At 73.4% G+C, this 56,193-nt stretch carries 52 protein-coding genes (1 of these 52 only partly in view); 25 read left to right on the top strand and 27 right to left on the bottom strand.

Annotation, left to right across the window (positions count from 1 at the left end):
• Both hutI and hutH read left to right on the top strand, forming a co-directional pair.
• Positions 1–673, top strand: the 3' portion of a protein-coding gene (hutI, locus tag ACIBJE_RS28865) for an imidazolonepropionase (protein WP_396753429.1). It extends 497 nt beyond the left edge of the window; only the last 673 of its 1,170 coding nucleotides appear in the window; the start codon falls outside the window, past its left edge; it ends in the stop codon at positions 671–673.
• 61 nt (positions 674–734) lie between these two features.
• Positions 735–2,273: a histidine ammonia-lyase gene (hutH, locus tag ACIBJE_RS28860; RefSeq protein WP_396753428.1), complete on the top strand. Its 1,539-nt coding sequence runs from the start codon at positions 735–737 to the stop codon at positions 2,271–2,273.
• A 12-nt stretch (positions 2,274–2,285) separates the two neighbouring features.
• On the opposite strand, the gene ACIBJE_RS28855 is transcribed toward hutH, so the two are convergent.
• The 4 genes from ACIBJE_RS28855 to ACIBJE_RS28840 form a co-directional block, all read right to left on the bottom strand.
• Positions 2,286–3,209: an AEC family transporter gene (locus tag ACIBJE_RS28855; protein ID WP_396753427.1), complete on the bottom strand. Its 924-nt coding sequence runs from the start codon at positions 3,207–3,209 to the stop codon at positions 2,286–2,288.
• A gap of 114 nt (positions 3,210–3,323) precedes the next feature.
• Positions 3,324–3,941: an RdgB/HAM1 family non-canonical purine NTP pyrophosphatase gene (gene rdgB / locus ACIBJE_RS28850; RefSeq protein ID WP_396753426.1), complete on the bottom strand. Its 618-nt coding sequence runs from the start codon at positions 3,939–3,941 to the stop codon at positions 3,324–3,326.
• 55 nt (positions 3,942–3,996) lie between these two features.
• Positions 3,997–4,725: a ribonuclease PH gene (gene rph / locus ACIBJE_RS28845; protein WP_396753425.1), complete on the bottom strand. Its 729-nt coding sequence runs from the start codon at positions 4,723–4,725 to the stop codon at positions 3,997–3,999.
• 69 nt (positions 4,726–4,794) lie between these two features.
• Positions 4,795–5,541 carry an MBL fold metallo-hydrolase gene (locus tag ACIBJE_RS28840; RefSeq protein WP_396753424.1) on the bottom strand — a complete coding sequence of 249 codons (747 nt, stop codon included), beginning with the start codon at positions 5,539–5,541 and terminating at the stop codon, positions 4,795–4,797.
• Between the two features lie 448 nt (positions 5,542–5,989).
• On the opposite strand from ACIBJE_RS28840, the gene ACIBJE_RS28835 reads away from it, so the two are divergent.
• Positions 5,990–6,304 (top strand): hypothetical protein, encoded by a 315-nt coding sequence (locus ACIBJE_RS28835; protein ID WP_396753423.1) that lies wholly within the window; start codon positions 5,990–5,992, stop codon positions 6,302–6,304.
• 179 nt (positions 6,305–6,483) lie between these two features.
• Here the strand turns inward: ACIBJE_RS28835 and ACIBJE_RS28830 are convergent, their stop codons facing one another.
• The 3 genes from ACIBJE_RS28830 to ACIBJE_RS28820 form a co-directional block, all read right to left on the bottom strand.
• Complete coding sequence (locus tag ACIBJE_RS28830; protein WP_396753422.1) at positions 6,484–7,449, bottom strand: PLP-dependent cysteine synthase family protein; 966 nt, start codon at positions 7,447–7,449, stop codon at positions 6,484–6,486.
• A 10-nt stretch (positions 7,450–7,459) separates the two neighbouring features.
• Positions 7,460–7,807 (bottom strand): MoaD/ThiS family protein, encoded by a 348-nt coding sequence (locus ACIBJE_RS28825; RefSeq protein WP_396753421.1) that lies wholly within the window; start codon positions 7,805–7,807, stop codon positions 7,460–7,462.
• 69 nt (positions 7,808–7,876) lie between these two features.
• On the bottom strand, positions 7,877–8,365 hold the full coding sequence (locus ACIBJE_RS28820) for a Mov34/MPN/PAD-1 family protein (RefSeq protein ID WP_396753420.1): 489 nt from the start codon (positions 8,363–8,365) through the stop codon (positions 7,877–7,879).
• Between the two features lie 203 nt (positions 8,366–8,568).
• Between ACIBJE_RS28820 and ACIBJE_RS28815 the strand changes: the two genes are divergently transcribed.
• Positions 8,569–9,432 (top strand): aldo/keto reductase, encoded by an 864-nt coding sequence (locus tag ACIBJE_RS28815; protein WP_396753419.1) that lies wholly within the window; start codon positions 8,569–8,571, stop codon positions 9,430–9,432.
• 136 nt (positions 9,433–9,568) lie between these two features.
• On the opposite strand, the gene ACIBJE_RS28810 is transcribed toward ACIBJE_RS28815, so the two are convergent.
• The 3 genes from ACIBJE_RS28810 to ACIBJE_RS28800 form a co-directional block, all read right to left on the bottom strand.
• Positions 9,569–10,063 (bottom strand): DUF2017 domain-containing protein, encoded by a 495-nt coding sequence (locus ACIBJE_RS28810; RefSeq protein ID WP_396753437.1) that lies wholly within the window; start codon positions 10,061–10,063, stop codon positions 9,569–9,571.
• A gap of 2 nt (positions 10,064–10,065) precedes the next feature.
• The gene (clpS, locus tag ACIBJE_RS28805) at positions 10,066–10,356 is read right to left on the bottom strand and encodes an ATP-dependent Clp protease adapter ClpS (RefSeq protein WP_088980400.1); all 291 of its coding nucleotides are present in this window, start codon (positions 10,354–10,356) and stop codon (positions 10,066–10,068) included.
• Positions 10,357–10,676: 320 nt separating this feature from the next.
• Entirely contained in the window at positions 10,677–12,392 is a 1,716-nt protein-coding gene (locus tag ACIBJE_RS28800) for a hypothetical protein (RefSeq protein ID WP_396753418.1), read from the bottom strand.
• A gap of 202 nt (positions 12,393–12,594) precedes the next feature.
• On the opposite strand from ACIBJE_RS28800, the gene ACIBJE_RS28795 reads away from it, so the two are divergent.
• The 6 genes from ACIBJE_RS28795 (at position 12,595) to ACIBJE_RS28770 (ending at position 21,610) form a co-directional block, all read left to right on the top strand.
• Positions 12,595–15,273, top strand: a complete 2,679-nt coding sequence (locus ACIBJE_RS28795; protein WP_396753417.1) for a LuxR C-terminal-related transcriptional regulator — start codon at positions 12,595–12,597, stop codon at positions 15,271–15,273.
• 16 nt (positions 15,274–15,289) lie between these two features.
• Positions 15,290–16,576, top strand: a complete 1,287-nt coding sequence (locus ACIBJE_RS28790) for a nicotinate phosphoribosyltransferase (protein ID WP_396753416.1) — start codon at positions 15,290–15,292, stop codon at positions 16,574–16,576.
• 24 nt (positions 16,577–16,600) lie between these two features.
• Positions 16,601–17,182, top strand: coding sequence for an isochorismatase family protein (locus ACIBJE_RS28785; protein WP_396753415.1), 582 nt, complete (start codon positions 16,601–16,603; stop codon positions 17,180–17,182).
• Between the two features lie 65 nt (positions 17,183–17,247).
• A complete protein-coding gene (locus ACIBJE_RS28780) occupies positions 17,248–18,465 on the top strand; it encodes an MFS transporter (RefSeq protein WP_396753414.1) in 1,218 nt (405 codons plus the stop codon).
• Positions 18,466–18,521: 56 nt separating this feature from the next.
• A complete protein-coding gene (locus ACIBJE_RS28775) occupies positions 18,522–20,180 on the top strand; it encodes an FAD-dependent oxidoreductase (RefSeq protein ID WP_396753413.1) in 1,659 nt (552 codons plus the stop codon).
• Complete coding sequence (locus ACIBJE_RS28770) at positions 20,177–21,610, top strand: ATP-binding protein (protein ID WP_396753412.1); 1,434 nt, start codon at positions 20,177–20,179, stop codon at positions 21,608–21,610. The genes ACIBJE_RS28775 and ACIBJE_RS28770 overlap by 4 nt, the downstream gene beginning before the upstream one ends.
• A gap of 259 nt (positions 21,611–21,869) precedes the next feature.
• Here ACIBJE_RS28770 and ctaD read toward each other — a convergent pair whose 3' ends face one another.
• Together ctaD and ACIBJE_RS28760 are read right to left on the bottom strand one after the other, a co-directional pair.
• Positions 21,870–23,630, bottom strand: coding sequence for a cytochrome c oxidase subunit I (gene ctaD, locus ACIBJE_RS28765; protein WP_396753411.1), 1,761 nt, complete (start codon positions 23,628–23,630; stop codon positions 21,870–21,872).
• A gap of 142 nt (positions 23,631–23,772) precedes the next feature.
• Positions 23,773–24,879: an FAD-dependent monooxygenase gene (locus ACIBJE_RS28760; protein ID WP_396753410.1), complete on the bottom strand. Its 1,107-nt coding sequence runs from the start codon at positions 24,877–24,879 to the stop codon at positions 23,773–23,775.
• Positions 24,880–25,140: 261 nt separating this feature from the next.
• Between ACIBJE_RS28760 and ACIBJE_RS28755 the strand changes: the two genes are divergently transcribed.
• Positions 25,141–26,283, top strand: coding sequence for a cellulose binding domain-containing protein (locus ACIBJE_RS28755; protein ID WP_396753409.1), 1,143 nt, complete (start codon positions 25,141–25,143; stop codon positions 26,281–26,283).
• A 157-nt stretch (positions 26,284–26,440) separates the two neighbouring features.
• Here the strand turns inward: ACIBJE_RS28755 and ACIBJE_RS28750 are convergent, their stop codons facing one another.
• Entirely contained in the window at positions 26,441–27,265 is an 825-nt protein-coding gene (locus ACIBJE_RS28750) for an aldo/keto reductase (RefSeq protein ID WP_396753408.1), read from the bottom strand.
• A 72-nt stretch (positions 27,266–27,337) separates the two neighbouring features.
• On the opposite strand from ACIBJE_RS28750, the gene ACIBJE_RS28745 reads away from it, so the two are divergent.
• A complete protein-coding gene (locus ACIBJE_RS28745; protein ID WP_396753407.1) occupies positions 27,338–28,429 on the top strand; it encodes a DNA polymerase ligase N-terminal domain-containing protein in 1,092 nt (363 codons plus the stop codon).
• 193 nt (positions 28,430–28,622) lie between these two features.
• Here the strand turns inward: ACIBJE_RS28745 and ACIBJE_RS28740 are convergent, their stop codons facing one another.
• The 4 genes from ACIBJE_RS28740 to ACIBJE_RS28725 form a co-directional block, all read right to left on the bottom strand.
• The gene (locus tag ACIBJE_RS28740; protein ID WP_396753406.1) at positions 28,623–29,048 is read right to left on the bottom strand and encodes a hypothetical protein; all 426 of its coding nucleotides are present in this window, start codon (positions 29,046–29,048) and stop codon (positions 28,623–28,625) included.
• 175 nt (positions 29,049–29,223) lie between these two features.
• Positions 29,224–29,799: a pectate lyase gene (locus ACIBJE_RS28735; RefSeq protein ID WP_396753436.1), complete on the bottom strand. Its 576-nt coding sequence runs from the start codon at positions 29,797–29,799 to the stop codon at positions 29,224–29,226.
• A gap of 14 nt (positions 29,800–29,813) precedes the next feature.
• A complete protein-coding gene (locus tag ACIBJE_RS28730; RefSeq protein ID WP_396753405.1) occupies positions 29,814–31,592 on the bottom strand; it encodes a glycoside hydrolase family 15 protein in 1,779 nt (592 codons plus the stop codon).
• 69 nt (positions 31,593–31,661) lie between these two features.
• Positions 31,662–32,054, bottom strand: a complete 393-nt coding sequence (locus ACIBJE_RS28725; RefSeq protein WP_396753404.1) for a cupin domain-containing protein — start codon at positions 32,052–32,054, stop codon at positions 31,662–31,664.
• Between the two features lie 493 nt (positions 32,055–32,547).
• Here ACIBJE_RS28725 and ACIBJE_RS28720 point away from each other — a divergent pair, with 493 nt between their 5' ends.
• From ACIBJE_RS28720 to ACIBJE_RS28690, 7 genes are all read left to right on the top strand, one after another.
• Positions 32,548–33,666, top strand: coding sequence for a transporter substrate-binding domain-containing protein (locus tag ACIBJE_RS28720; protein WP_396753403.1), 1,119 nt, complete (start codon positions 32,548–32,550; stop codon positions 33,664–33,666).
• Entirely contained in the window at positions 33,630–34,628 is a 999-nt protein-coding gene (locus tag ACIBJE_RS28715; protein WP_396753402.1) for a hypothetical protein, read from the top strand. Before ACIBJE_RS28720 ends, ACIBJE_RS28715 begins: the two co-directional genes overlap by 37 nt.
• Before the next feature lie 210 nt (positions 34,629–34,838).
• Positions 34,839–37,052: a tetratricopeptide repeat protein gene (locus ACIBJE_RS28710; RefSeq protein WP_396753401.1), complete on the top strand. Its 2,214-nt coding sequence runs from the start codon at positions 34,839–34,841 to the stop codon at positions 37,050–37,052.
• An 18-nt stretch (positions 37,053–37,070) separates the two neighbouring features.
• Positions 37,071–38,045, top strand: a complete 975-nt coding sequence (locus tag ACIBJE_RS28705) for a zinc ribbon domain-containing protein (protein ID WP_396753400.1) — start codon at positions 37,071–37,073, stop codon at positions 38,043–38,045.
• Positions 38,042–39,172, top strand: coding sequence for a hypothetical protein (locus tag ACIBJE_RS28700; protein WP_396753399.1), 1,131 nt, complete (start codon positions 38,042–38,044; stop codon positions 39,170–39,172). Before ACIBJE_RS28705 ends, ACIBJE_RS28700 begins: the two co-directional genes overlap by 4 nt.
• Positions 39,169–40,473, top strand: a complete 1,305-nt coding sequence (locus tag ACIBJE_RS28695; protein ID WP_396753398.1) for an ABC transporter substrate-binding protein — start codon at positions 39,169–39,171, stop codon at positions 40,471–40,473. Before ACIBJE_RS28700 ends, ACIBJE_RS28695 begins: the two co-directional genes overlap by 4 nt.
• Before the next feature lie 181 nt (positions 40,474–40,654).
• Positions 40,655–41,776 (top strand): hypothetical protein, encoded by a 1,122-nt coding sequence (locus ACIBJE_RS28690; RefSeq protein WP_396753397.1) that lies wholly within the window; start codon positions 40,655–40,657, stop codon positions 41,774–41,776.
• Between the two features lie 7 nt (positions 41,777–41,783).
• Here the strand turns inward: ACIBJE_RS28690 and ACIBJE_RS28685 are convergent, their stop codons facing one another.
• A complete protein-coding gene (locus ACIBJE_RS28685; RefSeq protein WP_396753396.1) occupies positions 41,784–42,071 on the bottom strand; it encodes an adhesin in 288 nt (95 codons plus the stop codon).
• 396 nt (positions 42,072–42,467) lie between these two features.
• On the opposite strand from ACIBJE_RS28685, the gene dacB reads away from it, so the two are divergent.
• Entirely contained in the window at positions 42,468–44,060 is a 1,593-nt protein-coding gene (dacB, locus tag ACIBJE_RS28680; RefSeq protein WP_396753395.1) for a D-alanyl-D-alanine carboxypeptidase/D-alanyl-D-alanine-endopeptidase, read from the top strand.
• Between the two features lie 92 nt (positions 44,061–44,152).
• Here dacB and ACIBJE_RS28675 read toward each other — a convergent pair whose 3' ends face one another.
• From ACIBJE_RS28675 to ACIBJE_RS28665, 3 genes are all read right to left on the bottom strand, one after another.
• Positions 44,153–44,470 (bottom strand): hypothetical protein, encoded by a 318-nt coding sequence (locus ACIBJE_RS28675; RefSeq protein ID WP_396753394.1) that lies wholly within the window; start codon positions 44,468–44,470, stop codon positions 44,153–44,155.
• Positions 44,471–44,629: 159 nt separating this feature from the next.
• Positions 44,630–45,079, bottom strand: coding sequence for a pyridoxamine 5'-phosphate oxidase family protein (locus ACIBJE_RS28670; protein WP_396753393.1), 450 nt, complete (start codon positions 45,077–45,079; stop codon positions 44,630–44,632).
• A gap of 130 nt (positions 45,080–45,209) precedes the next feature.
• Entirely contained in the window at positions 45,210–45,803 is a 594-nt protein-coding gene (locus tag ACIBJE_RS28665) for a pentapeptide repeat-containing protein (protein ID WP_396753392.1), read from the bottom strand.
• Between the two features lie 62 nt (positions 45,804–45,865).
• Between ACIBJE_RS28665 and ACIBJE_RS28660 the strand changes: the two genes are divergently transcribed.
• Together ACIBJE_RS28660 and ACIBJE_RS28655 are read left to right on the top strand one after the other, a co-directional pair.
• The gene (locus tag ACIBJE_RS28660; protein WP_396753391.1) at positions 45,866–47,098 is read left to right on the top strand and encodes a serine hydrolase domain-containing protein; all 1,233 of its coding nucleotides are present in this window, start codon (positions 45,866–45,868) and stop codon (positions 47,096–47,098) included.
• Between the two features lie 163 nt (positions 47,099–47,261).
• Positions 47,262–47,903 carry an NAD(P)-dependent oxidoreductase gene (locus ACIBJE_RS28655; RefSeq protein ID WP_396753390.1) on the top strand — a complete coding sequence of 214 codons (642 nt, stop codon included), beginning with the start codon at positions 47,262–47,264 and terminating at the stop codon, positions 47,901–47,903.
• 289 nt (positions 47,904–48,192) lie between these two features.
• On the opposite strand, the gene ACIBJE_RS28650 is transcribed toward ACIBJE_RS28655, so the two are convergent.
• The 4 genes from ACIBJE_RS28650 to ACIBJE_RS28635 all read right to left on the bottom strand — a co-directional run bounded on the left by ACIBJE_RS28650 (position 48,193) and on the right by ACIBJE_RS28635 (position 51,426).
• On the bottom strand, positions 48,193–48,657 hold the full coding sequence (locus ACIBJE_RS28650; RefSeq protein WP_396753389.1) for a PPOX class F420-dependent oxidoreductase: 465 nt from the start codon (positions 48,655–48,657) through the stop codon (positions 48,193–48,195).
• A gap of 84 nt (positions 48,658–48,741) precedes the next feature.
• On the bottom strand, positions 48,742–49,383 hold the full coding sequence (locus ACIBJE_RS28645) for a DUF6642 family protein (RefSeq protein WP_377659276.1): 642 nt from the start codon (positions 49,381–49,383) through the stop codon (positions 48,742–48,744).
• A gap of 70 nt (positions 49,384–49,453) precedes the next feature.
• Positions 49,454–50,194 (bottom strand): response regulator, encoded by a 741-nt coding sequence (locus ACIBJE_RS28640; protein ID WP_396753388.1) that lies wholly within the window; start codon positions 50,192–50,194, stop codon positions 49,454–49,456.
• The gene (locus tag ACIBJE_RS28635) at positions 50,173–51,426 is read right to left on the bottom strand and encodes a sensor histidine kinase (protein WP_396753387.1); all 1,254 of its coding nucleotides are present in this window, start codon (positions 51,424–51,426) and stop codon (positions 50,173–50,175) included. The genes ACIBJE_RS28640 and ACIBJE_RS28635 overlap by 22 nt, the downstream gene beginning before the upstream one ends.
• Positions 51,427–51,557: 131 nt before the next feature.
• Here ACIBJE_RS28635 and ACIBJE_RS28630 point away from each other — a divergent pair, with 131 nt between their 5' ends.
• From ACIBJE_RS28630 to ACIBJE_RS28620, 3 genes are read left to right on the top strand one after another with little or no spacing between them, the layout of a single operon-like run.
• The gene (locus ACIBJE_RS28630) at positions 51,558–52,457 is read left to right on the top strand and encodes an ABC transporter ATP-binding protein (RefSeq protein WP_396753386.1); all 900 of its coding nucleotides are present in this window, start codon (positions 51,558–51,560) and stop codon (positions 52,455–52,457) included.
• 29 nt (positions 52,458–52,486) lie between these two features.
• Positions 52,487–53,248: an ABC transporter permease gene (locus ACIBJE_RS28625; RefSeq protein WP_396753435.1), complete on the top strand. Its 762-nt coding sequence runs from the start codon at positions 52,487–52,489 to the stop codon at positions 53,246–53,248.
• Between the two features lie 2 nt (positions 53,249–53,250).
• Entirely contained in the window at positions 53,251–53,964 is a 714-nt protein-coding gene (locus ACIBJE_RS28620) for a hypothetical protein (RefSeq protein ID WP_396753385.1), read from the top strand.
• Positions 53,965–54,034: 70 nt separating this feature from the next.
• Here ACIBJE_RS28620 and ACIBJE_RS28615 read toward each other — a convergent pair whose 3' ends face one another.
• Both ACIBJE_RS28615 and ACIBJE_RS28610 read right to left on the bottom strand, forming a co-directional pair.
• Positions 54,035–55,501, bottom strand: a complete 1,467-nt coding sequence (locus ACIBJE_RS28615) for a serine hydrolase domain-containing protein (protein WP_396753384.1) — start codon at positions 55,499–55,501, stop codon at positions 54,035–54,037.
• A 16-nt stretch (positions 55,502–55,517) separates the two neighbouring features.
• Entirely contained in the window at positions 55,518–56,030 is a 513-nt protein-coding gene (locus tag ACIBJE_RS28610; RefSeq protein ID WP_396753383.1) for an ArsR/SmtB family transcription factor, read from the bottom strand.
• Positions 56,031–56,193: the final 163 nt, after the last annotated feature.

The following is a 56,193-nucleotide window of genomic DNA, read 5'->3' as shown; positions in this document are numbered from 1 at the left end:
CGTCCCCACCGAGTACGCCGACCGCCCGGACGACTACGTCGGGCTGGTCTGCGGGCCGATGCTGCACGCCGCCGCCCCGTACGCGAAGTGGGTCGACGTGTTCTGCGAGCGGGGCGCGTTCGACGCCGACCACGCCCGCGCGATCCTCACCTGCGGGCAGGCCGCCGGCCTCGGGGTGCGGCTGCACGCCAACCAGCTCGGCCCCGGCCCGGGGGTCCGGCTCGCGGTGGAACTCGGCGCGGCCAGCGCCGACCACTGCACCCACCTGGACGACGCCGACGTGGACGCGTTGGCCGGATCGGCCACGGTGGCCACGCTGCTGCCCGGCGCGGAGTTCTCCACCCGGTCGCCGTACCCGGACGCACGCCGGCTGCTCGACGCCCGGGTCACCGTGGCGCTGGCGACCGACTGCAACCCCGGTTCGTCGTACACGTCGTCGATGCCGTTCTGCGTGGCGCTCGCCGTACGCGAGATGGGCATGACCCCGGCAGAGGCGGTCTGGGCCGCGACCGCCGGTGGCGCGCGGGCGTTGCGCCGCGACGACGTGGGCGTCCTCGCCCCCGGGGCGCGGGCCGACCTGATGATCCTCGACGCCCCGTCCCACCTGCACCTGGCCTACCGGCCGGGAGTTCCCCTGATCCGCCAGGTCCTGCACAACGGAGTTCCGCGATGAGCAAGCAACACCCTCGCCCGCACCAGCCCCGACGTCCCGGCGACCGTGGCGGGGTGACGTCATGAGCGTGGTGACCGTCCAGCCCACCGGCGTCTCCCCCGCCGACGTGCTCGCCGTGGCCCGGGGCACCGCGAAGGTCGTCCTCGATCCGGCCACCGTGGACGCGATGTCCACGAGCCGGGCGATCGTGGACGGCATCGAGGCCTCCGGCCGCCCGGTCTACGGCGTGTCGACCGGGTTCGGCGCGCTGGCCAACACGTTCGTCGCGCCGGAGCGGCGGGCCGAGCTCCAGCACGCGCTGATCCGTTCGCACGCCGCCGGGGTCGGTGCGCCGATGCCCCGCGAGGTGGTGCGGGCGATGATGCTGCTGCGGGTACGCTCGCTGGCCCTGGGCCGCTCCGGGGTCCGGCCGCTGGTCGCCGAGGCCTTGGTCGACCTGCTCAACCACGACGTCACGCCGTGGGTGCCCGAGCACGGTTCGCTCGGCGCCTCGGGTGACCTCGCCCCGCTGGCGCACTGCGCGCTGGTGCTGCTCGGCGAGGGGTGGGTGCTCGGCCCGGACGGTGCGCGGCTCCCCGCCGCCGACGCGCTGCGCCGGGCCGGACTGGCCCCGGTGGCGCTGGCCGCCAAGGAGGGGCTGGCGCTGATCAACGGCACCGATGGAATGCTCGGCATGCTGCTGCTGGCCGTCCACGACGCCGCCCACCTGTTCACCATGGCCGACGTGACCGCCGCGCTGGCGATCGAGGCGATGCTCGGCTCGGAACGGCCGTTCCTGTCCGAGCTGCACACCATCCGCCCGCACCCCGGGCAGGCGACCTCGGCGGCGAACATCCACCGGCTGCTCCAGGACTCGCCGGTGATGGACTCGCACCGCGACGACCTGGCGCACGCGGTGCAGGACGCGTACTCGATGCGCTGCGCGCCGCAGGTGGCCGGGGCGGCCCGGGACACGCTCGCCTTCGTCGAGCAGGTCGCCGCCCGGGAGCTGGTGTCCGTGGTGGACAACCCGGTGGTGCTGCCGGACGGCCGGGTCGAGTCGACCGGCAACTTCCACGGCGCGCCGCTGGGCTTCGCCGCCGACTTCCTCGCCATCGCCGCGTCCGAGGTGGGTGCCATCGCCGAACGCCGGGTGGACCGGCTGCTCGACGTGACCCGTTCCCGGGAACTGCCGGCGTTCCTCTCCCCCGACGCCGGGGTGAACTCGGGGCTGATGATCGCCCAGTACACGGCCGCCGGCATCGTCGCGGAGAACCGCCGGCTGGCCGCCCCCGCCTCGGTGGACTCGCTGCCGACCAGCGGCATGCAGGAGGACCACGTCTCGATGGGCTGGGCGGCCACCAAGAAGCTGCGCACGGTGCTGGACAACCTGACCAGCCTGCTCGCGGTGGAACTGCTCGCCGGGGTACGCGGGCTGCAACTGCGCGCCCCGCTCACCCCGTCCCCGGCCGGTCGGGCGGCGATCGCGGCGCTGGGCGGGATCGCCGGGGAGCCCGGCCCGGACGTCTTCCTCGCTCCGGTGATGGAGGCGGCCCGGGAGATCGTCCGGGGCCCGGAGCTGCGCACCGCGATCGAGCGGGAACTGGGTCGGTTGGGCTGAGCGGCGGCCGGCTCAGCGGGTGCCGAGCAGGGCGACGGTGATCAGGACGGGCACCGCGCCCACGGTCGACAGGAGTACCGCGTCCCGGGCCAGCACGACCCCCCGGCCGTAGCGGACCGCGTAGACGAAGACGTTCTGGGCCGTCGGCAGGGCGGCGGTGATCGTGCAGGCCAGCACCACCGGCTGCGGCAGCCCCAACACGAACCGGGCCACCAGGTACGCCACCACCGGCTGGACCACCGTCTTGAGGAGGACGGCGAGCCGGACGTCCCGCCCGTTCTCCCCCGATCCGGGCGCCGGGGCGCCGTGCAGCGACAGCCCGTACGCGAGCAGAGCGGCGGGCACCGCCATCGCCGCGACGAGTTCCACCGGTCGCAGCACCGGTTCCGGCGGCAGCCAGCCGGTCAGCGCGCAGGCCACGCCGAGCGCGCAGGCCACGGTGACCGGGTTCGCCAGCGGCTGCACCACCACGTGGGCCAGCGACCGCCGGGTACCGGTCGCCGTCTCCAACACGGCGAAGGCGACCGGTGCCATCACGACGAGCTGGAACATCATCACCGGCGCGACCACCGAGGCGTCGTCGAGGACGTACACGGCGATCGGGATGCCGATGTTCGCCGCGTTCACGTACGACGAGGCGAGCGCACCGATGGTGACCTCCGGCACGGGCCGGCGCCACCAGAGCCCGGCGACGGCCGCGAACACGACCGCCACCACGGCGGTGCCCGCGACCGTGACGACCAGGGCCGAGGAGGCGACCGCGAGCACGTCGGAGCGGGCCATGGTCTGGAACAGCAGCGCCGGGGTGGCCACGAAGAACGCCACCCGGGAGAGGACGGTCGACGCGTCCGGGCCGAGGGTGCCGCGCCGGCCGAGCAGCCAGCCGACCGCGACGACGGCCACGATGACCGCGAAGCCCGTCAGGACACCCGGCACGTCGCCACTCTTCCTCCCACCGGCGTCCGAGCCCGGCGCCGGTGCCCGCCGACGGCGGACCGTTCGTCCTCGGCGGTCAGGGCGACGACGAACCAGACCGTCGACGGCGGCGGATCAGGCCGCTGGTGGGAGCACCTTGGCGACCAGCTTGGCCAGGTCCCGCAGGGCCTTGCCACGGTGGCTGACCGCGTCCTTCTCCTCCGGGGTCAGTTCGGCGTTGGTCCGGGTCTGCCCGTCGCCCAGGAAGATCGGGTCGTAGCCGAACCCGCCCTCGCCGCGCGGCGCACGCAGCAGCCGGCCGGCCTGGCGGCCGTCGACCAGGTGCTCCTTGCCGCCCGGCAGCACCAGCGCCACGGTGCAGACGAAGGCGGCCCCGCGGTGCTCGTCCGGCAGGTCGGCGATCTGGTCGAGGACCAGTTGCAGGTTGGCCTGGTCGTCGCCGTGCCGGCCGGCCCAGCGGGCGCTGAACACCCCGGGCATGCCGTTGAGGGCGTCCACCGCGATGCCGGAGTCGTCGGCGATGGTGGGCAGACCGGTGCGGCGGCAGCCCTCCCGTGCCTTGATCAGCGCGTTCTCGCCGAAGGTGAGGCCGGTCTCCGGCAGCTCGGGGTAGTCCTCGACGTCGTCGAGGCCGAGCAGCGCGACCCGGTGCGCGCCGAGCGCGCCGTCGAGGATCCGCTGGAGTTCGACCAGCTTCTTCCGGTTACGGGTCGCGAGCAGGATCTTGTTCACGCTGGACCACCTTTCGTCGCCGTCTGCGGGGCCCGGCGGCCCACTCCTCGCACGCTCACCGGCCGAGGGCCTCGCGCTGGGCCCCGGCCAGCTGCGTGCACCCGGCGACGGCCAGGTCGAGCAGGGCGTCGAGCTGGGACCGGGCGAAGACCCCGGACTCGCCGGTTCCCTGCACCTCGACGAAGTCTCCGGTGCCGGTGCACACCACGTTCATGTCGACCTCGGCGGTCACGTCCTCGTCGTAGGCGAGGTCCAGGCGGGGCTCACCGTCGATGATGCCGACGCTCACCGCGGCCACCGACCGGTGCATCACCTTCTCCGGCTTGCCGGCGAGCGCCTTGCGGCCGGAGAGCCAGGTGACGGCGTCGTGCAGGGCGACGTACGCGCCCGTGATCGCGGCGGTGCGGGTGCCCCCGTCGGCCTGGAGGACGTCGCAGTCGAGCACGATCGAGTTCTCGCCGAGTGCCTTCAGGTCGACGCAGGCGCGCAGGCTCCGGCCGACGAGCCGGGAGATCTCGTGGGTCCGCCCGCCGACGCGTCCCTTGACGCTCTCCCGGTCCGAGCGGGTGTGGGTGGCCCGGGGCAGCATCGCGTACTCGGCGGTCACCCAACCGAGCCCGGAGCCCTTGCGCCAGCGGGGCACCCCCTCGGTCACGCTGGCCGTGCAGAGCACCCGGGTGTTCCCGAACTCCACCAGGACCGAACCCTCCGGGTGGGTGCTCCAGCCCCGGGTCAGGGTCACCGGTCGGAGTTGATCGGGCTGCCGCCCGTCAGGTCGTGCCATGCAGGCACTCTATGCGGTGCCCTGATCGGACTCTCCCGGGGTCTCCCGCCCGCCGGACCGCGACCCGGGTCAGACCTCGTAGCGGGAGCCGGGGCGGACGACCTCCAGCGGGCCGGCGTACGAGGCACCGGCCGCCTCGACCGTCTGCGCCTCGCTGCCCCAGGCGGTGACCAGGTGGGTGAGCAGGAGCCGGCCGACACCGGCCTTGGTCGCCGCCTCGCCCGCCTCCCGGCCGGTCAGGTGCAGGTCCGGCGGGTTGTCCACGCCGTCGAGATAGCTGGCCTCGCAGAGGAAGACGTCGGCGTTCTGGGCGAGCCGCAGCAGGGACTCGCAGGGAGCGGTGTCCGAGGAGTAGCAGAGCACCCGGCCCTCGTGCTCCAGCCGGATCCCGTACGTCTCGACGGGGTGGTTCATCCGGTCCACGGTGACGGTGAACGGACCGATCGGGAAGGTGCCCGGCTCCAGGGCGTAGAACTGGTAGACGTCGTCCACGCCCTCCTCCTGATGCCCGTAGACGGCGTGCAGCCGTTCCGGGGCGCCGGCCGGGGCGTACACCGGCAGCGCCGGGTAGGGGCCGTCCGGCGCGTACCGGCGGACGACCACATAGGAGGCGGCGTCGAGGATGTGGTCGCAGTGCAGGTGGGACAGGACGATCGCGTCCGGCGCGTGCAGCCCGGCGTAGCGCTGGAGCGCGGAGAGCGAGCCGGTGCCGAAGTCGAGCAGCAGCCGGAAACCCTCGGCTTCCACGAGGTACGCCGAACAGGCGGACTCGGGGCCGGGAAAGCTGCCCGCGCAGCCCAGCACGGTCAATCTCATGCGGTCGCCCCGTCGCCACTGCCGGTAGTCGAACCGTCGAGACTCGTCCCGCCGATGATCTCTACCGACGCGTACGCCACGCTGCGCAGCCTACGCCGGACACGGCGGCGGCAAGAATGATCTGATGGAAGTTGTCGCGAACGTGACACCCCTCCATGTCTTCTCCGCCCCCTCCGTCACGCTTCTCGGAGCGGGCCGTTGCATACGGTGAAACCCGTCGACCGTCGGCGGGGGTGACGACGGGGCGGAACAGATCGTGCTGACCGAGACGGAGGACACCGGCCACGCGCCGCGGACCACGACGGACCCGGTCCGGCCCGGGACAGGGGCGGTGGCTCCGGACCGGGGCCCCGGGGCGGGCCCAAAGGTGGTTCCCGGCCCTGGCGGAGGCCGGGCCGTCGGGCCGGTCGACAGCCCGGGGGGCAGCCGGACGGCCCGACTCCGGCCGATGCCGGGCGGGCGGCACCGGGCGCCCCGACGGGCGGTCCCGGCCAGCAGCGGCCGGCTTCTGGTGATCTACGGCTGGGCCACCGGCCTGGGGGCGGTGGCCCTCGCTTCGGGGGTACGCGGTCTGGTGCTGGTGCTGGCCGGAACCGCCCCGCAGTGGTATCAGCCGACCGTTGCCGCCCTGGGTCTCGGCGGGATCGCCCTGGGCGGCGTCGCCCTGCACGCCCCCGCCCGCCTGGGGCTTCGGTGGGCCGCCCTCGGGTTGGCGAACCTGGCCGTCGGGGTGAGCGCGGGGCTCACCGCCAGCCTGTCGTGAGCCGACCGCCGACGCGGCCTCCCCCGCGCACGGCGAAGGCCGGTCTGCCGGACCGGGCACTTGTGGGCCTGCGCCAGGCAGACCCGCGACGGCCCGTGCGCCCGTCTCGGCCGGGGGCGGCCTGACGGTCCGGCCGGGACGGCTGACCGTCAGGCCCCGGAGACGGGACGGGCCGCCGGTCAGGCCCAGAGCTGGCCTTCGAGCGCCTCCTCGGCGTCGGCCAGGGTGCCGCCGTACGCGCCGGTGGAGAGGTACTTCCAGCCACCGTCAGCGACCACGAAGGCCACGTCGGCACGGCGGCCGTCCCGGACCGCCTCGTGCGCCACGGCGAGTACGGCGTGCAGGATCGCCCCGGTGGAGAAGCCGGCGAAGATCCCTTCCACCTCCACCAGCTGTCGGGTACGCAGCACCGCGTCCCGGGTGCCGACGGAGAAGCGCCGGGAGAGCACCGTCGCGTCGTACAGCTCCGGGACGTAGCCCTCGTCGATGTTGCGCAGACCGTAGACCAGCTCGCCGTAGCGGGGCTCCGCCGCGACGATCTGGATGCCCTCGACCTTCTCCCGGAGGTACCGCCCGGTGCCCATGAGCGTGCCGGTGGTGCCGAGACCCGCCACGAAGTGGGTGATCGTGGGCAGGTCGTGCAGCAGTTCCGGCCCGGTGGTCTCGTAGTGCGCCCGCGCGTTGGCCTCGTTGCCGTACTGGAAGAGCATCACCCAGTCGGGGTGTTCGGCGGCGATCTGCTTGGCCGTGGCGACCGCCTGGTTGGAACCGCCGGCCGCCGGCGAGAAGATGATCTCCGCGCCGTACATCCGGAGGAGCTGGACCCGCTCGGTCGAGACGTTCTCCGGCATCACGCAGACCAGGCGGTACCCGCGCAGCTTCGCCACCATGGCCAGCGAGATGCCGGTGTTGCCGCTGGTCGGCTCGAGGATGGTGTCCCCGGGGCGGAGCCGGCCGGCGCTCTCGGCCGCCTGGACCATGAACAGCGCCGCCCGGTCCTTGATGCTCCCGGTCGGATTCCGGTCCTCCAGCTTCGCCCAGAGCCGCACCGGCGGTGCCCCTTCGGGCACCGTCGGCGAGAGGCGCGGCAGCCCTACCAGGGGCGTTCCGCCGCAGGCGTCCAGGAGGCTGTCGTACCGCGCCACGGCGCGCGCCTCAGCGGGCGGCGACGGAGGTGTGGCGCACGCTGCCGTGCCCGCTGATCGCGGCCATGGCGGCGAAGCCCAGCGCGCCACCGGCCACGGCGGGCAGGATCGTCACCGTGTCGCCGTCGGAGAGCTTGGCGTCGAGCGCGCCGAGGAAGCGGACGTCCTCGTCGTTGACGTAGACGTTGACGAAGCGGTGCAGCGTGCCGGTCTCGGTGACCAGCCGGGCGCGCAGCCCGCCGTGCCGCGAGTCGAGGTCGGTGAGCAGGTCGGCCAGGGTGTCCCCGGCGCCCTCGACGACCTTCGCGCCGCCGGTGTAGCTGCGCAGGATGGTGGGAATGCGAACCTCGATGGCCATGATGTGGTAACTCCTCGTTCGGGTGTGGCTACGGTGACGGACGCAGGGGTGTGCCGGACGCTGAACTGCTCAGCGGTCGGAACACTCGTAGTCGACCGTCGCCGGGCTCTGCCCGAACATGTAGGACTGGACGGCGTGCGGGTCCACGGTGGCATCCCCGATCCGGACCTGCTCCTCGGTGACCACGCCGTCCACGATGCGGAAGGAGCGGATCTCCTCCGTGTCGGGGTCGCGGGTGGAGACGAGCAGGTAGTGGGCTCCCGGCTCACCGGCGAACGACACGTCCGTGCGGGACGGGTACGCCTCGGTCGCGGTGTGCGAGTGGTAGATGACGACCGGCTCCTCGTCGCGGTCGTCCATCTCGCGCCAGACCCGCAGCTGCTCCATCGAGTCGAACTCGTAGAACGTCATCGAGCGGGCGGCGTTGTCCATCGGGATGTGCCGGGTCGGGGTGTCACTGCCGGCGGGGCCGGCGACGACACCGCACGCCTCGTCCGGGTGGTCCCGACGGGCATGCGCGACGATCGCGTCGACGATCGACCGGTCGATGCTCAGCACGCCTCCCAGCCTAGCGCCTGGCTCGACCGGACCGAAGGTGGCAGCCGTCACCCTCACCCCCACCCACCGGCCCGGTTTCCCCCACCGCCGGACCGGGGACGCTGTCGGAGGGGGGCGGGTGGCGCCGGGCATGCTGTCCGGTCAGCGGGACGACCCGCCCCGGCCGGTGGGAGCCGGCAGGGCAGATAACGAGGAGGACGACCATGCAGCACCGCCGCATCGGCCCGGTCGAGGTGAGCGCGATCGGACTCGGCGCGATGCCGATGTCGGTGACCGGACGCCCGGACACCGAACGTGCCGTCCGGACCATCCACGCCGCGCTCGACGCGGGCGTCACGCTCGTCGACACCGCCGACGCGTACGCGCTGGGCGCGGAGGACGTCGGGCACAACGAGTCGCTGATCGCCCGGGCGCTGGCCACGTACGGCGGGGACACCTCCGGGGTACTGGTGGCCACCAAGGGCGGGCACACCCGCCCGGGTGGCGACGCGTGGGCGCTGGACGGCTCGCCCGAGCACCTCCGGGCGGCCTGCGAGGCGTCGCTCACCCGGCTCGGGGTGGACGCGATCGGGCTCTACCAGTTCCACCGGCCCGACCCCGAAGTGCCGTACGCGGAGTCGATCGGCGCACTGCGGGAACTGGCCGACGCCGGCAAGATCCGGATGGCCGGCATCTCCAACGCCGACCCGGAGCAGATCCGCCAGGCCCGCCAGATCCTCGGCGGCCATCTGGTGTCCGTGCAGAACCAGTTCTCCCCCGCCTACCGGGACAGCGAGCCCGAGCTGCGCCTCTGCGCCGAACTCGGCTTGGCGTTCCTGCCCTGGTCGCCGCTGGGCGGGATCGGGCGGGCCGGCGGGCTCGGTGACCGGTTCGCGGTGTTCGCCCGGATCGCCGAGGAGCGCGGGGTGAGCCCGCAGCAGGTCTGCCTGGCCTGGCAGCTGGCCCTCGCCCCGGTGGTCGTGCCGATTCCCGGCGCGAGCCGGCCGGAGACGATCCGCGACTCGGCCGCCGCCGCAGACCTGGTCCTCGACGACCGGGAGATCGCCGCCCTGAACGCCACCGGCTGACCCGCCGACCCACGCATCACGCCACCGCCCCGCCCCGGCTGGCTGGCTGGCTGGCTGGAGGTGGTAGCAGGGGACCCCTGCTCATCAAAAGACGGCAGGAAGGGTCCCCTGCTACCACCTCAGCGGGGAGGGGCGGTCAGTCGATCAGGGCGTTGAGCAACGACTCCTGGAGGTAGCCGAGGTACGCGTAGACCGAGAGCTGGAAGACCCGGGTCGAGGACGGGTCGGCGGCGACGGCGTCGTCCAACTCCTCGCCGAGGTCGGTACCCTCCTTGACGCCGAGCCGGACCCCCATCGCCAGCCGGGCGTCGTTGAGCGCCCGCAGCCACGCCTCGGCCGCCTCGGCGTCCAGGCGCACCTCGCCACCCTCGTTGCCCGGCAGGGCGGCGAGGATCGCGCCGGCCTGGTCGATCTTGGCGGTCTTGAGGTCGCCCTCGGTGTACCGGCGGACCTCCGCGGAACTGGTCGGGTCGTCGGCGTAGACGTCGGGGAAGAGTCGCCCCACCACCGGGTCGCTGTGGTCGAAGCCGTCGGTGAGCAGGCCGACCACCTCGGAGGCGACCTTGCGCAGCACCCGGACCTCATCGACGGCGAAGGTGGCGACGTACCGGCCGCCCCGGCGACGGAACATGCTCACGAACGATCCACCGTCGCCCAGAGCCCGTACGCGTGCAGCTGCGACGCGTCGTGCTCCATCCGCTCCCGCGCGCCGGTGGAGACCACGGCCCGGCCCTTGTGGTGCACATCCAACATCAGTTGCTCGGCCTTCTCCCGGCTGTATCCGAAGAGCTTCTGGAAGACCCAGGTCACATACGTCATCAGGTTGACCGGGTCGTCCCACACGATCGTCACCCATGGCCGGTCCGAGACCGGCACCTCTTCGGTGCCCGGCGTCTCGACCGGAGCCACCTGTGGAGCCGCCATGACACCCATCGTGCCACCGGAATCCCGATTGCGATGAACCGGAAGGTCAGTGGGATCCGGATCGGTGCCCGGATCGGCCTCCGCCGACCCCCTTCCGCCAGCGGAAAACCCGCCCCACCGGCTCCACGCGACGGACCTGAAGCCGGACCGGACCGGCACGGGGCGGTCGAGCCCGGCGGGCACCGGGCGGTCGAGCCCGGCGGGCACCGGGCGGTCGAGCCCGGCGGGCACGGGGCGGACCGGCGTGGGGCACCGAACGGACGGCGACCGGAGAGCCGTCGCCTCGGCCCCACGTCGTCCCGGCATGGTCACCGAGCCGGTCAGGTGAGCAGAATGCCGTGGTCGACGGCGTCGGCGAGCACCACGCCCAGCGCCCGACGGGCCACCTCGACCCGGCGGGACACCTCGCGCTGCAACTCCCGGTCCAGCTCGCGCAGCACGTGCTGGAGCCAGGACCGCGCACCACCCTGGTCGGTGCCGCCCGGCCCCCAGAAGTGCAGGTAGCAACCACCGGCGACGGCCACCGCGACCGGCGGCAGGACGGCGGTGCGCGGTGCGCCGGGGTGCCCGTCGAGCGCGGCCAGCGCGCCGGCCCCGGTCACCTCGGTGAGGTCACCGGCACTGGTGACCAGCAGCACCCGCTCCAGGCTCCGGTCAGCCCGCTGCCCGGCCAGGACCGCCCGGACGGCGGCGCAGATCCGGCGGTACGTCGCGTCGTCCGGCCGCGCGCCGAAGACCTCCGTGCCGGTGTCGCGCACCATCCGCCCCACCGCCCGGTCGCACTCCACGGTCGCGAGCTGGGACAGGGCGTACACCTCCCGGTCGAGCAGGCGCGGCAGCCCGGCACAGCCGAGCCCGAAGACGATCTCCTGTGTGCCGCGCAGGTGGATGTGGGCCAGTTCGAGGCTGAGGTGTTGACGGATCCGCTGGACATGCGTACGGGCCTGCCGGTCGAGCCCGTCGGCCCAGTTCCGGCGGTGCGCGTCCGGCGCCACCGGCACGGTACGGTGCGGCCCGGCCGATGCGGCCGTGGCGAGCCGGCGCGGTCCCTCCTCAGCCGCCCAGGCGACCAGGGCCCGCCGCAGCGCCCGGACGTCGCCGGGGCGGAACGGGAACCAGGGTGCGGCGGCCAGCTCCGGAACGACCGCGAGCAGCGCAGTCCGCTGCGTCTGCACGGTCAGCCCGACCGGGTCGGACGACGGCGCACCGGCGACGGCAGGCTCCCCGCCGGACGCCTCCGTGCCGTCCGCCGGAGCCGCCGTCGCCGGTCCCGGTGCCGCCGAATCCGGTGCCATCGCGACCGGTGCCGTCGGATCCGCCGTCGCCGGTTCCGGAGCCACCGGAGCCGTCGCCGTCGGTGCGACACCGCCATGCCACCCCGTCGTTCCCGGGGTGACCACGAAGAAGACCGCGAGACCCGCCCGGGCGGCTTCGTTCAGAAGCTCCAGCTCCGCCCCGGTGAACACCTGGTCGGCGGAGACGACGACGAGCACCGCGCCGCCCCGGCCGACGGCCTCACGCAGCACCCGGGTCCCGGCGACCCCCAGCCCGTCGGTGTCCGGCGCACCGACCAGCGCCACGTGCCGCAGCAGCGGTGCGGGCAGGTGCAGCTCGACCCGGCGCGGTGGCCGGGGGAAGGCCGGTCCGGCGGCCAGCACGTCGATCGCGTAGGCGTGCGGCTGCCGGTAGCCGGGCACGAAGGCGACCCGGGTGGGCTCCGGGGCGTACCGGGCCACCAGGTAGCTGTCGTCGGGCATCGGCACGGTCGGCGGCGGCACGTCGAGCAGCGCGGCGAGCACGTCCCGCCGGGCCGCCCCGGCCGGACCGGTGGCGATCACGGCCAGCGGCTCGTCCGCCGCCACCCGGGACGTGGCGGCCTCCACCGGCTCGGCGCACCGCTGGTCCGAAGAACCGGCCGGGGCGTCCGGAGCCGCCGGTGCGTCGAGGCCGTCCGCCGGACGGCCGTCGCCGTCGTCGATGTCCGCACCACCCGTCCCGTCCGGCACGCCGTCGCCCCGCCAAGGACATGGCGTCATCGCGGACGGCCCCCTGGCGAGTCTGGCCGGCGAGACACGCCGGCAACGTGAATGTTCGGCTGGTGGAACCGAACGCCGGAAGACTACGGCCGGAAACCATCCCAGAGCGGACGTTCTGATACTCAGGGGTAACCAGAGGGCTACTCAATTTCGTTGGGTGACGGGCTGCGCGCAGAGCGAAGCCGATGGCTATGCTGCCCGGATGAGTCGGTGGGAGTTCATCGGCCGGACGGAGGATCTGGGCCGTCTGCTGTCCGCGGTGACCAGGGGCGAGGGGCGGGGGCTGTTCCTCAGTGGAACCGCCGGCATCGGCAAGAGCCGGCTGCTGCGGGAGGGGGTCGCCGCGCTGCCCACCGACCGTTACGCGATCTGGGTGGTGGCGGCCAGTGCCACCACCGCCACCATCCCGTTCGGCGGCCTGGTGCAGGTCCTGCCGACCGAGCAGCCCCGGGGGCTCTCCCCCGCCGGTGTCCTGCGGTGGGCGGTGGGCGCGCTGCGGCAGCAGGCCGCCGGGCGGCCGATCGTGCTGGCAGTGGACGACGCGCACCTGCTGGACCCGCCCTCGGCCGCGTTGGTGCACCTGATCGCCCGGATGGACAACGCCACCGTGCTGGGCACGCTGCGCAACGGCGAGCAGGTGCCGTTGCCGATCCGCGCGCTCTGGACCGACGACCTGGTGGACCACTCCGAGCTGGCCCCGCTCGGCCTGGCCGACACCACCGGGCTGCTCACCGCCATCCTCGGCGGTCCGGTGGAATCGTGCTCGGCGGACCGGCTCTGGCGGCTCTCCGGGGGCAACCCGCTGCTGCTGCGGGAGCTGGTGTTCGCCGCGCTCGGCAGCGGCGAGCTGCACGAGACGTACGGCATCTGGCGCTGGACCGGCCGGTTGGAGCTGGCCCCCAGCCTCACCGACCTGATCGGCGTCCGCATCGGGCAGCTCACCCCGGGTGTCCGGACGGTGGTCGAGCTGGCCGCCTTCGGCGAGCCGCTCGGGCTGGAACTGCTCAACCGGGCCGCCGACCCGGCCTCGGTGGAGACCGCCGAGGAGCGCGGACTGATCTCGGTAATCCGCGACGACCGGCGGCTCGACGTCCGGCTGGCGCACCCGCTCTACGGGGAGGTGATGCGGCGGCGGTGCCCGGTCAGCCGGACCCGGCGGTTGCAGGCCCAGCTTGCCGACCTCATCGAGGCGGCGGGCAAGCGCCGCCGGGACGACCTGCTGCGGGTGGCGGTGTGGCGGCTCGACTCCGGCACCGCGCAGGATCCCGCGCTGCTGCTCGGCGCGGCCGTCCAGGCCTTCGCCCGGTACGACGTGCCGCTGGCGACCCGGCTGGCCCGCGCGGCGGTGGAGGCCGACGGCGGGTACACCGCCGCCGAACTGCTGGCCACCATCCTGATGTTCGCCGACCGGCCGGAGGAGGCGGTCGACGTGCTCGACGCGGTCGCCGGCCAGCTCGACGCCGACGACCGGTACAGCCGGTGGCTGACCGTCCGGGGCATGGTCAGCTACTGGGGACTGCGCCAGGAGTCCACAGTGGAGGAGATGGCGGTGCGGGCGGCGGAGCTGACCGACATCGCCGACCAGACCCGGGTACGCGCGTTCGAGGCGATCATGCGGCTGCACCGCCTCGACCTGGCCGCCGCCCAGCGGCTGAGCTGCGCGGTGCTGGACCGTCCTGCCGCCGGGGTGGCCTCCCGGGAACTGGCCCGGTGCACGATCGCCCACCTGCAGGCCGCCCAGGGCCGGCTGGCGCTCAGCGAGGCGGCGATCGCCGCGGTGGAGGCGGAGGCCGCCCAGTGGCGGGGCGACATGCCGTACCTGCAACTGGCGCTGGAACTGGCCCGGGGCACCCGGCTGATGCTCGCCGGGGAACTCGCCGGCATCGACGCCATCGTGGTCGACGAGTTCGCCGACCTGGCCGGGGCCGGCGACTTCCGGCTGGGCACCGGCTACCTCGGCATCCTCCAGGCGTACGCGGCCCGGCTGCGGGGGCGCAGCGCCGAGGCGCTGAAGACCAGCCTGAGTGCCTGCGCGGTGCTGACCAGCAGCGGTGTCTACGCCGGTCTGGCCCATGCCGAGCGGGCACAGGCCGCGGCGCTGCGCGGCGACGCCGTCCAGGCCGCCGAGGCGATGGCGGACGCCGACCGTACCCACTCGCCCGGGATGGCCGTGCTCTATCCGTGGCTGGAGCAGGCGCGCGGCGCGGTGCTCGCGGTCACCGGCGACCTGGCCGGCGCGGCGAAGCACCTCGCCGAGCTGGCCGACCGGTTGCGGGAGGACGGCTTCGCCGGGCACGAGGTGCTGGTCCTGCACGATCTGGTCCGACTGGACCAGGCGGCGCTCCCGGTCGGCCCGCGCTGCTCCGACGGGCAACGGCGCACGGTCGCCCAGCGGTTGACCGAGCTGACCGAGCAGGTGGACGGGGTGCTGCCACCGCTGTTGGCCCGGCACGCGCGAGCCGTCGCCAGCGGGTCCCCGGACGACCTGCTGGCCGTCGCCGACGGGTTCGCCGACCGCGAGCTGAACGTCTTCGCCGCCGAGGCGGCGGCGCTGGCGCTGCACCGGTTGCGCCGGCAGCGGGCGGCGACCGCCGGGGCCGCCCACGACCGCCTCGGTGACCTGCTGGCCCGCTGCGACCAGCTCCGGACGCCGGCGCTGCGGCTCGGCCAGCCGACGCTGACCGACCGGGAGTGGCAGATCGCCCGGCTCGCCGCCGACGGCGTGGCGAGCCGCCGGATCGCCGAGCAACTGTTCCTCTCGCCGCGCACGGTGGAGAACCATCTTCAGCGGGTCTACGGCAAGCTGGGTATCGCCGGGCGGCCTGAGCTGCGGGCCGCGCTGCGCTGCATCCCGGGCCACGAGGACGGCGCTTCGCACTGAACTCTAGGCTGGGGTCGTGAGCACCCTTCGCCCCGCGCTGCTGACCGACCACTACGAGCTGACCATGGTCAGCGCCGCCCTGCGGGACGGCACCGCCGACCGGCGTTGCGTCTTCGAGGTGTTCAGCCGGCGGCTGCCGACCGGCCGTCGGTACGGCGTGGTCGCCGGCACCGCCCGGCTGGTCGAGCTGATCCGCGACTTCCGGTTCGACGAGGCGGAGGTGGACTTCCTCCGCCGGACCGGGGTGGTCGACGAGGCGGCGGCCGACTGGCTGTCCCGGTACCGCTTCACCGGCGACGTCGACGGGTACGCCGAGGGCGAGCTGTTCTTCCCCGGCTCGCCGATCCTCACCGTCTCGGGCGGCTTCGCCGAGTGCGTGGTGCTGGAGACGCTGGTGCTCTCGGTGCTCAACCACGACTGCGCGGTCGCCGCCGCGGCGGCCCGGATGGTCACCGCCGCCCGGGGCCGGACGCTGATCGAGATGGGCTCCCGCCGGGCGCACGAGGAGGCGGCGGTGGCCGCCGCACGGGCGTCGTACCTGGCCGGTTTCGCGTACACCTCGAACCTGGCCGCCGGGCAGCGGTACGGCATCCCCACCGCCGGCACCGCGGCGCACGCCTTCACCCTGCTGCACGACGACGAGCGGGCCGCGTTCGCCTCGCAGGTGGCGACGCTGGGCAAGGACACCACGCTGCTGGTGGACACGTACGACATCAGCCAGGGCATCCGTAACGCGATCGCGGTGGCCGGGACGGAACTGCGGGCGGTCCGGATCGACTCCGGCGACCTGGCGGTGATCGCCCAGCAGTCCCGCGAGCTGCTCGACTCGCTCGGCGCCACCGAAACCAAGATCATCGTCTCCGGCGACCTGGACGAGTACGCCATCGCCGCGCTCGCCGCCGAACCGGTCGACATGTACGGCGCGGGCACCGCCGTGGTCACCGGCTCGGGCGCGCCCACCGCCGGGCTGGTCTACAAGCTGGTCGAGGTGGAGGGGCGACCGGTGGTCAAGCGCTCCGAGCAGAAGGCCACCATCGGCGGGCGCAAGGTCGCCGTCCGCCGGCACAAGCCGACCGGCACCGCCACCGAGGAGGTCATCGTCCCGCAGGGCGTACCGGACCACGCGCCGCACGACCGGCTGCTCCAGCGGTCGTACGTGATCGACGGCGAGGCGGTCGACCTGCCCCGGCTGGACGAGTCGCGGGAGCACCTGCGACAGTGCCTGATCTCGATCCCCTGGGAGGGGCTGAAGCTCTCCGCCGGGGACCCGGCGGTCCCCGTCACCGTCGTACCCGCCGGCTGACCAGATCCGGAAAGGAACGCTCCGATGGCCAACGCACTGATCATCGTGGACGTGCAGAACGACTTCTGCGAGGGCGGCTCGCTCGCGGTCGCGGGCGGGGCCGGCGTCGCGGCCGGGATCTCCCGGCTGCTCGCCGCCGAGCCCGACCGCTGGAACCACGTGGTCGCCACGAAGGACTACCACATCGACCCGGGTGCGCACTTCGGGGATCCGCCGGACTTCGTGGAGTCCTGGCCCCGGCACTGCGTGGTCGGCACCCCGGGCTCGGAGTTCCACCCCGGGCTGGACACCTCCCGGGTCGAGGCGGTCTTCCACAAGGGCGAGTACGCCGCGGCGTACTCGGGCTTCGAGGGGCACGCCACCGACGGCGAGTGCCTGGCCGACTGGCTGCGCCGGCACGACGTGGACCGGGTCGACCTGGTCGGCATCGCCACCGACCACTGCGTCCGGGCCACCGCGCTCGACGCCGCCCGGGAGGGCTTCGCCACCACCGTGCTGCTGGAACTGACCGCCGCCGTCGCGCCGGCCACCACCGACGTGGCGTTGCGGGCGATGGAGGGCGCGGGGGTCACCCTGCACGGCGGGCCTGTGACGCCCACCGCATGACCCGGTAAACAGGTGGTTCCTGTCGGACCTTCGACCGACGATGGACGGCGGAGGTGCGCGCCGTCATGAATCTCACGCCCTACCGGGACGCTCTCGCAGTGCCCGGTATCCGGTCGCTGCTGCTCGTGGCGGTGCTGGCCCGCATCCCGCACACCGCCGCGGGCATCGCCCTCACCTTCTACGTCCTGCTCGACCTCGACCGGGGGTACGGCGCCGCGGGCCTGGTCGGCGCGGCCCTGACCGTCGGCGCGGCGCTCGGCGCCCCGCTCCTGGGCCGGCTGATCGACCGGCGGGGCCTGACCCTGGTCCTGGTCCTCACCACGGCCGGCGAGGCGCTGTTCTGGACGACCGCGCCGCAACTGACGTACGCGCTGCTGCTGCCGGCGGCGTTCCTGGCTGGCCTGCTCGCCCTGCCGCTCTCCTCGGTGATCCGGCAGTGCATCGCCGCGCTGGTGCCGCCCGAGCACCGCCGGCCGGCGTACGCGCTGGACTCGATGTCGGTGGAGCTGTCGTTCATGGTGGGCCCGGCGCTGGGCGTGGCGCTGGCCACCGCCATCGCGCCCCGGATCACCCTCTGGGCGGTGGGCGGCGGCATCGTCGCCGCCGGACTCGCGCTGCTGGTGCTGAACCCGCCGGTACGCACCGCCGAGGAACAGACCACCGGCCCGGCCCGACGGATCCCCCGCCGAGAGTGGCTCACTCCGCGCACACTCGCCGTGCTCGCCGTCAGCACGGCGTGCACGCTGGTGCTCGGCGGCACCGACGTGGCGGTGGTGGCGGCGCTGCGCGACGGCGGCGAGGTCGGCTGGACGGGAGCGGTCCTGGCCCTCTGGGCGGTGGCCTCCCTGGTCGGCGGGTTCGCCTACGGCGCGGTCAGCCGGCCGGTGTCACCGCTGGCCCTGATGGCCGGGCTCGCCGTCTGCACCGTGCCGATCGGCCTGGCCGGGGGCCACTGGTGGCTGCTCGGCCTGGCTCTGGTCCCCGCCGGCATGCTCTGCGCGCCGACCCTGGCCGCCACGGCCGACGCGGTGAGCCGCCTCGCCCCCGCCCCGGTCCGGGGCGAGGCGATGGGACTGCACGCGTCGGCGATCACCATCGGCATCGCCATCGGCGCGCCGCTGGCCGGCGCGATCATCGACCGCACCACGCCGGCCTGGGGCTTCGCCGCCATCGGCCTGATCGGCGCCGTGGTCGCGCTCGTCGTGCTCCCGGCCGAGCTGCGCCACCGACGCCGGACGCCGGACGCCGCGAAGACCGCCGAGCTGGTCGGCTCCGCCCACTGAATCCGCAGGCCACCGGCACTTTGGGCCGGCACCGGTCGGGGTGCTTTGATGGGGGCGTGGCGAATCCGGTCATCCTCACCATCGACGACGACCCGGCCGTCTCCCGTGCCGTGGCCCGGGACATGCGACGGCGTTACGGCGACCGCTACCGGGTGGTCCGCGCCGGCTCCGGCCCGAGTGCCCTGGAGACGTTGCGCGAACTCAAGCTCCGGGGGGAGCAGGTGGCGGTACTGGTCGCCGACTACCGGATGCCCGAGATGACGGGCATCGAGTTCCTCGAGGAGGCGATGGACCTCTTCCCCGCCGCGCGCCGGGTGCTGCTCACCGCGTACGCCGACACCGACGCGGCGATCGACGCCATCAACCTGGTCGACCTCGACCACTACCTGCTCAAGCCGTGGCACCCGCCGGAGGAGAAGCTCTACCCGGTGGTGGACACGCTCCTCGACGCCTGGGCCACCACCCCGGAGGCCGCCGCCGCGGAGATCCGGGTGGTCGGGCACCGCTGGTCCGCACCGTCCTTCGCCGTCCGGGACTTCCTCGCCCGCAACCTGGTCCCGTACCGCTGGCTGCTCGCCGACGACCCGGAGGGCGGCCGGCTCCTGAACGCGGCCGGCGCGACCGCCGACGACGTGCCGGTGGTGATCGCCCCGGACGGGACGCACCTGTCCCGTCCCACCGAGGCCGAGCTGGCCGCGCTGGTCGGCCTCCGGGTGGCCCCCACCGAGGACTTCTACGACCTGGTGGTCGTCGGTGGCGGACCGGCCGGGCTGGGCGCGGCGGTCTACGGCGCGTCCGAGGGGCTGCGCACGGTGCTGGTCGAGCGGCGGGCCACCGGCGGGCAGGCCGGGCAGAGCAGCCGGATCGAGAACTACCTCGGGTTCCCGGAGGGGGTGTCCGGCGCCCAGCTCACCGACCGGGCCCGCCGGCAGGCGTTGAAGTTCGGCGCGGAGCTGCTCACCACCCGGGAGGTGACCGGGCTGACCGCTGCCGGGTCGGCCCGGGTGCTCACGTTCGGCGACGGCAGCACGATCGCCGCGCACTCGGTGGTGCTCGCCACCGGCGTGTCGTACCGGGTGCTGGACGCGCCCGGCCTGGCCGAGCTGACCGGTCGGGGGGTCTTCTACGGCTCGGCCGCCACCGAGGCGCCGAGCTGCGTCGACCAAGAGGTCTACATCGTCGGCGGGGCGAACTCCGCCGGGCAGGCGGCGGTGCACTTCTCCCGGTACGCCAAGCGGGTGCACCTGCTGATCCGGGGGGCCGACCTGACCGCCTCGATGTCCCGCTACCTGATCGACCAGCTCGACCGGATCGACCGGGTGGTGGTGCACCCGCACACCGTGGTCGCCGCCGGGGCCGGCGCGGAGCACCTGGAGCGGCTCACCCTGGCCGACACCCGCACCGGCGAGACCCGCCAGGTGGACGCGTCCTGGCTGTTCATCTTCATCGGCGCGCAGCCCCGTACCGACTGGCTGAACGGCGTGCTGGTCCGCGACGAGCGCGGTTTCGTGGTGACCGGACCGGACCTGGTCGCCGGGGGACGCCGACCGCCGGGCTGGTCCCTCGCGCGGGACCCGTACCACCTGGAGACCAGCATGCCCGGGGTCTTCGCCGCCGGCGACGTCCGCGCCGAATCGGTCAAACGGGTCGCCTCGGCGGTCGGTGAGGGCGCGATGGCCGTCTCGCTGGTGCACCGCTACCTGGAGTCCCAATGACCTCACCGGCCGGCGGGGAGCGCCCCACCGTCGGGCAACTGCGCACGCTCTTCCTCTTCGAGTCGCTCGATGACGGGCAGCTCGACTGGTTGGCCGAACACAGCCGGGTGGAAGCCCGCGGCGCCGGTTCCGCCGTCTACACCGAGGGCGAACCGGCGACCTGCCTGTACGTCCTGCTCGACGGCACGGTGACGATGACCCGGCGGGTACGCGGCGACGAGGTCGAGGTCATCCGCACCGCCCAGCGCGGGGTCTACGGCGGGGCGACCCAGGCGTACCTGGGCGACCAGGTGCCGCAGGTCTACATCAACTCGCTACGGGCGGTCGGCGACGCCACCTTCCTGGTGCTGCCCGCCGAGACCTTCGCGCACGCCGTCCGGTCCTGGTTCCCGATGGCGATGCACCTGCTCGAAGGGCTCTTCATCGGGATGCAGCAGACCCAGGTCCGGGTCGGCGAACGGGAGCGGCTGCTGGCGTTGGGGGCGCTTTCCGCCGGTCTCACCCACGAGCTCAACAATCCGGCCGGTGCCGCCGTCCGGGCGAGCTCCGTACTGCGCGACCACGTCGCGGGGATCCGGCACGAGCTGGCGACGATCGCCGACGGCCGGCTCGACGGCGCGGCCCTGCACCGGTTGGTGGCGTTGCAGGAGGAGGTCGTCCGGCGGGTCGCCGACTCCTCGACGCTGTCGCCACTGGCGGTCAGCGACGCCGAGGACGCACTGGTCGACTGGCTGGACGAGCGCGACGTCGCCGCCGGCTGGGAACTCGCCCCCACGCTGGTCGCCGGTGGGGTCGACGAGGCGTGGCTGGGCCGGGTCGAGGCGACCGTCGGTCCGGGAAACCTGGAGCCGGCCCTGCGCTGGCTGACCCACACCGTCGACACCGAACTGCTGCTGCGGGAGATCGACGAGGCGGTCACCCGGATCTCCGGCCTGGTCGGCGCGGCGAAGCAGTACTCGCAGCTGGATCGGGCGCCGTACCAGGTGGTGGACGTGCACGAGCTGCTGGACGCGACCCTGGTGATGCTCCGCGCGAAGATTCCGTCGGGCGTCCGGCTGGTCCGGGAGTACGATCGGGCGCTGCCACCGGTGCCGGCGTACGCCGCCGAGCTGAACCAGGTCTGGACGAACCTGATCGTCAACGCGCTCGACGCGATGGGCGAGACCGGCACGCTCACCGTCCGGACGGGGCGGGACGGCGACTCGCTGGTGGTGGCGGTCGGCGACACCGGACCGGGCATCCCGGCCGACGTCCGGCCCCGGATCTTCGAGCCGTTCTTCACCACCAAGCCGGTCGGCGAGGGGACCGGCCTGGGGCTGGACATCTCGTACCGGATCGTGGTCCACAAGCACCACGGCGACATCCGGGTCGACTCGGTGCCGGGCGCGACCACCTTCCAGGTGCTGCTCCCACTCACCACCACCGCCTGACCACCGGCGCTCCGCCTCTTCCTCTCTCCTCGCTCCCCCGCCGCTGGGGTGGTGGTAGCAGGGGACCCTTGTTACCGCCTTTTGCCGAACAGGGGTCCCCTGCAACCACCCCAGCGCGAACGGGGCGACGGCGGCACGAGGGGTACGACGACGCGAGGGGCGCACAACGCGAGGCGTGCACGAAGCGGGGGCCCACAACGCGAGGGCGCCGCACCCCGGTCGGGGTGCGGCGCCCGTCGTACGCGCCGTGGGTCGCCGGTCAGTTCTTCCGGTCGAGGTCGCTCGTGGTGTCCTCCTGGTAGGTGGCCCCACCGTCGGACTCGCTGGTCAGCGGCTTGGCGCCACCCTCGGGCGGCCCGGCCAGCGTCTGGCCGGCGGCCAGCTCGGGGAACTTCTCGTCGAACGCCGGCCGCTCGGAGCGGATCCGGGGCATCCGGTCGAAGTTCCGCAGCGGCGGCGGGCAGGTGGTGGCCCACTCCAGCGAGTTGCCGTGCCCCCACGGGTCGTTCACCTCGACCACCGGACCGGTCTTGTACGACTTCCAGCAGTTGTAGATGAACGGCAGGGTGGAGATACCGGTGATGAACGCGCCGATCGTGGAGATCATGTTCAGCGTGGTGAAGCCGTCGCTGGGCAGGTAGTCGGCGTACCGACGGGGCATGCCCTCGTTGCCCAGCCAGTGCTGCACCAGGAAGGTGGTGTGGAAACCGATCATCGTCAGCCAGAAGTGCACCTTGCCCAGGCGCTCGTCGAGCATCCGGCCGAACATCTTCGGGAACCAGAAGTAGATACCGGCGAAGACGGCGAACACGATCGTGCCGAAGAGCACATAGTGGAAGTGCGCCACGACGAAGTACGAGTCGTGCAGGTGGAAGTCGAGCGGCGGGCTGGCCAGCAGCACACCGGTCAGCCCCCCGAAGAGGAACGTGACCAGGAAGCCGAGCGCGAAGAGCATCGGCGTCTCGAAGCTGATCTGGCCCCGCCACATGGTGCCGATCCAGTTGAAGAACTTCATACCGGTCGGCACGGCGATCAGGAAGCTCAGGAAGCTGAAGAACGGCAGGAGCACCTGGCCGGTGGCGAACATGTGGTGCGCCCAGACGCTCATCGACAGGCCGGCGATGGCGATGGTCGCGGCGACCAGGCCCTTGTAGCCGAAGATCGGCTTCCGGGAGAAGACCGGGATGATCTCGGTGATGATGCCGAAGAACGGCAGCGCGATGATGTACACCTCGGGGTGCCCGAAGAACCAGAAGAGGTGCTGCCACAGCATCGGGCCGCCGGTGTCGGCGCTGAAGACGTGCGCACCGAGGATGCGGTCGGCGGCGAGTGCGAAGAGAGCAGCGGCGAGCAGCGGGAAGACCAGGATCACCAGGAGGCTGGTGACCAGCATGTTCCAGGTGAAGATCGGCATCCGGAACATGGTCATGCCCGGCGCGCGTAGGGTCAGGATCGTGGTGATCAGGTTGACCGCGCCGAGGATCGAGCCGAGACCGGAGACGGCCAGGCCGACCACCCAGAGGTTGCCGCCGATGCCCGGGGAGTGCGCCTCGTTGCTCAGCGGCGTGTACGCCGTCCAGCCGAAGTCGGCCGCGCCGCCGGGGGTCAGGAAGCCGGCGACGGCCATCGTCCCACCGAACAGGAAGAGCCAGTAGGCGAAACTGTTCAGCCGGGGGAACGACACGTCCGGCGCGCCGATCTGCAGCGGCACCACGTAGTTCGCGAAGGCGAACACGATCGGCGTCGCGAAGAAGAGCAGCATCACCGTGCCGTGCATGGTGAAGAGCTGGTTGTACTGCTCCGGCGAGAGGAACTGCAAGCCGGGACGGGCCAACTCGGCGCGGAGGATCAGGGCCATCAGGCCACCGATCATGAAGAACGCGAACGCGGTGACCATGTACATGATCCCGATCTGCTTCGCGTCCGTGGTACGCAGCATCCGCGCGATGGCCGAGCCCTTCACCGGCTCTCGGACCGGCCAGGGCCGGGTCACAACCGGCTTGGGTGCGACGGTGGTCACGAGTGGCCTCCGGTTCTCGTTCGTCCCCCTCGGCACGCGCTGGTAATTGCGAGCCGTAGTCCGAAGGAAGGATAGTCCCCGGCAGGTCGCCACGCCGCGCCGGGTGGCCGGACACGCCCTGCGCCCACCGGCTGGTCGGAGGTCACAGCGGATCGACCAACAGCCGGTAGTGCTCCTGGAAGATGCGCCCGCCCCGGCCGCGCAGCAGCGGGTCGCGCAGCGCCGGCGGCACGTCCCGGGTCCGGTCACGGTCCCGGGTACGGTCCCGCACCCACTTGGTGCGCGGCCGTCGACGGCTCTCGTACGCCATCAGGGCGGCCTCGACACTGCCGGCGGCGGCCAGCGACTCGGCGAGCACCACGGCGTCCTCCAGTGCCATCGCCGCGCCCTGGGCCAGGGTCGGCGCGGTGGCGTGCGCGGCGTCGCCGACCAGCACGACCCGGCCCCGGGACCAGCGGCCCAGCTCGACCTCGTCGGTGAGCCCGACGTGCACCCGGTCCAGGGCGTCGAGCACCCGGGGCACCGGGCCTCCGTAGGAGCCGAACACCTCGCGCAGTCGGGCCATCGGGTCGGCCGGTGGCGCGGTGCCGGCCTCGTCGGCGTAGCAGTAGAGCCGCCCGCCGCCGACCGGCATGACCACGAACCCGGCGCGCTGGCCGAGCAGGGCGGTCCACTCGGCCACCGACGGACCGCCCCGGACCATCCCCCGGTAGACGATCTGGCCGGCCGGCCGGGCGGGGCCGCCGAGCGCGGCGAGCGTCCGCACCGTGGACCGGGGGCCGTCCGCGCCGATCACCAGGTCGTAGTCGTTGACGGTGCCGTCGGCGAAGGTGACGGTGACCGCGTCGGCCGCGAGGTCGAGGGTGCGCACCTCGGCCCCGTGCCGGACCGCCCCGCCGGCTCCGGTGAGCAGGACGCGGTGCAGGTCGCTGCGGGGCAGGGCCCGACACTCGCCGACACCGGCCCAGAGCCCGGTCAGGTCGACCTCGCAGAGCTCGCTGCCGGTGGCGTCGAGGAACCGCTGCCGGTGGATCACCTGCCCGAGCGGGCGGACGGGCAGGTCGAGGTCGAGCCGGCGCAGCGCCCGAGCGGCGTTGCCGGGAAGGTAGAGGCCACTGTCGGGCGCTTCCGTGGCGGTCCGTCGCTCGGTGACGTCCGGGCGGAATCCCGCCCTTCGCAGGGCCCGGGCCACGGCGAGCCCGGCGATGCCCGCGCCGACGACGAGAATGCGCAGGGGGGATCCAGCCATGCTGGTGTACGCCTCCGAGGGGAGCGGCACGCGTTGAAGGCAAGAGACTACTCCCCGCAACCGGCCCACGGAAGATCCGATCGGATGGCGCGTGATCTCCCCTTCGACTGAGGCGGAGTAGACCCAGGGTGCACGCGTCGAGCCGGTCCGGTTGCACAGTAATTTCCGGCATGTCAATGTGTTGCTGTCCCTGGGAGCGCTCCCGGTCCCGCTTCCCGATCCGTCCGGTGCCCCCACGCCGAGTCAAGGAGCAGCGAACACATGACCCGTATCCTCCGCGCCGTCGTGGCGGCCGGCGTCCTCGCGGTCGGCGCGATCACCGGCGTCGCCCTCGGCGGCAGCGCCTCCGCCGACACCCAGAGCTGCGAACAGTACGGTTCGACCGTCATCCAGAACCGGTACGTGGTGCAGAACAACCGGTGGGGCACCAGCGCCCAGCAGTGCGTCGACGTCACCGGCACCGGCTTCTCGATCACCCGCCAGGACGGCAGCAACCCGACCAACGGCGCGCCGACGGCGTACCCGTCGGTCTTCTACGGCTGCCACTACACCAACTGCTCACCGGGCACCACGCTGCCGAGGCAGGTGAGCCAGCTCGGCAGCGTGACCAGCAGCATCAACTACACCTACGTCGGCGGGGCGACCTACAACGCCTCGTACGACATCTGGCTCGACCCGACCCCCAAACGGGACGGGGTGAACCAGATGGAGATCATGATCTGGCTCAACCGGCAGGGCCCGATCCAGCCCATCGGCTCCCGCGTCGGGACCACCACCCTGGTCGGGCGCACCTGGGAGGTCTGGCAGGGCAGCAACGGCGCCAACAACGTCATCTCGTACGTCGCGCCGTCGGCGATCAGCAGCCTGAGCTTCAGCGTGCTCGACTTCATCGCCGACGTCCGCAACCGGGGCGCGATCACCAACTCCTGGTACCTGACCAGCATCCAGGCCGGCTTCGAACCGTGGCAGGGCGGCGTCGGCCTGGCGGTGAACTCCTTCTCGGCCAGCGTCAACGGCGGCGGCACCAACCCGACCACCCCGCCACCCACCACCGCTCCCCCGACCACCCCGCCGCCGACCGGGGACACCTGCGCGGTCCGGTACGCCCCGACGAACACGTGGAACACCGGCTACACCGCCGAGGTCACCGTCACCAACACCGGCGCGACGCCGGTCACCGGCTGGACGCTGACCTACCCGCTCCCGGCCGGTCAGCAGGTCACCGGTTCGTGGAACGCCACGGTGACCCAGAACGGCAGCACGGTGACCGCGCGGAACCTCAGCTACAACGGCACCATCGCCCCCGGCTCCTCGGTCACCTTCGGCCATCAGGCGTCGATGAGCGGCAGCTACTCCGCGCCCAGCGCCTTCACGCTCAACGGCAATGCCTGCACCCGCCGCTGAGGCACATCCCGCGTCAGCCGCTCGGCGAGCGGTCTCGGAGTAGTACCGCCGGGCCCTTCCCGCCGCCGGGTCGCCACCGCCACCGGCTCGATCACGGCCGGCGGCCGGCGACCGGAAGGGCCCCTCGGCGTTCGCCGGCCGTTGGCGGACGCCGGCCCTAGACGATGAAGTCGGTGGACGCGTTCTCGACCGGAGCCCGGCCGCCCAGCGCGTCGATCATGTCCCGTTCCTCCGGCGTCAGCGCGAAGCCGAAGATGTCGGCGTTCGCCCTGATCCGGGCCGGTTTGACCGACTTGGGAATGACCACGATCCCGTGGTCGACGTGCCAGCGGAGCACCACCTGGGCCGGGGTGACGCCGTGCGATTCGGCGATCCGGGTCAGGACCGGGTCGGTCAGGTCGGTGGTCTTGAACGGGCTGTACCCCTCCAGCACGATCCCGCGTTCCCGGTGCTCGGCGTGCCGCCGGGCGTCGTACAGCATCGGGCCCCAGCGGATCTGGTTGACCGCGGGCGCCTCGGTCGTCGCCTGGATCAGCTCGTCGAGCTGCGCGGTCGAGTAGTTGCTCACCCCGACGGCGCGGGTCAGGCCGTCGTCGCGCGCCTTCATCACCTGCCGCCACATCCGGACACTGTCCCCGGGAGCCGCCGGGGGCCAGTGGATCAGCCACAGGTCGACGTGACCGGTCTCCAGGGCGGCCAGGCTGGCCTCCAGGACACGCCGTTCGTGGCCCACCCCGTCGGACGGGATCTTGGTGGTGACGAAGACGTCGTTGCGGTGGAGCCCGCTGTCCCGGATCGCCCGTCCCACCTCCTTCTCGTTGCCGTACATGGTGGCGGTGTCGATGTGTCGGTAACCGGCGGCGAGGGCGGCCCGCACGGCGTCGTAGCCGGCCTGGCCGGACGCCTGCCAGGTGCCGAAGCCGAGCAACGGCATCCGGACCCGGCCGGGCAGGACGACGGTGGGTTGGTCGGACGAACTCATGTCGGTCCGCGTACCCGCCCGCCGCGCTCCCATGCCGCTGCGGGGTCGTCCGGATTCGCGGACAATGTCCACATGGCGGACCGGCTGCGCGAGTACCGGCGTAAACGCGATGCCGGGCGCACCCCGGAACCGGTGCCCGAGCGGTCGCCCCGGCGGCGGGAGCGGGACGACGGGCGGTGCCGGTTCGTGATCCAGCAGCACCACGCCCGCAGCCTGCACTGGGACCTGCGCCTGGAGCGCGACGGCGTGCTGGTCTCCTGGGCCGTGCCGCGTGGCCTGCCCCGTGAACCCGGCCGAAACCACCTGGCCGTGCACACAGAGGACCATCCGCTCGAGTACCTCGACTTCCACGGCGACATCCCGGCCGGCGAGTACGGCGGCGGCCGGATGACCATCCACGACCGGGGCACGTACCGGTGCGAGAAGTGGCGGGACGACGAAGTGGTCGTGCGGCTGTCCGGTGAGCGCACCACCGGCCGGTACGTGCTCTTCGCCACCGGCGGCACGGACCGCGACTGGATGGTCCGGCGCACCGACCCGGCCCCGCCGGGCTGGGTGAGCATGCCCGAACGGATCGCGCCGATGCGTCCGAGGTCCGCCGCGAAGCTGCCGGCGGACGGGGCCGCCTGGGGGTACGAGCTGCGCTGGGACGGCGTACGCGCGCTGGCGTACGTCTCCGGTGGCCGGCTGCGGCTGCTCGCCCCGAAAGACCGGGGCGAAGACCGGGGCGGGCAGCCGGACGGGGAGCGGGACGTCACGGCGGCGTACCCCTGGCTGCGGGAGATGGCCGAGGCGCTGGCCCCGACCGAGGTGGTGCTGGACGGGATCCTGGTCGACGTCGACTCCGCCGGACGGGTCCGTCCGCCCCGACCGGCCCGCGCCGGACGCACCGGTCCCGCCGGCCAGTACCTGGTGGTCGACCTGCTCTGGCTCGACGGGGTGTCCAGCGTCGAGGTGCCGTACGCGCAGCGCCGGGAACTGCTGGACGGACTGGCCCTGGGCGGCCCGCACTGGCAGACCACGCCCTGGTTCCCCGACGCGGGCGCGGAGACCCTGGATACCGCCCGGACCCAGGCTCTGCCGGGCGTGCTGGCGAAGCGGCTGGACGCCACGTACGAGCCGGGCCGACGCAGCCCACACTGGCTCAGCATCGACACCCACTGACCGCCCCCGGCGTTGGCCGTGACCAGACTGGTCGGACCAGTGCGTCCACCGCTGCTGGCAGCCGATGCCTGCTACGGGGACAACAGCCAGTCCCGCAGTGCGCTGAACGAACGTGAACCGTCACACCGCAACAGACGGCGACGACCCGGCCCGGGGAGGTCCACCTCGTTGACCGCAGGAGGTACGACAGCTTCTACGGCCCCCAGGGGATCACGGTGATCACCATGATCAGTATCGCGGCCGCCGCAACGGCTTCGAGGAGGTGGACGACCACCTGGATCGGTGTCTCGTCGCTCTCGAACACCTCCATGAGTGCCAACACGATCGTGATGAAGGGGGCAATCAGGGCGGCGCCAAGAAAAAGGGTGTGAAGGATCTCGGCTTCGTCGTCCAAAGCCATTACGTCGATCTGTGCGACGTAGGGCGCCATGAACCCGAGGACGACGGAGAGTACGCTCCAGCGCATCACATTGTCGACGAGGGTGGATGGCTTCGCGGCTTCTTGGCGGCCATCGGATCGCCGACGTCCCTGTGACACCTGGATCACTGCCGCCACGCTCTGCACCAGTGCCGCCACGATCACTAACCACTTCACCCACGTCGTGTCCGGCGACACCATTGAACCAACCTCCCGGTGATGGACCGGGATGACCCGATTCCGATCCGATGAGGACATTCTCAGACATGGCGTCACGCGGAGAGAGGTGAGCGCGTCCGCGGCGAACACCTCGAGCCCACACCCACACCCGCAACCACCCGAGCAGCACCTCGCGCGGCCCACGGGGTGGTGCGGTCTACCGGTAGGTGATGTCGGACGGGGAGTAGAAGCAGTTGACGCCGTCCGCGCCCTCGCCGATCAGCGTCGGCTCGCTACCCTTCGGCACGCCCTTGTACTTCTGGCAGATCGAGGTCTTCCGGTCGGGGTCGTCGAGGATGGTGATCCGGCTGAACCGGGCGGTGTCGCCCCAGTTGGTGTTGATGCCGGCCAGCGCCTTGGTGGAGGCGGCGGTGTCGTTGTCCATCACCACGTGCCGCTGGTACGACGTGGAGCAGTTGCCGCACGCCCGGTAGAGCTTGCCGGAGGACTCCACCCGGAAGTTCCTGATGTGGACGGTGCCCGAGCCGTTGTGCTGGAACACCTTGTCCGACGCGGAGCGCGCGCCGCCGCCGTCGACGGTGTACGTGGTGCCACCCCGGAAGGTGGCGGCGTCCTCGCCGACGTCCTCCCACCAGACGTTGATCAGGGTGCAGTTGCCCTCGCAGTGCACGCCGTCACCGGCGGGGGCGCCGATGAGGACGTTGCGCAGGGTCGCCCCGGCGGCGAGCACGAACATCGGGTCCTGGCTCTCGCCCTGCCCACCGTCGCCGATGCCGTAGTACCGCTTCAGTCGCTCGGTGCGGTCAGCTCCCAGGCCGCGTTGACCAGTCCGATGTGGGACAGCGCCTGCGGGAAGTTGCCGAGCATCCCACCGGTGACCGGGTCGACCTGTTCGGCGAGCAGCCCGAGGTCGTTGGCGTGCCCCGCCACCCGGGCGAAGAGCGCCTCGGCCCGGTCCCGTTCACCGGCCATGACGAGGCACTGCACCAGCCAGAACGAGCAGAGCAGGAACCCGCCCGGGTCGGTCGACCAGCGCCGGACCAGCCCGTCCGGAGTGGCCAGGTCCCGCTCGACCGCCGCGATGGTGGCCCGCATCCGGGGGTCGGTGGCGGGCAGGAACCCCACCACCGGCAGGTAGAGCGCGGAGGCGTCCAGTTCGGGGGAGTCGAACGCCCCGGTGTACGCGCCGGCCCGCTCGTTCCAGCCACGATCCAGCACGGTCGCGCGGATCTCGTCGCGCACCGCCCGCCAGCGCACCGGGTCGGCCCGGTCGCCGAGCCGGGGGGCCAGCTCCACCGCGAGCCGCATGGCCACCCAGCAGAGCACCTTGGAGGAGAGGTGGTGCCGCTCCTCCTCCCGGGTCTCCCACATCCCCCGGTCCGGCAGCCGCCAGGTCGCGGCCACCTGCTCGGTCAGACCGACGACCATCTCCCGCAGCTCGTCGTCGAGCTGCTCACCGAGGTACTCGTGCAGCCGCCACACCGCCGAGACCATCTCACCGGGCACGTCCAGCTGGCGCTGCCGCCAGGCGTCGTTGCCCAGCCGCACCGGCCGGCTGTCGGCGTACCCGCGCAGGTGCGTGACGTCGTGCTCGGCGAGTCCCCGTTCCCCCTCCAGGCCGAAGAGCACCGGCACCGGGGCGTCGCGGAGCTGACCGATCGACCGGGACGCCCAGGCGAAGAGGCGGGACGCCTCGTCCGGGCAGGCCGCCACCCAGAGCGCGTGCAGGGTCATCGCGAAGTCCCGCAGCCAGGAGTAGCGGTAGTCGTAGTTGCGGTCGCCCCCGAGCCGCTCCGGCAGGGAGGTGGTCAGGGCGGCGGCGACCGCACCGCTGCGGGTGTACGTCAGCCCCTGGAGCACCGTCGCGCTGTGCCGGACCAGGGCGGTGTGACGGCCCTGGTAGCGGTGCGTCTCCCGGAAGGCCTGCCAGGCGAGGACCGTGTCGGCGAGCGCGTCGACCGGGTCGAGGCGCGCGGGTGTCCCGCCGTACACCGGGGCGTACGCCAGGTCGAAGCCGATCCGGTCGCCGGCGGCGACCGTGAAGTCCGCCCGGACCCGGTCCCGCTCCGCGCACAGCGGCACGCCGCCGCGCAGCACCAGGGCGACCGGGCCGGCCTCGGCCCGTACCGCACCGTCCGGCAGCCGGCGCAGGTACGGCGTGAGCAGCCCGTACTCGGGTCGGGGGGTGAGTTCCAGCTCCATCGGCACCCGGCCGCTGAGTCCCTCGACCACCCGGAGCAGCACCGCCGGGGAGTTCAGTCCCAGCTCGTGCGCCCGCGCGCCGGGCTCGGCGGCGAGCGCGTCGGTGACCGCGACGCTCCCCTCGGGCGTGTGGTGGACGGTCCGCAGCACCAGCGTGTCGGGCAGGTACGCCCGATCCACCCGGCCGGCGCCGACCGGAGCCAGCCGCCACCGCCCCGCCGCGTCGTCGAGGAGCCGCCCGAACACGGCGGGCGAGTCGAACCGGTCGGGGCACCACCAGTCGACCGAGCCGTCCCGGCCGACCAGTGCGCCGGAACGGCAGTCGGAGAGGAACCCGTAGTCGGAGATCGCCGGCCGGTCCACCCGCCCGGCGTACCCCGAACCGCCGCGTTCAGACGCGGGGGCGACGGGAACCCGCCGGCCCGGTCAGCTTCAGGATGTCGGTGGCTCGTCCTTGCCGGCGGCCTCCATCTCGTCGGCCTCCTCCTTGGTCCGGTGCACGACCTGGTCGGCGTGCTCGGGCGGGCCGTAAACGGTGTACAGGACCAGCGGATTGGGGCCGATGTTGACGAAGTTGTGCTTCGTGCCGGCCGGAACGACCACCAGGTCGCCCTGGTTGACCGTCTTCGTCTCGCCCGCGACCCGGGCCTCACCGGTGCCGCTGACGAAGGTCAGGATCTGGTCGATGCCCTCGTGGACCTCCTCGCCGATCTCCCCACCCGGCGGGATCGTCATGATCACCAACTGGGTCTGCTGTCCGGTCCACAGCACCCGACGGAAGTCCGGGCTCCGTTCGGCGACGGTCGCGATCGTGTAGTGCTCCATGTCGCGCTCATACCCGGTACCGGCCCCGGTCACGCCGCGACCACCGAATGGTGGACTTTTCCACAGCGGCCGGGTTTGCGGCTGCCCGCGATGGGCATGATGCAGACTGACCGGCGCGCACGGACAAGGCCGGTCGAGCCAGGTCCCCGCTGGCGTACCGCCGCAGGCTGCGACGGTGGGAGACGGCCAGAGCGCGGCGACGTGACGATCCACCGTGATCGAAACGGCGCCGTGCGCTCGTGTCCGGCGCCGGCACCGCCCGTGGACGACCACCCTCGCCCGCCCGGCCCGGACCCCCGGCCGCGCGTCCGCCGCTCCGGCGATACCACATCGGACCGGTCCGTCCACACCGCGAGACCGCCGATCCCCGGTCGGCCGTTTCGCCGAACGTCGGATACTTGCCTGTTCGACCACGGCGCGGGCTTCCCCGCACCCCACCGGTAGACCCCACAATGGAGGGCCGGTCACCGGTGCGGCAGCGGGAGGGACGAGCTTGAATCAGGAGACTGAGCCGAGCACGGAGACGACGACCGCCCCGGCGAGCACCCCACGGTCGCGGCAACTCCGGCTCGTGGCGTTGACGGTCGTGCTGACCGTGCTGGCGGTGGCCCTGGTCCCCGTCGTGCTCAACGTCGGTCCCCCGACCCGCGACGAGCTGATGGAGCGGGCCGGCATGAAGGGCAAACGGGAGCTGCTCATCGGGGTCAAGGACGACCAGCCCGGCATCGCGTTGCAACTGCCCGGGGGCGGCTGGCGGGGCTTCGACATCGACATCGCCTACATGATCGCCAGTTACCTGGACTTCGACCGCAGCAAGGTCGTGCTGTTACCGATCGAGAGCGAGGACCGGGCCCGGCGGCAGGCCCCCCACAACGACCGGTTCGTCACCGTCGACATGGTGATCGCCTCGTACAGCGTCACCGACGAACGGACCCGCGAGGGGGCCACCTTCTCCGCCCCGTACCTGCACACCGAGCAGTCGGTGATCACCCGGGCGGACGAGCCCGGCCCGGTGAGCAGCCTGGAGGACCTGCGCGGACGGCGGGTGTGCACGCTGACCACCTCGACCTCGCAGGCCCGGCTGCGCGACGTGGGCGCCGAGGCGTACGGACGGAACAAGATCAGCGAGTGCGTCCAGGAGCTGCACGACGGACGTACCGACGCGGTCACCACCGACGCGGCGATCCTGGCCGGCTTCGTGACCGCCAGCCGGGACCCGGACGCCTTCCCCACCGCCCTGAAGAACGTCAAACCCCTGCGGCACTGGGACATCGGGTCGTCCCCGCAGGAGCGGTGGGGCGTCAACACCGGCCCCAACACCGCCCTGCGTGACCTGGTCGACCTCGCGCTGCACGCCTCCGCGAGGGACGGCGAGAACAAGGTCTGGGAGGAGGCGTACGACGACCACCTCCGCTGGCAGCAGCCGCTCAACCAGCCGCAGCCAGTGGCGGAGGAGCAGCAGCCCGACCCGAGGAAGGTGGAGGTGCGGCAGTGGCCGTGGGAGAGGTTCGCGCTACCGCTGCCGGGTCGCCCCGGACCACCGGCGACCCCGGTACGCTCGGCCGCCCGCGCCGGATGGCCGGGGCGCGGCAGGCGCAGCAGTGGCTGCTGACGCTCCTCCCGACGTTCCCGGTCCTGCTGCTGGTGCTGCGGCTGTGGCAACTCAGCCGGCAGGACATGCCGACGATGCTGCTGCTGGTGCAGTACGTCAGTCCCCTCGGGCTGCTCAGTGCCCTGCTCATCGCGCTGGTCTGGGCCGTGCCGCTGGCCGTGCTGGTGGTCGGGGTGCTCGGCCGGTTGCTGCGGCTGAGCGCGCCGGAGCGGTTCGACCCGGAGCGCTCGCTGCTCGCCTCCGGCACCGCCCGCACCCCCGGTTGGGTGCTCACCGCTGCGGTGGCGCTGGCCGCGCTCACCTGGCAGCTGCGGTTCCTCCCGGCCCTGCTGATGCTCGCCCTCTGGCTGCTCGCCCTGCGTACCCGGTACCTCCACCCCGACCGGCCGCTGCGGATCATGCTGGTCGGCGTGGCGCTGCCGGTGGCGGCGGCCGTGGTGGCGTACGCCGTGCTGGGCCCGGCCGTCTGGGCGGCGGTCCGGGCGGGCGAGTGGAGCACCGTCGCGCTGCTGGCCGTGCCGCCGGCTGCCGCCGCCGTGCTCACCGGCCCGCTCCCCCGACGGGCCGCACCGGCCCTGACCCACGGACTGACGTACACCGTCGCCGCGGCGCTCCCGCTGGTGATGGGGGCGGTGTTCCTGCGGGTGCCCGTCCTGCCCACCACCGCGGTCGAGGTCGCGCCGACGGAGACCGGCCGGGCGACCGGTGTCGTGCTCGGACACATGATCACGGTGACCGACACGTCGACGGTCGTGCTCGACCGGGGCGGTGTCGTCCGGTTCCTGCCCAACGGCCGGGTCCGGACGCAGACCCTCTGCTCCGAGGCCGCCCGCGTCCCGTTCAGCGTGGTCACCGTGCACGGCTGGCCGGTCGAGGAGACCGCCCTGGACTGGATGATGCCCCGCCGCCCGGTCGTCGCGCCAGATCAGCGCTGCTCCGGGCGGCTGGGCCCCGGATCCTGACCGGACGCCGCCGGGGGCTTCGCCATACGCCCGCAGGAGCCACGGGGCCGTCCGACAGGTCGCCTCCCCCGCAATCGTGATGGCCGCCGATCCGGCCCCCGCCTAGGGTGACGGTGTGAGAAAACCCCATGGTCATGAACCATGGACAGTCCGGATCCGACGTGACGACGGTCGGATCCTGGGCAGCGGGACGGAAGGAGGACCCGTCTGATGCGCTGCGCCCGTACCCCGGACTGCACCGGCACGGTCGACGAGACCGGGTTCTGCGACCGGTGTGGGATGGCTCCCCGCCGTGCCGACCGGCCCTCGCGACCCGGGGCCGAGCCGACACCGCCGCCCACCGGGCCGACCTGGAGAGTGGCCGACCTGGTCTCCCTCCCCGTGCTGGTGTTCCCGGCCGACCAGGGGGTCCTGCGCGACCCGGCGGTCCCCGAACACCAGCGGTTCTGCGCCCACTGCGGCGGCCCGGTCGGGCGCGGCGGGACGGACCGCCTGGACCACGGCTACTGCGGCCGGTGCCAGACCCCCTTCGCCTTCGTGCCCGACCTGCGGCACGGCGACCGGGTCGCCGACCAGTACGAGGTCGTCGGCTACCTGGCCCGGGGCGGCCTCGGCCAGGTGTACCTCGCCAAGGACACCCACCTGGACGACAACCCGGTGGCCCTCAAGCGGCTGATCAACAAGACCAACCGGCACGCCCTGGCGGTGGAGGTCTCCGAGCGGCGCTACCTGACCACGCTCGACCATCCCACCATCGTCCGGATCTTCAACTTCGTCACCGCCCCGGACCGGCTCTTCGAGGGGCAGACCAGCTACATCGTCATGGAGTACCTCAACGGGATGTCCCTGGCGGAACTCTGCCTGGCCGCCCGCGATCCGGACCGGCCGGACGTCTCGCTGCCGCTGGAACACATCCTCGCGTACGCCCACGAGATCCTGACCGCGCTGGACTACCTGCACCGTCGGGGGCTGCTCTACACCGACCTGCACCCCGGGAACGTGATCCGCACCGCCGACCGGATCAAGCTGATCGACCTGGGCGGGGTGCGCCGGGTCGACGACCGGTCCACCCCGCTGGTGGGGACCCCGCTGTACCGGGTGAGCGACCGGGAACTGGAGAGACACGGCGCCACGGTCCGCTCCGACCTGTACGCGGTCGGGGTGCTGCTGGCGGAGCTCAGCCGTGGTCTCGTCCCCGGGCCGGAGGTGGCGCTCGGGGACGTCGACGTCGGGGTGGAGTCGTTCCTCCGGCTGGTCCGGCGGGCGCGGCACCACCGGCCGGAACGCCGCTTCGCGTCCGCCACCGACATGTCGGAGCAGCTCAAGGGGGTGCTGCACGAGTTGCTGCCGGCCCGGTCGGTGCACGAGCAGCCCGCCTCCTCCACGGTCTTCGCGCCCACCCCCGCGCTCCTCGACGCGGGTCTCGGCGCGGTGCCGCCGCTGGAGCACTGGACCACGCCGCAGGGCGGCACGGTACGCGCGCACGGCCGGCCCGCTCCGGCCGCCGTGGCCACCGGACTGCCGGTGCCCCGCCCCGCGCCCGGCGACCCCGCCGCCGAGTTCCTCACCACCGTCGGGACGCTCGACCCGGAGAGCCTGCTGGACGGTCTCGCCGACTTCGTCGAACCCTCCGTCGAGATCGAACTGGCCCGGTGCCGGGCCCGGTTGGAGCTGGGCGACCCGCCCCGCGCCTGGGACGCGCTCACCGACGCCGAGAAGCTGCTCGGCGACGACGTGGCGGCCGACTGGCGGGTGACCTGGCACCACGCGCTGCTCGCGCTCACCCAGGACGACGTTCTCCGGGCCGGTGACCTCTTCGACGAGGTGTACGGGGAGCTCCCCGGCGAGGTCGCGCCGAAGTTGGCCCTCGCCTACTGTGCGGAGCACACCGGCGACACCGTCCGGGCGGCCCGCTACTACGAGGCGGTGTGGCGGCGGGACCGGCTGACCGCGAGCGCCGCGTTCGGCCTGGCCCGGCTCCGGCTGGCCGGGCGGAACCGGGCCGGGGCGGTGGCGGCCCTCGACGGCGTCCCCCGGTTCTCCCGGCACCACGACACCGCCCGGATCGCCGCCGTCCGGGCGCTCACCACCCGGCTCGGCGACGGGCCGCCCGACGCGGCGGCGCTGAACGAGGCGGTCCGACGCCTCGCCGAGCTGCGGCTCGACGGGGGCAGCCCGCACGGCGAGGCCCGTGACCGGCTGACCACGACCGTCCTCGAGGCGGCGCTGGAACGAATCCTGACCACCGGACCGGACGGGCTGGACGACGACGGTACGTTCGGTGACCCGCCCTCCGAGAACGCACTGCGACGCCGGCTCGCCCGGTCCTTCCGCGGCCTCGCGCGGCAACAGGCCCGCAACCGCAACGACCACGGCGTGCTCCTCGACCGGGCGAACACGGTCCGTCCCCTGACCCTGCTGTGACGTGTGAGGAGTGATCCGGTGCCGACCACCCCCCTCGGCTTCGACCTGCACCTCGACCACGACCGCCACCTCTCCCCCGCCGACCGCGAGCTGCACGGGATCCTCACCGTCACGGCGCACGCCGGGGCCGGGCGGCCGGCCGCCCGGCCCGACCGGCCGCGACTCGCCGGGGCCACCGTCGGCGACGGCTCGGAGTCGACGGCCCGCTCGCGGACCCGGACGGCCAGCGCCGGGAGGGCCGTCGCGGTCGACCTGCCGCCGGTGCCGCAGGTCCGGATCCGGATCCGGACCGTCGCCCCGACCCGGGTGCTGTTCTGCCGGCAGGTCTACCCGACGGTGCGGGACCTGGCCGGCGTACCGGTCGACGACCGGACGGTGGACCACCCGACCGACTCGTGGAGCGCGGAGCGCCGGGAGTACCACCTCTGCTTCGCGGTGGACGGCACGGACCGGCCCCGGGGCGAGGACCTGCTGGCCGCCCGGATCGACCTGGTCGTGGACGGCGCCGCCCGGACACCACCGGTGGCCGCCCTGGTGCACTGGACGGAGGACCTGATCCTCTCCAGCCAGGTCGACGCCCGGGTCGCGCACTACACAGGTCAGGAGGAGCCGGGCCGGCTGGCCGCCGACCGCCTGCGCTCCGACAGCGACCATCACGCCGACAGCGACGACCCCTCGGCCGCCGACGGTCTCCTCGGGCGGGCGGTCCGGCTGGCCGCCGTGGCCGGTGACACCCGCCGGCTCGAGGAACTGGGGTTGCTGGTCGGCATCGAGGGCCCGGCGACGGGGCAGGTGCGGATCCGGGACGGCCGGCACCGGCGGGACCAGGCGAACGTGGCAATCAGCTCGTCGTACCCCCGGCACGACGGCCCGCCGTCGGTGACCGACGGCGACGGCCGGACCTGTCGGTGCGGCCGGGAGTCGCCCCCGGGCGCCCGGTACTGCGAACGGTGCGGGGCGGAGCTCGACGTCCCGGGACCGGTGTCGACGTGAGCGGCACCCTGACCAGCACCACGCGGCGCAGCCTGCGCCGGCACCGGCGGACCCTGCTCGTCGCGACGGCGGTCGCGCTGGCCGGATGCCTCTCGGTCTTCCTCGGTGTGCACCGGGCCGCCGACGCGGTCGCCACGCAGTCCGTGCCGTCCGTCCTGGCCGTCTACGACACTCAGGTCGCCCTCCGGGCGGCGCACGGCGCGGCCCTGGCCGGTTTCTCCGACGGCACCCGACTGCTCGGCGGTCCCGGCGAGGAGTACCAGAACCGGATCGCCGCGGCCGGACAGCACCTCGCCGAGGTCGCCGAACGGAACGCGGCCGGCGAGACGGGCAGCGGGGACATCCAGGTGGTCGAGGCGCTGCTGGTCACCTACACCGGTCTGATCGCCCGGGCGGACGTGTACTTCCGGCAGGACCGGGACAGCGCCCTCGGCACCGCCGCGCTCTGGGACGCCGCCAGTCTTTTGGAGGAACTCCTGCTCCGGCTGGACCGGCTCCGCCAGGCGCAGGCGGCGGCGTTGGACGAGCAGGTCGGCCGCCTGTGGGCCAGCCCGGTCGCGGCTGCGCTCTGGCTGGTGCCGGTGCTCGTCCTCGTCGGGCTGCTGGTGCGGGCACAGCGGTTCCTGCGCCGACGATTCCGCCGCCGGGTGAACGCCCCCCTGCTGCTGGCCACCTTCTTCGTGCTGCTGATGGGGGTCGCCACCTCGTCGAGCCTCTGGTCCGCCGGGCAGCTCGCCGCGGCCCGCGAGTCGGTCAGCGCGGTCGAGGGGGACCGGAGGGAGCAGTTGGCCCGGTTGGCGGCCGAGGACACCGACCGCCTCACCGACCGGCTCGAGGCGGCCTGCGGGGGGCGGGACGGATGCCCGCGCACCATCGACCTGGTCGACGCCGAGGGGAGCGGGGCCCCGGCGGGGACCGGCGGCGACGCGCCCTCGTCCGGGGCGACCACCGCCGGCCCGGCCGGCGACGCGCGGACGAACGGCGACGTCGCCACCGACCGGGCCACCCGGGCGGCCACCAGCTACGGCGGCGAGTTCGTCCTACCCGTCGCGGCGCTCTGTGCCGCGATGGCCGTACTGCTCGGCTTCCAGCCGCGCCTGGAGGAATACCGGTACCACGAGCGATGAGACGCCACATCGGACTGCTGCTGCTCCCGGTCCTGCTCGCCGCAGGCGGCGTCGCCGCCTGCGCGGACCCCACCCCGACCGGGCGGGTCACCGTCATCGCCTCCTGGTCGGAGGCACCGGGGGACGACGGAACGGAGCCCCCGGACACCGAGGCGGCCGCCTTCGTCGCGGTGCTGGACGAGTTCGAGCGGAGGACCGGCATCACGGTGGACTACCGGGGCACCCGCGACGTCAGCCAGGTGCTCCGCTCCGGGGTCGACCGTGGCTCCCCGCCCGACGTGGCGGTGCTGCCCCGGCTCAACGACCTCCAGACGTACGTGCACAGCCGCAAGCTCCACCCGTTGGACGACGTGCTCGGCGCGGACCGTCCGGCGGACCTGGAGCCGCAGCTGGTCACCCTGGGCGGGCGGGTCTACGGGCTCTCCGTCAACGTGGTGCCCAAGAGCCTCGTCTGGTACGCGACCGACCGGCAGCCCGCCCTGGCCCGGCGTCCCCCGGCCACCTGGGAGGAACTGGTGGAGTTCAGCGCCGACCGGCGTACGCCCTGGTGTCTGGGCATGGGCGCGCCGCCGCTGTCCGGCTGGCCGGGCACCGACTGGATCGAGGATCTCTTCCTGCACCGGTGGGGGGCGACGACGTACCAGGCGTGGACGGCCGGCGACCTGCCGTGGGACTCACCGCAGATGCGCGAGGTCTGGCAGGCCTGGGGCGAGGTGACCCGGGCCGGCCGGAGCACCCCGAACGCCCTGCTGACCGGCTTCAACGTCGCCGGGCTCGGGATGTTCGCCGAGCGGCCGGAGTGCCACCTGGACCACAACGGTTCCTACATCGTCCGCGACTACCGGCGGGAGGCGCCGGGCCGGTTCGACTTCTTCCCGTTCCCGCCCTTCGCGGCGCGCGGGGACGCCGCCACGACCACCGAGATCGCCGAGGACGTGGTGGGAATGTTCGAGGACACGCCGGAGGCCCGCGAGTTGATCCGTTTCCTTACCGGGGAACGGGCCCGGCAGGTCTGGCGGGAGGCCAGCGGCGGGCTGTCCTTCACCCTGAACCGGGGCACCGACCCGGCGAGCTATCCGGACGCCGTGTCACGCCGGATCGCCGAGACCCTGACCCGCGACACCCTCTGCCGGGACGCGTCGGACCTGATGCCGGCGGCGATGACCGCGGCGTTCCACCGGGCCGTTCTGCACCACCTCGACGATCCCCGGGACCTGGCGGCCCTGCTCCGCGAACTCGACACCGTGCGGAGCCGGATCCCGGACGAGGAATGGCTGGACCTGCCCTGCCTGACCCGCTAGGCACGGTGCCGCGATGCGGGACCGCTCCAGGTGACCGTGCGGTGACACCGTCCGGTGCGGACGAACGGCGACGCCACCGGCTGAACGATCGATCAGCCGACTGAACGACGGATCAGCCGACCAGACGACGGATCAACCGAACGGCGCTGTGACGCATGGTCATCTCTCGATACATTGGAGTATGGCGTCCGCCCACCCGGGACGGACGGCGAAGCCGGTCTACCGCCCGGTCCTGACCGCCGGGCGGAGCGAACTGGAGGCGCTGGGCCATCTCGACAGCGACACCGCCGCGCTCGTCGTCCCGATCCTCACCCTCGCCGCCGGCGATCCCGTCGACCTGCTCGGTCGGCTGCCGGCGGGACTGACCGCCGCCGTCGACCTGGCCGGGTTCTCCGACACCGGGCCGCTGCTCGGGCTGCTGCGCCGGGGCGTACCGCTGGTGCCGGTCATCGGGTTCGCTGAGCACGCCGACCGGCTGGTCGTCCAGGGCGCGGTGGCGCGGTCCCACCTCGGCTGGGCAGTGCTCCGCCTGCGCCTGCGCACGGACCCGTACGGCCCGGACGCGGCCACCGACGCGGCGGAACGGATCTGGCGGCGGACCGGACTGATGCCGGAACAGTGCGACCTGCTGCTCGACGTGGGTGAGGTCTGCTGCGCGGCGGACCTGCGCGCGGCCGAGCCCCGGGTACGCCGGTTGGTCGACTGGGCCCGCCGGCACGCCTGGCGATCGGTGACGGTGGCGGCCGGGGCGATGCCACCCGCACTGCCCGCCCTTCCCGACGGCGAGCCGGTCCGGTTGGTGCGCTGGGACTGGCGACTCTGGCAGAACCTCACCGGGCTCGGTCTCGACTACGGCGACTACGGAATCCGCACCGCCGCCCCGGGGCCGCCCGAGCGGCTGCCCGCCATGCGGTACACCGCCGACGACACCTGGTGGATCTACCGCTGGTCCCGTCGCGGCGGACGGGGAGACGACCGGGTCGCCGAGCTGTGCCGCGCCGTGGTCACCGCCCCGCACTGGCCGACGGCCGGGACCGCCTTCTCCTGGGGCGACCACGAGATCCTGCGCCGCGCGCGGGGTGCGGCCGGGGCCGGTTCGGCGACCAGCTGGGCGGCCTGGGGCACCTCGCACCACCTGGCCCACGTGCTGGCCGCGCTCCGGCAGCCGACCGGAGCGTGGCCGCCCCCACCGGTCCCGAATCGGGGCCGTGAGCGCCCCGACGGCCACCGGTCCCGCGGTTCCCGCCACGGCGGGCGACCGGCCTGGCCGTCGCGGGGTGACGAGTCCGGACGGGTCGGGTGACCGACCGTCAGTGGGCCGGCTTCTCGGTGAAGCCGAACTGCACCACGCCCTCCTCGTCGACGCTGGCGTCGACCGAGGTGTCGTTGAGCAGTTCGGCGGCGTCGGAGTCGAGGAAGATCCGGGCGCCGTCGGTGTCCACCACCTGGTCGTCCCGGCCCGGCTGACCGACCAGCTCGACGGCGAGCGAGCCGGCGTCGAGGTCGGCCGTGATGCGCAGCCCACCGGCGTCGGAGAGGTCCTGCTGCGCGGCGAGGTCACGGATCACGAGTACGGCGTTGTCGGTCATGGTGAGCATGGCGGATCTCCTCACTGGTGATCGGGTGGTCGCCGGTGCCGGCAGCCGGCCCCCTGGGACCACCGCCGGTCGCGGAGCCTCGGGCACACCACCTGAGTGGTACGTCCCGGACACGGCCGCCACGAACAGGCCCTCCGGTACGCGGGCGGCCCGGAGACGGGTCCGCCACCTGCTACAAACGGGGCAACTCGTACAGCCCCCTCCGGCCAACGGTGCCCGCTACGGCGGGATCCGTCAAGTGGAGTCCGGTCATCCGGGCAGTCTGAGCAGCGACCTCCCCGGCGTGCCCGACTGGCCGGAGTGCGAGGTACGTCCCGCCGGGTCCCCGGCCGCCGTTGGCACGAATTTTCGATCTCGACGCTGTGCTGAAAAGAATCTTCATGACAACATCGGCGCATGCAACGTCGTCGCTACCCCCGAGCGCTCGCCCTGGTCGCCCTCGCCACCGCGGTCGCCACCGCGACCACCAGCGCCGCGACCACCGCCACCGCCGAATCCCCCTCCCTTACCGAGACCCGGCTCAGCGCCACCCTCGACGCGATCCTCGCCGACGCCCGCCTCGACGGCGCGCAGGCGGGCGTGGTGGTCGCCGACGCGAGCACGGGTGACACCATCTACCAGCGCAACGGTGACCGCCGGCTGATCCCGGCCTCCAACACGAAGCTGCTCACCTCGGCCGCCGCCATGGAACTGCTCGGCCCCGGACACCGGTTCACCACCGACGTCCTGCGTACCGGCGCCAAGCGCGGCAGTGTCCTCACCGGCGATCTCCACCTGCGCGGCGGCGGGGATCCCACCATGCTCGCCGCCGACTACGACGCGCTCGCCGCCCGGGTCGCCGCGTCCGGCATCCGGGTGGTCACCGGCGACCTGGTCGCCGACGACACCCGCTACGACGCCACCCGGCTCGGTCCGGACTGGACCTGGGACGACGAGCCCTACTACTACGCGGCCCAGATCTCCGCGCTGACCGTCGCCCCGGACAGCGACTACGACGCGGGCACGGTGATCGTCAGCGCCGCGCCCGGGGCGGGCGCCGGACAGCGCCCGAAGATCAGCCTCACCCCGTCGACCGGGTACCTGCGGATCGACAACCGGGCCACCACCGTGGCCACCGGGACGACAAGCGTCTCCTTCGAACGCGAGCACGGCAGCAACACCGTCGTGGTGACCGGGCAGATCGCCCTCGGCGCCGCCCCCAGCAGCGACTGGGTGACGGTCTGGGAACCGACCGGGTACGCCGCCGACGTGTTCCGCACGGCGCTGCGCCGGCACGGCGTACGGGTGATCGGGCGGACCGTGCTCGGACAGGCGACCCCGACCGGCGCGACCGGCGTGGCCCGTCACGACTCGATGCCGTTGGCCGAGCTGATGGTGCCGTTCATGAAGCTCTCCAACAACGGTCACGCCGAGGTGCTGACCAAGGAGATCGGCCGGGTGCTCAGCGGCTCCGGCACCTGGTCGGCCGGGCTCGCCGCGATCAACGGGTACGTGGCCGACGCCGGCATGGACACCGGCACCCTGCGCCAACGCGACGGCTCGGGGCTCTCCCGGCGCAACCTGATCCCGCCCGACGAGTTCGTCGACCTGCTGGTCGCCGTGCGCGCCGAACCCTGGTTCGACGCCTGGTACGCCGCCCTGCCGGTCGCCGGCAACGCGGAACGGTTCGTCGGCGGCACGCTGCGCAGCCGGATGGCGGGCACCCCGGCGGCGAACAACGTGCGCGCCAAGACCGGCAGTCTGACCGGGGTCTCCGGACTCTCCGGTTACGTCACCGACGCCGACGGGCGGCGGCTCGTCTTCTCCGTCGTGCTCAACAACTACCTGGCGTCCTCGGTCAAGAACCTGGAGGACCAGATCGCGATCGCGCTGGCGTCGTACACCGCCAAGGGCGGCACCGCGGCGCGGACCGCGGCTCCGACCGCACCGGAGATCCCCCGGACTCCCGAGGGCATCGAGTGCTCCTGGCACAAGCCGATCACCTGCTGAGGTGCCTGCAGGGGTCCCCTGCTCCGCAAAAAGCGGTAACAGGGGACCCCTGCTACCACCCCACCCACCCCATCTCCCGACCCAACCGCTCGTCAGGCGACCGGCGGCGGGACGGCGGCGGGGTCACCCCGCTCGATGAGGGCGTCGATGTCGGCCGGGCGGAGCCCACGCAGTGCCAGCACCCGGCGACCCCAGCGGTGCAGGCGGCACGGGTGCGGGCTGGCGTCGTTGCGGCACACCGTCCCGCCGGACCACCGGCGGGGCGCGTGCACCACCACCGCCCGGACCGCGAACTGCGCGTCCTCCCCGGTGACGTACGGCGGTAGCGGAATCTCCCGAAGCACCTCACCGTCCGGCGCGCCACCGACGCGCGGGGCGGCCGGCCGGACGGTACGGGTACGCGTGCCCATCAGCGAAGCCTCCCGGGATCGTCGAATCTCCACAACGGAAAGTTACGATCAGATCGACACAGCGCGACGGACAAACTGTCCCGGCCGCTGTGTCCCCGGTTCGGCAGCCGGTCGCACCCGCCTGTCGGCGGCAGCCGTGACGCGCGGCCGGACCCCGCGCTAGCGGCGGGTGCGGCGGCGCAGGCCCCGTCCGGGATGCCAGCTCTCGATCACCAGATGGTCGGCCGGCTCACCCACCCGGGTCAGGACCACCTCGGTCAGTTCGATCCGGAACCGGTGCGAGCCGTCCTCCGGCGGCGGCAGTTCGTGCGCGATCCCGGCGATCTTCGCGTCCCCGTCCCAGGAGCCCGGATCGTCCTCGGGAGTGTCCTCGGTCGGACAGTGCAGCGCGACCCGGGGATCGCGACGCAGGTCGAGTGCCTTGAGCGCGCCGGGCATGCTGCCCACGCGCAGGTCCCCCTCCTCGAACTGGAACTCCGTGCCGCTGACCCGGGGCGAACCGTCCCGCCGCAGCGTCGCCATCGTCCCGTGCTTACGGACCGCGAAGCGGGCCCGCACCCGCTCGGCGAAGTCCGGTTCCTCGTCGACCAGATCCGACCACCATGCCATGCACCGAGGGTCGCAGTCGCAGCTGACATCCTGTGACAGTTTTTCCCACGCCACTGCGCCCGTGGCCGCCAACCCGGTCCCTGCCGCGACCCGGCACCGGGACGTCGCGCCGCCGGTCGGCTCGCGGCGGTCAGCGGATCTCGAAGCCCAACGTCCGGGCCAGTACCAGCGCCTGGTCCGGGTTGATGATCGCGCCGGCCCGCTGGACCACCGTCGGGTCGACCGCGCTCAGGTCACTGCCGCGCAGGTCACAGCGGGTGAGGCGGGCGCCGGCGAAGTGCCCGCCGGAGAGGTCCGCGTTGGTCAGGACCCCGCCGGTCAGGTCGGCCCCGGTCAGGTCGACCTCCCGCATCCGTACGCCGGTGAGGCGCACCCCGCGCAGGTCGGCCCGGGGCAGGGCGACGAAGGACCAGTCCCCGCCCTCGACCCGCAGCGGGCGCAGTTCACACTCGGTGAACGTGCTGCCGACCAGTTTGCAGCCGGTGAACTCGGCCTCGAACAGGACGCACCGGGTGAAGACGCAACGGGTGAACGCCGAGTCCACGTGGCGGGAGGCGTTGAGGCGTACGCCGCCGAAGGAGCACTCGGTGAAGACCGCGCCCCGGGTGGTCGCCTCGGTCAGGTCGACCTCCTGGAACGAGCAGCGCACGAAGTGCCGGTCGACGATCTCCTCGCCGTACCAGTCCTCGTGGCGGTAGGTCGCGTCCTCGGTCAGCTCCGGCACGGTCCCGAGAGTAGCCGCACCCCCTTCCGGACCGTCCGTACCGGCTAGTAGGTTCAGGTGTCGTGGACGTGGCACGGAACATCGACCCGGACGAGATCGGCTTCGACCCGGCCCGGCTGGCCCGGATCGACGAGCACTTCGGCCGGTACGTCGACGCGGGTCAGCTCGCCGGCTGGCAGATCGTGGTGACCCGACGCGGCCACGTCGCGCACTCCTCGACGTACGGGATGCGCGACGCCGAGGCCGGCGCTCCGGTGACCCCGGACACGCTCTGGCGGATCTACTCGATGACCAAGCCGGTCACCTCGGTCGCCGCGATGATCCTCTGGGAGGAGGGTCGTTTCGAGCTGACCGACGAGATCAGCCGCTGGCTGCCCGAGTTCGCCGACGTGCGGGTCTACGCCAAGGGTTCGGCGCTCAAGCCGTACACGGTGCCGGCGGTGGAGCCGATCCGGGTCTGGCACCTGCTCACCCACACCGCCGGCCTGACGTACGGCTTCATGCAGACCTCGGTGGTCGACGGCCTCTACCGGGCGGCCGGCTACGACCTGCACTGGCCGGACGGGGTCGACCTGGCCGCCGCCTCGGTGGCCCTGGCCCGGCTGCCGCTGCTCTTCCAGCCGGGCAGCGCGTGGGGCTACTCGGTCGCCACCGACGTGCTCGGCCGGCTGGTCGAGGTGGTCTCCGGGCAGCGCCTCGACGACTTCGTCGCCGACCGGATCCTGCGCCCGCTGGGCATGGCCGACACGCACTGGTGGGTCGACGGGGCGGACGCCGACCGGCTGGGTGCGCTCTACGTGCCCGACCCCCGGACCGGCCGGATCCTGCGGCACGACCAGTTCGGGGCGGTCGCCCGGCAGAAGCCGGCCCTGCTCGCCGGGGGCAGCGGCCTGATCTCCAGCGCGTACGACTACCACCGCTTCACCCAGATGCTGCTGCGCGGGGGCGAACTGGACGGGGCGCGGGTGCTCGGTCCCCGCACGGTGCGCTTCATGACCCGCAACCACCTGCCCGGTGGACGCGACCTGGCGGCCCTCTCCAGCGGCGGCTTCGCCGAGTCGATCTTCGACGGGGTCGGCTTCGGCCTCGGTTTCGCGGTGGTGCAGGACCCGATTCCGGGCCGGGTGCCGAGCAGTGTCGGCGAGTACTACTGGGGCGGGGTCGCCAGCACCGCCTTCTGGGTGGACCCGGTTGAGGAGATCACCGCGCTGTTGTTCACCCAGCTCATGCCGTCGAGCACCTATCCGCTGCGGTCGCAGATGCGCCAGCTCGTCTACTCCGCCCTGGTCGACTGAGCCGCCCGGGTGGGGGCACCGGACCGGTCGGGTCGACCGCCCCGATCTCGTCGGATCCGACGGCGGGAGCGCGTCGCGGGGACTGGGATCGCCGTTCCGCCGCCCGGTCGGCGGAACGCTCCTAGCCTGGAGGCGGACCAGTCCGTCGGGCCGGGAGGCGGTCATGAGCAGCATCGTCGTGTTCGGTGCCGGGGGCACCGCGGGTTCCCGGGTCACCACCGAGGCGTTCCGCCGGGGGCACCGGGTCACCGCCGCAGTGCGGCGGCCGGAGGCCACCTCGTACCTGCCGGCGGGCGTCCGGGTGGTCACCGGCGACGTCACCTCCGCGCGCAGCGTGCGGGAACTCGCGCCGGAGGCGGACGTGCTGGTGGTCGCGGTCGGCGGCGGCGAACGGGCGCTCTGGGCGGACGCGGCCCGGACGCTGGTGACCACCCTGGCCGAGCTGCCCGCCCCGCCCCGGATCATCCATCTGGGCGGCGGGGCGACCCTGCTCACCCCGGACGGCGCCCGGTTCCTCGACGCGCCGGACTTCCCCGAGCGGTACCGCGACCCGGCGCTGGGGCAGGCCGATGCGCTGGACTGCTACCGCTCCTCCGCCGACGGCGTGCCCTGGACGTACGTCTCACCACCGCCGCTGGAGTTCCACCCGGGCGAGCGCACCGGCCGGTACCGCACCGGCGGCGACCACCCGGTCACCGACGCCCAGGGCCGGTCCGTGCTGTCGTACGAGGACCTGGCGGTGGCCGTGGTCGACGAGATCGAGAACCCGCGCCACCTGAACACCCGGTTCACCGTCGCCTACTGACGATCCGCGCCGCAGGTCGGCAACCGGTGCGCTGCCGGCTGCCGGCGGTCAGTGGCAGCATGCGCTTTGGAGCTGCCCCGTTTGTGCTACCGGAGCGCCTCCGCCTGCGACAGCCGACGTCTACGGCCACCGGGACGGCTCGTGGGCCGCTGGGAGCGCACTGCCCCGTCTGTGCGGGCAGCTCGACAGTCTCCGGATCCCGACCCTGCTCCCGCACGGTGGACCGGCCCGGCCGACGGACCGGACCACCAGCCCGGCCGCCGCCGGTCGAGCCAGTCCGCCGGCCGGGTCAGTCCGCCAGCCGGGCCGGGAACCCACCGGTCGCGACCGGACCCCAGCTGTCGACGGTGACCCGGATCAGCGACTTGCCCTGCCGGATCATCGCCTGCCGGTACTCGTCCCAGTCCGGATGCTCCCCGGAGATGCACCGGAAGTACTCCACCAGCGGTTCCAGCGCCTCCGGCAGGTCGAGCACCTCGGCGGTGCCGTCGAGCTGCACCCACGGGCCGTTCCAGTCGTCGGAGAGCACGCAGGCGGAGACGCGCGGGTCTCGGCGGATGTTGCGCACCTTGGCCCGCTCCGGGTACGTCGAGATGACAAGTCGGCCCGCTCCGTCGACGCCGCAGGCCACCGGGGAGGACTGCGGGCGGCCGTCGGCCCGTGTGGTGATCAGCACCGCGCGGTGCCGTGGAGTGAGGAACTCGACCAGTCCCGGGCGGTCGACCCGGGTGTTCGTCGCGATGCTGCGTGCCATCGCTCGTTTCTACCAGCGCCGCACCGCAGGTCTACCAGTGCCTCGCCGCAGCTCTAGCGCCGCGCCGCAGGTCTGGTCAGCGCCTCACTGCGGGCGGGCGGTGGCGCGGTCGCCGGCCGGTTGGGCGGGCACCCGGGGACGGGCCGCCGGCCGCCACTCCCGGCCGTTGGCGTAGATCACCCGGAAGCCCAGGTACGACGCCAGGGGCGCCCAGTGCGCCGAGCCCATCCGCAGTTCGGCGGCGTTGTGCCGCTGGCCGTTCGCCAGCACGTCGAGCAGGACGGTCTCGAACGCGGCCGACTCCACCCAGTCGACCTCCCGGGTGAAGCCGCAGACCAGCGCCGCCCCGGTGACCGTCAGGAACTCCCGCAACGCGGAGGTGGAGGCGCGCAGCACCGAGCAGCTGCCGAAGTAGAGCCGTTTCCCGCCGCACCGGCCGGCCATCCGCTCCGCGACGTCGCTCAGCTCCACCGAGTGCCAGTCGGTGAGGCAGAGCCGGCTCGGCTCGCCGTGCATGGCGAAGAAGCCGACCCGGTAGTCGGCGTACTGCTTGAGCAGCCAGCGGTCGAGGAAGTAGTTCAGCTCGTCGGGCGTAGCGGCGTCCTTGTGGATGAACCGGATCCGCCCGAGCCGCTCCAGCAGCTCCAGTGTCGGCAGCACCGACCCCCGTTCGTGCAGGTCGCGATGCCACTGGCCCTCCAGGCAGAAGATACCGCCGCGCGCCATGCCACCTCCTGCGTCACCCGCTCCGTGACGTTACCGCCGATCGGGTCCGCCCGACACGACGGGGGCCGGTTCAGACCAGCTCGGCGTCGTGGACGAGCAGCGCCACCTGGACCCGGTTGTTCAGCTCCAGCTTCGTCAACAGCCGGGAGACGTACGCCTTCACCGTCGCCACGCTCATGAACAGCTCGGCGGAGATCTCCGCGTTGGTGCGTCCCCGGCCGAGCGCGACGGCCACCTCGCGTTCCCGCTCACTGAGCCCGGCGAGCAGCCGCAGCGCCCGGTCCCGGCGCGGGTCCGGCCGGACCTCGGCCGGCGCGGCGGCCGTGACGTGCGCGATCAGCTGTCGGGTGACGGTCGGCGAGAGGGTCGCCTCGCCCGCCGCCACCCGGCGCACCGCCTGCACGATCTCGGCGGGCGGGGTGTCCTTGAGCAGGAAGCCGCCCGCTCCGGCCCGCAGGGCCCGCAGCACCTGGTCGTCGGCGTCGAAGGTGGTCAGCACGAGCACCTCCGGCGGGTCGGGCCGCGCCCGCAGGGTCTCGGTGGCCGCCAGCCCGTCCACCCGGCGCATCCGGATGTCCATCAGCACGACGTCCGGGGCGTACGCCTCGACGGCGGCGGGCACCTCACCGCCGTCGCCGGCCTCGCCGACCACCCGCAGGTCCGGCACCCCGCCGAGGATCATCGACAGCCCGGCCCGGACGAGCGGGTCGTCGTCGACGATGAGCACCCGCACCGGGCGGGGGTCGTCCGCGCCGGCCTCCCCGCCGGTCACGCCGGCCACCCCGCCGGTCACGCCGGCCACGGCAGCCACGCGGCCAGTCGGAAGTCACCGGACTCGTCCCGGCCGTGGGTCAACCGCCCACCGGCGAGATGGACCCGCTCGGCGATGCCGACCAGTCCGGTGCCGGCGCCGGGGATCTCCGGGGCACGCTCCCCCACCGGCCAGCGGTTGCGGATCTCGACGTTCAGGCCCGCCTCCGGACCGCCGGCGAGGTCGACGCTGACCACGACCCCCGGGGCGTGCTTGCGGGCGTTGGTCAACCCCTCCTGCACGATCCGGTACGCGCTCCGGCCCACCGCCGCCGGCACCTCCTCGACCCGGTCGACCCGGTCCCGCAGGTCGACCCGGACCCCGGCGGTCCGGGACTCGTCCACCAGCGCCGGCACGTCGCCGAGGGTGGGCTGCGGCCGTTCCGGCGCGGTCGACGCCGCAGCGGCGGGCTCGGCGCGCAGCACCCCGATCACCTCACGGAGGTCCTGGAGCGCGGCGTGCGCGCTGCTGCGGATCACCCCGGCGGCGCGGGCGACCTCCTCCGGCGACGCGTCCGGCCGGAACTCCAGCGCCCCGGCGTGCAGGCTGAGCAGGGAGATCCGGTGCGCGAGCACGTCGTGCATCTCCCGGGCGATGCGGGTGCGTTCCACCTGTCGGGCCTGCGTGACCCGGAGCTGCTGCTCGGCCTCGGCCCGCTCGGCCCGCTCGCGCAGCGACACCACCAGTTGCCGACGGGCCCGGACGAACATCCCCCAGGCGAGCACGAGCAACGTGATCACCACGCCCCAGGTGGCGGTCTCCCAGTACGACAGGTGCGGGTCGGGCCGCAGGTAACTGAAGATCAGGTTGGTCCCGAGACCGGCCCCGGTGAAGGCCAGGGCGACGGCGGTACGACGGTGCACCACCACCGTGAAGTAGATGATCACCAATGGCCAGGCGGCGGCCATCGAGAACAGGGTCAGTGGCAGCGTGGCCACCGCCAGGCCGACCGGCCAGCGGCGGCGCACCCAGAGCAGGACGGTGACGACCAGACCGAGCACCGCGTCCCCCGCGACCATCCAGTCGTAGGGCATCGGGGTGGCGAACTCCGGGTCCGTGGAGAGGGCGTCCGCCGTCGCCCCGGCCACCCAGCCCAGGGAGATCAGGAAGCAGAGGACGTCCACCAGCCAGTCGCGGGTCGTCCGCCGCTGCCGGCGCGCCACCCCCGCCGGGGGCGTCAGCGCTCCGGGCAGCAACCACGGGTGTTCGGGGACGACGGCCGGGCTGGACATGACCCCATGCTACGGAGCGTCACCGCCGCTCCGGCACCGACCAAAGTCGACCCTCTTCGTCGACCAAGGTAGCGGCGGGCGTACACCCTCGGCCGCAGCGGCCGGCCGGGTGGCGCGGGCAGGCTCGTCCCATGATCACGGTCGAGAACCTCACCAAACGGTACGGCCGGCACGCCGCCGTGGACGACGTGTCGTTCCGCTGCGAACCCGGGACGGTCACCGGGTTCCTCGGCCCGAACGGGGCCGGCAAGTCCACCACCATGCGGATGATCTGCGGTCTCACCCCGCCGACGTCCGGCAGCGCCACGGTCGACGGGGTGCCGTACCGGCAACTGCCGAACCCGGGCCGGCGGATCGGCGTCCTGCTCGACGCCTCGGCGCAGCACGCCGGGCGTACCGGCCGGGAGGTCCTGACCGTCGCGGCCCGCACCATGGGCGTCGACGCACAGCAGGTCCCGGCGACGCTGGAGCGGGTCGGGCTGGGCCCGGCCGCGGCGAAACGCCGGGTACGGGCGTACTCGCTGGGGATGCGGCAGCGGCTCGGCCTGGCACACGCGCTGCTCGGCGACCCCCGGATCCTGATCCTCGACGAGCCGGCCAACGGCCTGGACCCGGAGGGCATCTTCTGGATGCGCGGCCTGCTGCGCGACTTCGCCGACCGGGGCGGCACCGTGCTCCTCTCCTCGCACCTGCTGCGGGAGGTGGAGGCGGTGGCCGACCGGCTCGTGGTGATCGGTGGCGGCCGGATCGTCGCCCAGGGCGGCAAGGACGAGCTGCTCGCCGGCGCCGGGACCCTGGTCCGGGCCCAGGACCCGCAGGCCCTGCGGGACGCCCTGGCCGCCGCCGGCCTGTCCGTGACCGGCAGCACCGACGGGGGGTTGCTGGTCCGGGCCGAGGCCGGGGCGGTCGGGCAGGCCGCCGCCGACGCGCGCGTCGCCCTCACCGAACTGCGCCCGGCCGGCAGCGGCGGCTTGGAACAGCTCTTCCTCACCCTGACCGCCACCGAGTCGAACCAGGAGGTCGCCGCGTGAGCGCCGGCACTCTCGCCAACCCGGCCCCCGTGGGCGAACGGTCCACGGCGGCCGACCGCCGTCCCTCGCTGCTCCGGCTCACCGCAGTCGAGCTGCGCAAGCTCGCCGACACCCGGGCCGGGCTCTGGCTGCTGATCGTGATCGGCTTCTCCGCCGCCGCCATCGTCGCGGTGCAGCTCTTCGTGGTCCCCGCCGAGGAGCAGACGTTCCGCCCCTTCTTCGAGTCGACGCTGCTGCCGGTCGGGATCCTGCTGCCCGTCCTCGGCATCCTGTCGGTGACCTCGGAGTGGTCGCAGCGAACCGCGCTCACCACGTTCGCCCTGGTCCCGGCGCGGCACCGGGTGGTGTTCGCGAAGCTGGCCGCGGTGGTGGTCGCCGCGCTGCTGTCGGTCGCGGCCAGCATCGCCGTCGCCGCCGCAGGCACGCTGATCGCCGACCTCACCGGGGGTGCCGGCACCTGGTCGGTGCCGGGTGCGCTGCTGTGGCACGCCGCCGTCTTCCAGGTGGCGAACGTGCTGATCGGGATCGCCTTCGGTCTGCTGCTGGGGAACACCCCGCTGGCGATCGTCCTGTACTTCGTCCTGCCGACCATCTGGTCGATGCTCGGTGGCATGATCAGGGCCCTGCGGACGCCGGCGGAGTGGCTGGACACGGCGGTGACGATGACGCCGTTGATCTCCCCGGAGATGACCGGCGGACAGTGGGCCCGGCTCGGCACGTCACTGCTGCTGTGGCTGGTCGCGCCGCTGGTCGCCGGGCTGGTCCGGACGATGCGCCGCGAGGTGTCCTGACCGTGCCGGGACAGGCCGTACCGGTCGGCCCGAATCCGGGTTCGCCGGTCGTGGTCAGCGGGGGCGCCGGGGAACTGGCCCTGTTCTGGGGCGGGTTCCCGGCGCTCGGCGCCGGGGCCGGCTGGCTGCTGGCGACCTTCGTGGACCGGCTCGCCGGCTGGTCCTGGGTCCCGGCCCAGGACCTGCTCGAACTGGTCGCCTCGCTGCCCGAGCCGCAGGTCACCGTCGGGACCCTGGCGGTGGGCACGTTCGCCGGGCTGGTGCTCGCCGGGATCGGGACGTGGGAACGGCTCGTCGTCACCGTCGCCCCCGACCGGGTGACCCTGCGTCAGAAGGGCGAGGAGCAGGAGCTGAGCCGGGCGAGGATTCGCGCGGTGTTCCGGGACCGCAAGCAGCTCGTCCTGCTCGGCCCGGTCGACGAGGAACTGTTCCGGGAGTCGTGCGACCTGAGCGACCGGCGGTTGCGGGAGGCGTTCCTCGCCCACGGCTACCCGTGGCTGGCCGAGGACCCGCACCGGGAGCGGTTCCGGCGCTGGGTGCCCGGTCTGCCCGACCTGCCAGCCGGGGCGGACGCGCTGCTCCGGGCCCGGCAGGACGCGCTCAAGCACGACCGGCACGACGACGCCCGGGAGTTGCGCCGGGAACTGGCCGCCCTCGGCCTGGTCGTCCGGGACGAGTCGAAACGGCAGTACTTCCGGCTGACCCGGGCCGGGTAGCGCCGGGCGTGGGGGAGACGGCGCGTCACGGCCCGTCTCCCACCACGCTCGCGGGGTCGATCAGCCAGAGTCAGCCGACGGCCACGAGGGCGACCAGGACGAAGACCACCGTCAGCACCGTGCCGGTCCAGCGCCGCCAGGGCGCAACCCCGGCGACCAGGGGCAGCTCCCGCCATCGCTGGGCGGCCAGGGCCAACCCGGCCGCGCCCAGCCCGCAGCCGACCGCCCAGATCCAGCCCGGCAGCACCGTCCACTCCCCCAGCCGGTACGCCAGCAGCAGGGACGCCGGCACCCAGAGCGCCGCGTCGAGCACGCTCAGCCGGTCCGGGCCGCGCCGCGCGGTGCCCAGCAGCGACAGCCCGCCGATGAGGCTGAACACCAGCGCCAGCCCCACCCCGACCCAGCCCGGCAGGCCGGCGCCGTCGTCGGTCGGCAGGTCCTCCTCCGGTACGCCGAGCAGCCGCAGCCCGATCGGATCCACCGAACGGTCGGTGTTGCCGAGCACCACCACGCCCTTCCCGGCGGCCCGGTCCACGCCGACGTACGCCCGGAAACCGCCGGTGCCACCGTTGTGCCAGACGACGTCCCGGTCACCGTGCCGGGTGGTGAACCAGCCGTACCCGATGCGGTTGCGCCCGTCCTCCTCGAAGCGCGGGGTGGCGGCGTCCGCCCCCGGCGCGGTGCCGTCGAGCAGGGCGGCGACGAGTTTGCCGAGGTCGCCGGCGGTGGACCAGGTGCCGACGCCGGCCGGCACCCAGCCGGAGCCGGTCCATGGGTCGGTCGGCCGGCCGGCGGCCCGCCCGCCGTCGGCGTGCCCGGCGGGCGGGGCGGCCCCGTCGAGGTGGGCGGAGGTGCGGTCCATGCCCAGCGGGGTGAGCAGCTCCCGGTCCAGCAGTTCCGGATAGCTGGTGCCGGCCTTCGCGGCCAGCGCCTGCCCGAGCAGCGCCGCGCCCAGGTTGGAGTACTCGACCCGGCCCCGGCCGTCGCCCGGCTCGGTCTTCCCGGCGGTCCGGGTCAGCCAGTCGACGTCCTGCCCGGCGTACGGGTCACCGGCGGTGACGTTCGCCCACCAGAGCCCGAACGCGTCGCCGACCGAGGTGACCGGCACGCGGGGCAGTCCGGCGCGGTGACTGGCCAGCTCGGCCAGGGTGACGTCGCCGGTCGGGCCGCTCACCGGCAGGGCGTCGCGCAGCCGGTCGTCGGGGCGTACGGTGCCGGCGGCCACCTCGTCGGCGAGGAGCATGCCGGTCAGCGTCTTGGTGACCGAGCCGATCTCGAAGCTGGTGTCCGCCTCGACCGGTGCGCCGTCGGCGTTCCGTTCGCCGAGACCGGCGACCCGGACGCGGCCCGGCTCGACGAGGGCGACGGAGAGCCCGCGCAGCCCCTCGGTGTCCCCGGCGGCCTCGCGGACGGCGACGGCGAGGTCGGTGTCCCCGGTCGTCCGGGCGGACAGGTGGGGTGGACGGGGTGCGCCGAACAGGGCCAGCGCCCCGGCGACCAGGCCGACGACGAGGGTGATGACGGTGGACCTGCGCATGGTTGCTCCTTCCCGCTCAGCGGTGGGTGGCGGTGAGGATGGTGAGCAGCGGCACCACCCGTTCGGCGGGGACGGCGTACCGACCCCGGCCGGCGCTGCGCAGCCAGCCGGCGGCGGTGAGCTGGCGCAGGTGGTGGTGGAGTTGGCCGGTGGTGCCGAGTTCCTCGATCCCGGCCAGTTCGGCGGTGCCGCGCCGGCCGCCGAGGATCTCGCGCAGCAGCCGCAGCCGGACCGGGTGGGCCAGCGCGGTCAACGCGGCGGCCGACTCGGACCAGTCACCGGCGAGCACGGCGTCGACGGGGAGGCCGTACTGCCAGTCGTACCGCTCGCCGTCCAGGTCGACGGTGCCGGTGTAGAGGACCGCGCCGGGATGCCCCTTGGGCAGCCGCTGCCGGAGCCCGTCGAGCGCCCAGAACGTGTCGCCGTCGCCGGATGGGGTCGCCGGGGTCGGGGGCGGGGTGGGCGTGCGCCCGACCAGCTCCGCCACCTGCGCTTCGAGCGCCGCGACCCGTTCCTCCAAAGATGCCATGACTCGATACTACGAAGTTACGTAGTTACGTACAACCGGAGCGGGGGGGGCCCCGGGGCGGGCCCCCCCCCCCCCCCCGCCCGGGGGGGGGGGGGGGCGAAGTACAAGAAAAACAACCCCCCACAAGGCGCAACCGGTTTTGAACTGGAAGAAACACCCCCCC

Origin of the sequence: Micromonospora sp. NPDC050187, from assembly GCF_044459745.1 — a bacterium.
Classification (GTDB): domain Bacteria; phylum Actinomycetota; class Actinomycetes; order Mycobacteriales; family Micromonosporaceae; genus Micromonospora.
The sequence above is the reverse complement of the archived record's forward strand: the minus strand, read 5'-3'. Positions and strand labels throughout refer to the sequence as shown.

Bases quoted from the DNA above. Each gene is read 5' to 3' on its own strand.
- ACIBJE_RS28795 (WP_396753417.1), top strand. From the start codon at position 12,595: ATGAGTCGGTGGGAGTTCATCGGCCGGACGGAGGATCTGGGCCGTCTG.
- ACIBJE_RS28780 (WP_396753414.1), top strand. From the start codon at position 17,248: ATGAATCTCACGCCCTACCGGGACGCTCTCGCAGTGCCCGGTATCCGG.
- rph (WP_396753425.1), bottom strand. From the start codon at position 4,725: ATGGCACGACCTGACGGGCGGCAGCCCGATCAACTCCGACCGGTGACC.
- clpS (WP_088980400.1), bottom strand. From the start codon at position 10,356: ATGGCGGCTCCACAGGTGGCTCCGGTCGAGACGCCGGGCACCGAAGAG.
- ACIBJE_RS28670 (WP_396753393.1), bottom strand. From the start codon at position 45,079: ATGGCATGGTGGTCGGATCTGGTCGACGAGGAACCGGACTTCGCCGAG.
- ACIBJE_RS28725 (WP_396753404.1), bottom strand. From the start codon at position 32,054: ATGGAGCACTACACGATCGCGACCGTCGCCGAACGGAGCCCGGACTTC.
- ACIBJE_RS28650 (WP_396753389.1), bottom strand. From the start codon at position 48,657: ATGGCACGCAGCATCGCGACGAACACCCGGGTCGACCGCCCGGGACTG.
- ACIBJE_RS28715 (WP_396753402.1), top strand. From the start codon at position 33,630: ATGGCCGGGGCGCGGCAGGCGCAGCAGTGGCTGCTGACGCTCCTCCCG.
- ACIBJE_RS28815 (WP_396753419.1), top strand. From the start codon at position 8,569: ATGCAGCACCGCCGCATCGGCCCGGTCGAGGTGAGCGCGATCGGACTC.
- ACIBJE_RS28785 (WP_396753415.1), top strand. From the start codon at position 16,601: ATGGCCAACGCACTGATCATCGTGGACGTGCAGAACGACTTCTGCGAG.
- ACIBJE_RS28630 (WP_396753386.1), top strand. From the start codon at position 51,558: ATGATCACGGTCGAGAACCTCACCAAACGGTACGGCCGGCACGCCGCC.
- ACIBJE_RS28610 (WP_396753383.1), bottom strand. From the start codon at position 56,030: ATGGCATCTTTGGAGGAACGGGTCGCGGCGCTCGAAGCGCAGGTGGCG.
- ACIBJE_RS28675 (WP_396753394.1), bottom strand. From the start codon at position 44,470: ATGGGCACGCGTACCCGTACCGTCCGGCCGGCCGCCCCGCGCGTCGGT.
- ACIBJE_RS28755 (WP_396753409.1), top strand. From the start codon at position 25,141: ATGACCCGTATCCTCCGCGCCGTCGTGGCGGCCGGCGTCCTCGCGGTC.
- dacB (WP_396753395.1), top strand. From the start codon at position 42,468: ATGCAACGTCGTCGCTACCCCCGAGCGCTCGCCCTGGTCGCCCTCGCC.
- ACIBJE_RS28825 (WP_396753421.1), bottom strand. From the start codon at position 7,807: ATGGCCATCGAGGTTCGCATTCCCACCATCCTGCGCAGCTACACCGGC.
- ACIBJE_RS28745 (WP_396753407.1), top strand. From the start codon at position 27,338: ATGGCGGACCGGCTGCGCGAGTACCGGCGTAAACGCGATGCCGGGCGC.
- ACIBJE_RS28750 (WP_396753408.1), bottom strand. From the start codon at position 27,265: ATGAGTTCGTCCGACCAACCCACCGTCGTCCTGCCCGGCCGGGTCCGG.
- ACIBJE_RS28635 (WP_396753387.1), bottom strand. From the start codon at position 51,426: ATGTCCAGCCCGGCCGTCGTCCCCGAACACCCGTGGTTGCTGCCCGGA.
- ACIBJE_RS28770 (WP_396753412.1), top strand. From the start codon at position 20,177: ATGACCTCACCGGCCGGCGGGGAGCGCCCCACCGTCGGGCAACTGCGC.
- ACIBJE_RS28655 (WP_396753390.1), top strand. From the start codon at position 47,262: ATGAGCAGCATCGTCGTGTTCGGTGCCGGGGGCACCGCGGGTTCCCGG.
- ACIBJE_RS28685 (WP_396753396.1), bottom strand. From the start codon at position 42,071: ATGCTCACCATGACCGACAACGCCGTACTCGTGATCCGTGACCTCGCC.
- ACIBJE_RS28690 (WP_396753397.1), top strand. From the start codon at position 40,655: ATGGCGTCCGCCCACCCGGGACGGACGGCGAAGCCGGTCTACCGCCCG.
- ACIBJE_RS28800 (WP_396753418.1), bottom strand. From the start codon at position 12,392: ATGACGCCATGTCCTTGGCGGGGCGACGGCGTGCCGGACGGGACGGGT.
- hutH (WP_396753428.1), top strand. From the start codon at position 735: ATGAGCGTGGTGACCGTCCAGCCCACCGGCGTCTCCCCCGCCGACGTG.
- ACIBJE_RS28840 (WP_396753424.1), bottom strand. From the start codon at position 5,541: ATGAGATTGACCGTGCTGGGCTGCGCGGGCAGCTTTCCCGGCCCCGAG.
- ACIBJE_RS28695 (WP_396753398.1), top strand. From the start codon at position 39,169: ATGAGACGCCACATCGGACTGCTGCTGCTCCCGGTCCTGCTCGCCGCA.
- ACIBJE_RS28760 (WP_396753410.1), bottom strand. From the start codon at position 24,879: ATGGCTGGATCCCCCCTGCGCATTCTCGTCGTCGGCGCGGGCATCGCC.
- ACIBJE_RS28645 (WP_377659276.1), bottom strand. From the start codon at position 49,383: ATGGCGCGCGGCGGTATCTTCTGCCTGGAGGGCCAGTGGCATCGCGAC.
- ACIBJE_RS28710 (WP_396753401.1), top strand. From the start codon at position 34,839: ATGCGCTGCGCCCGTACCCCGGACTGCACCGGCACGGTCGACGAGACC.
- ACIBJE_RS28740 (WP_396753406.1), bottom strand. From the start codon at position 29,048: ATGGTGTCGCCGGACACGACGTGGGTGAAGTGGTTAGTGATCGTGGCG.
- ACIBJE_RS28835 (WP_396753423.1), top strand. From the start codon at position 5,990: ATGCCGGGCGGGCGGCACCGGGCGCCCCGACGGGCGGTCCCGGCCAGC.
- ACIBJE_RS28810 (WP_396753437.1), bottom strand. From the start codon at position 10,063: ATGTTCCGTCGCCGGGGCGGCCGGTACGTCGCCACCTTCGCCGTCGAT.
- ACIBJE_RS28615 (WP_396753384.1), bottom strand. From the start codon at position 55,501: ATGCGCAGGTCCACCGTCATCACCCTCGTCGTCGGCCTGGTCGCCGGG.